Origin of the sequence: Thermus albus, assembly GCF_022760855.1 — a bacterium.
In the GTDB taxonomy this organism is placed as follows: Bacteria; Deinococcota; Deinococci; order Deinococcales; family Thermaceae; genus Thermus; species Thermus albus.
In genome coordinates this window covers 54,100-110,575 of sequence record NZ_JAKTNR010000005.1, presented here as the reverse complement: position 1 = coordinate 110,575, position 56,476 = coordinate 54,100, and the positions used below count along the sequence as shown (strand labels likewise).

The 56,476-nt window shown below is 64.5% G+C and carries 50 protein-coding genes (2 of these 50 running past the window's edge); 32 read left to right on the top strand and 18 right to left on the bottom strand.

The genetic code is table 11. The annotated features are described in order from the left end of the window. Positions 1–901 carry the 3' portion of a cyclic dehypoxanthinyl futalosine synthase gene (gene mqnC, locus L0D18_RS07150; RefSeq protein ID WP_243028192.1) on the top strand. Its footprint begins 236 nt before the window's first position, so 901 of the gene's 1,137 nt are visible here — the last part of the coding sequence; its start codon lies off the left edge, out of view; the stop codon is at positions 899–901. Here mqnC and trpA read toward each other — a convergent pair. Then, on the bottom strand, positions 898–1,677 hold the full coding sequence (trpA, locus tag L0D18_RS07145; RefSeq protein ID WP_243028191.1) for a tryptophan synthase subunit alpha: 780 nt from the start codon (positions 1,675–1,677) through the stop codon (positions 898–900). The genes mqnC and trpA overlap by 4 nt on opposite strands. Beyond that, complete coding sequence (gene trpB / locus L0D18_RS07140) at positions 1,674–2,891, bottom strand: tryptophan synthase subunit beta (protein ID WP_243028190.1); 1,218 nt, start codon at positions 2,889–2,891, stop codon at positions 1,674–1,676. Before trpB ends, trpA begins: the two co-directional genes overlap by 4 nt. A 206-nt stretch (positions 2,892–3,097) precedes the next feature. Here trpB and thyX point away from each other — a divergent pair, with 206 nt between their 5' ends. Next, entirely contained in the window at positions 3,098–3,895 is a 798-nt protein-coding gene (gene thyX, locus L0D18_RS07135; RefSeq protein ID WP_243028189.1) for an FAD-dependent thymidylate synthase, read from the top strand. Here thyX and ligA read toward each other — a convergent pair. Beyond that, positions 3,892–5,937, bottom strand: coding sequence for an NAD-dependent DNA ligase LigA (ligA, locus tag L0D18_RS07130; protein WP_243028188.1), 2,046 nt, complete (start codon positions 5,935–5,937; stop codon positions 3,892–3,894). The genes thyX and ligA overlap by 4 nt on opposite strands. A 60-nt stretch (positions 5,938–5,997) precedes the next feature. On the opposite strand from ligA, the gene L0D18_RS07125 reads away from it, so the two are divergent. Both L0D18_RS07125 and L0D18_RS07120 read left to right on the top strand, forming a co-directional pair. Further along, positions 5,998–7,122, top strand: coding sequence for a BMP family lipoprotein (locus tag L0D18_RS07125; RefSeq protein ID WP_243028187.1), 1,125 nt, complete (start codon positions 5,998–6,000; stop codon positions 7,120–7,122). A 56-nt stretch (positions 7,123–7,178) separates the two neighbouring features. Next, positions 7,179–8,687, top strand: coding sequence for an ABC transporter ATP-binding protein (locus tag L0D18_RS07120; RefSeq protein WP_243028186.1), 1,509 nt, complete (start codon positions 7,179–7,181; stop codon positions 8,685–8,687). Here the strand turns inward: L0D18_RS07120 and L0D18_RS07115 are convergent. The 5 genes from L0D18_RS07115 to L0D18_RS07095 are packed head-to-tail and all read right to left on the bottom strand — an operon-like array spanning position 8,684 to position 12,853. After that, a complete protein-coding gene (locus L0D18_RS07115; protein ID WP_243028185.1) occupies positions 8,684–9,610 on the bottom strand; it encodes a hypothetical protein in 927 nt (308 codons plus the stop codon). The two genes, L0D18_RS07120 and L0D18_RS07115, sit on opposite strands and share 4 nt — an antisense overlap. Positions 9,611–9,613: 3 nt before the next feature. Continuing rightward, the gene (locus L0D18_RS07110; protein ID WP_243028184.1) at positions 9,614–10,471 is read right to left on the bottom strand and encodes an LptA/OstA family protein; all 858 of its coding nucleotides are present in this window, start codon (positions 10,469–10,471) and stop codon (positions 9,614–9,616) included. After that, positions 10,468–11,022 carry a hypothetical protein gene (locus L0D18_RS07105; protein ID WP_243028183.1) on the bottom strand — a complete coding sequence of 185 codons (555 nt, stop codon included), beginning with the start codon at positions 11,020–11,022 and terminating at the stop codon, positions 10,468–10,470. The genes L0D18_RS07110 and L0D18_RS07105 overlap by 4 nt, the downstream gene beginning before the upstream one ends. 55 nt (positions 11,023–11,077) lie before the next feature. Further along, entirely contained in the window at positions 11,078–12,100 is a 1,023-nt protein-coding gene (locus tag L0D18_RS07100; RefSeq protein ID WP_243028182.1) for a lipid II:glycine glycyltransferase FemX, read from the bottom strand. A gap of 3 nt (positions 12,101–12,103) precedes the next feature. Further along, entirely contained in the window at positions 12,104–12,853 is a 750-nt protein-coding gene (locus L0D18_RS07095) for a response regulator (RefSeq protein WP_243028181.1), read from the bottom strand. Positions 12,854–12,906: 53 nt separating this feature from the next. Between L0D18_RS07095 and pheA the strand changes: the two genes are divergently transcribed. Continuing rightward, the gene (gene pheA, locus L0D18_RS07090; protein ID WP_243028180.1) at positions 12,907–13,728 is read left to right on the top strand and encodes a prephenate dehydratase; all 822 of its coding nucleotides are present in this window, start codon (positions 12,907–12,909) and stop codon (positions 13,726–13,728) included. On the opposite strand, the gene L0D18_RS07085 is transcribed toward pheA, so the two are convergent. Together L0D18_RS07085 and L0D18_RS07080 are read right to left on the bottom strand one after the other, a co-directional pair. Continuing rightward, complete coding sequence (locus tag L0D18_RS07085) at positions 13,725–14,357, bottom strand: CBS and ACT domain-containing protein (protein ID WP_243028179.1); 633 nt, start codon at positions 14,355–14,357, stop codon at positions 13,725–13,727. The two genes, pheA and L0D18_RS07085, sit on opposite strands and share 4 nt — an antisense overlap. Before the next feature lie 84 nt (positions 14,358–14,441). Next, positions 14,442–14,876, bottom strand: a complete 435-nt coding sequence (locus L0D18_RS07080; RefSeq protein ID WP_243028178.1) for a hypothetical protein — start codon at positions 14,874–14,876, stop codon at positions 14,442–14,444. Between the two features lie 97 nt (positions 14,877–14,973). Between L0D18_RS07080 and L0D18_RS07075 the strand changes: the two genes are divergently transcribed. The 7 genes from L0D18_RS07075 to L0D18_RS07045 all read left to right on the top strand — a co-directional run bounded on the left by L0D18_RS07075 (position 14,974) and on the right by L0D18_RS07045 (position 22,551). Next, a complete protein-coding gene (locus tag L0D18_RS07075; RefSeq protein ID WP_243028177.1) occupies positions 14,974–15,465 on the top strand; it encodes an OmpH family outer membrane protein in 492 nt (163 codons plus the stop codon). 78 nt (positions 15,466–15,543) lie between these two features. Continuing rightward, a complete protein-coding gene (locus tag L0D18_RS07070) occupies positions 15,544–18,144 on the top strand; it encodes a DNA translocase FtsK (protein ID WP_243028176.1) in 2,601 nt (866 codons plus the stop codon). Between the two features lie 22 nt (positions 18,145–18,166). Then, positions 18,167–18,568, top strand: coding sequence for an S-adenosylmethionine decarboxylase (speD, locus tag L0D18_RS07065; protein ID WP_114313752.1), 402 nt, complete (start codon positions 18,167–18,169; stop codon positions 18,566–18,568). Between the two features lie 9 nt (positions 18,569–18,577). Further along, complete coding sequence (speE, locus tag L0D18_RS07060) at positions 18,578–19,522, top strand: polyamine aminopropyltransferase (protein WP_243028175.1); 945 nt, start codon at positions 18,578–18,580, stop codon at positions 19,520–19,522. Positions 19,523–19,589: 67 nt separating this feature from the next. After that, positions 19,590–20,225 (top strand): DsbA family protein, encoded by a 636-nt coding sequence (locus L0D18_RS07055; protein ID WP_243028174.1) that lies wholly within the window; start codon positions 19,590–19,592, stop codon positions 20,223–20,225. A 69-nt stretch (positions 20,226–20,294) separates the two neighbouring features. Continuing rightward, complete coding sequence (locus L0D18_RS07050; protein WP_243028173.1) at positions 20,295–21,830, top strand: cation:proton antiporter family protein; 1,536 nt, start codon at positions 20,295–20,297, stop codon at positions 21,828–21,830. Beyond that, entirely contained in the window at positions 21,817–22,551 is a 735-nt protein-coding gene (locus L0D18_RS07045) for a YebC/PmpR family DNA-binding transcriptional regulator (protein WP_243028172.1), read from the top strand. The genes L0D18_RS07050 and L0D18_RS07045 overlap by 14 nt, the downstream gene beginning before the upstream one ends. A gap of 126 nt (positions 22,552–22,677) precedes the next feature. Here the strand turns inward: L0D18_RS07045 and secA are convergent, their stop codons facing one another. Next, positions 22,678–25,671, bottom strand: coding sequence for a preprotein translocase subunit SecA (gene secA, locus L0D18_RS07040; protein WP_243028171.1), 2,994 nt, complete (start codon positions 25,669–25,671; stop codon positions 22,678–22,680). Between the two features lie 38 nt (positions 25,672–25,709). Beyond that, a complete protein-coding gene (gene tsaD, locus L0D18_RS07035) occupies positions 25,710–26,681 on the bottom strand; it encodes a tRNA (adenosine(37)-N6)-threonylcarbamoyltransferase complex transferase subunit TsaD (protein ID WP_243028170.1) in 972 nt (323 codons plus the stop codon). Positions 26,682–26,783: 102 nt separating this feature from the next. Here tsaD and L0D18_RS07030 point away from each other — a divergent pair, with 102 nt between their 5' ends. From L0D18_RS07030 to L0D18_RS06970, 12 genes are all read left to right on the top strand, one after another. Continuing rightward, positions 26,784–28,115: a vWA domain-containing protein gene (locus tag L0D18_RS07030; protein WP_243028169.1), complete on the top strand. Its 1,332-nt coding sequence runs from the start codon at positions 26,784–26,786 to the stop codon at positions 28,113–28,115. A 7-nt stretch (positions 28,116–28,122) separates the two neighbouring features. Further along, positions 28,123–28,548, top strand: coding sequence for a DUF1999 family protein (locus tag L0D18_RS07025; protein ID WP_243028168.1), 426 nt, complete (start codon positions 28,123–28,125; stop codon positions 28,546–28,548). 4 nt (positions 28,549–28,552) lie between these two features. Further along, on the top strand, positions 28,553–28,762 hold the full coding sequence (locus tag L0D18_RS07020) for a heavy-metal-associated domain-containing protein (RefSeq protein ID WP_243028167.1): 210 nt from the start codon (positions 28,553–28,555) through the stop codon (positions 28,760–28,762). 76 nt (positions 28,763–28,838) lie between these two features. Continuing rightward, positions 28,839–29,996 (top strand): acyl-CoA dehydrogenase family protein, encoded by a 1,158-nt coding sequence (locus L0D18_RS07015; RefSeq protein ID WP_243028166.1) that lies wholly within the window; start codon positions 28,839–28,841, stop codon positions 29,994–29,996. Between the two features lie 3 nt (positions 29,997–29,999). Next, a complete protein-coding gene (gene holA, locus L0D18_RS07010) occupies positions 30,000–30,893 on the top strand; it encodes a DNA polymerase III subunit delta (protein WP_243028165.1) in 894 nt (297 codons plus the stop codon). A gap of 55 nt (positions 30,894–30,948) precedes the next feature. Next, the gene (locus L0D18_RS07005; RefSeq protein WP_243028164.1) at positions 30,949–32,343 is read left to right on the top strand and encodes a TldD/PmbA family protein; all 1,395 of its coding nucleotides are present in this window, start codon (positions 30,949–30,951) and stop codon (positions 32,341–32,343) included. Continuing rightward, entirely contained in the window at positions 32,340–33,650 is a 1,311-nt protein-coding gene (locus tag L0D18_RS07000) for a TldD/PmbA family protein (RefSeq protein ID WP_243028163.1), read from the top strand. Before L0D18_RS07005 ends, L0D18_RS07000 begins: the two co-directional genes overlap by 4 nt. 262 nt (positions 33,651–33,912) lie before the next feature. Then, positions 33,913–34,659, top strand: coding sequence for a sulfite exporter TauE/SafE family protein (locus tag L0D18_RS06990; RefSeq protein WP_243028224.1), 747 nt, complete (start codon positions 33,913–33,915; stop codon positions 34,657–34,659). A gap of 61 nt (positions 34,660–34,720) precedes the next feature. Further along, positions 34,721–35,050 carry an SPW repeat protein gene (locus tag L0D18_RS06985; RefSeq protein ID WP_243028162.1) on the top strand — a complete coding sequence of 110 codons (330 nt, stop codon included), beginning with the start codon at positions 34,721–34,723 and terminating at the stop codon, positions 35,048–35,050. A 234-nt stretch (positions 35,051–35,284) separates the two neighbouring features. Then, positions 35,285–35,830, top strand: a complete 546-nt coding sequence (gene pyrR / locus L0D18_RS06980; RefSeq protein ID WP_243028161.1) for a bifunctional pyr operon transcriptional regulator/uracil phosphoribosyltransferase PyrR — start codon at positions 35,285–35,287, stop codon at positions 35,828–35,830. Continuing rightward, entirely contained in the window at positions 35,827–36,732 is a 906-nt protein-coding gene (locus tag L0D18_RS06975) for an aspartate carbamoyltransferase catalytic subunit (RefSeq protein WP_243028160.1), read from the top strand. Before pyrR ends, L0D18_RS06975 begins: the two co-directional genes overlap by 4 nt. An 18-nt stretch (positions 36,733–36,750) precedes the next feature. Continuing rightward, entirely contained in the window at positions 36,751–38,031 is a 1,281-nt protein-coding gene (locus tag L0D18_RS06970; RefSeq protein WP_243028159.1) for a dihydroorotase, read from the top strand. 114 nt (positions 38,032–38,145) lie between these two features. Here L0D18_RS06970 and L0D18_RS06965 read toward each other — a convergent pair whose 3' ends face one another. After that, positions 38,146–39,198 carry a quinone-dependent dihydroorotate dehydrogenase gene (locus L0D18_RS06965; RefSeq protein WP_243028158.1) on the bottom strand — a complete coding sequence of 351 codons (1,053 nt, stop codon included), beginning with the start codon at positions 39,196–39,198 and terminating at the stop codon, positions 38,146–38,148. Between the two features lie 175 nt (positions 39,199–39,373). Here L0D18_RS06965 and L0D18_RS06960 point away from each other — a divergent pair, with 175 nt between their 5' ends. Both L0D18_RS06960 and lon read left to right on the top strand, forming a co-directional pair. After that, a complete protein-coding gene (locus tag L0D18_RS06960; RefSeq protein ID WP_243028157.1) occupies positions 39,374–39,751 on the top strand; it encodes a hypothetical protein in 378 nt (125 codons plus the stop codon). A 91-nt stretch (positions 39,752–39,842) separates the two neighbouring features. Continuing rightward, complete coding sequence (gene lon / locus L0D18_RS06955; protein WP_243028156.1) at positions 39,843–42,230, top strand: endopeptidase La; 2,388 nt, start codon at positions 39,843–39,845, stop codon at positions 42,228–42,230. Here the strand turns inward: lon and L0D18_RS06950 are convergent. Continuing rightward, positions 42,227–42,391 carry a hypothetical protein gene (locus L0D18_RS06950; protein WP_243028155.1) on the bottom strand — a complete coding sequence of 55 codons (165 nt, stop codon included), beginning with the start codon at positions 42,389–42,391 and terminating at the stop codon, positions 42,227–42,229. The genes lon and L0D18_RS06950 overlap by 4 nt on opposite strands. A 45-nt stretch (positions 42,392–42,436) precedes the next feature. Between L0D18_RS06950 and L0D18_RS06945 the strand changes: the two genes are divergently transcribed. Then, a complete protein-coding gene (locus L0D18_RS06945; protein WP_243028154.1) occupies positions 42,437–42,613 on the top strand; it encodes a hypothetical protein in 177 nt (58 codons plus the stop codon). A 446-nt stretch (positions 42,614–43,059) separates the two neighbouring features. Next, complete coding sequence (locus tag L0D18_RS06940) at positions 43,060–43,593, top strand: hypothetical protein (RefSeq protein WP_243028153.1); 534 nt, start codon at positions 43,060–43,062, stop codon at positions 43,591–43,593. On the opposite strand, the gene L0D18_RS06935 is transcribed toward L0D18_RS06940, so the two are convergent. The 4 genes from L0D18_RS06935 to miaB are packed head-to-tail and all read right to left on the bottom strand — an operon-like array spanning position 43,590 to position 46,777. Next, on the bottom strand, positions 43,590–44,147 hold the full coding sequence (locus tag L0D18_RS06935) for a molybdenum cofactor guanylyltransferase (protein ID WP_243028152.1): 558 nt from the start codon (positions 44,145–44,147) through the stop codon (positions 43,590–43,592). The two genes, L0D18_RS06940 and L0D18_RS06935, sit on opposite strands and share 4 nt — an antisense overlap. Positions 44,148–44,149: 2 nt before the next feature. Then, positions 44,150–45,109 (bottom strand): FAD-dependent oxidoreductase, encoded by a 960-nt coding sequence (locus tag L0D18_RS06930; RefSeq protein WP_243028151.1) that lies wholly within the window; start codon positions 45,107–45,109, stop codon positions 44,150–44,152. Then, the gene (locus L0D18_RS06925) at positions 45,110–45,445 is read right to left on the bottom strand and encodes a hypothetical protein (protein ID WP_243028150.1); all 336 of its coding nucleotides are present in this window, start codon (positions 45,443–45,445) and stop codon (positions 45,110–45,112) included. It lies immediately after the preceding gene. 9 nt (positions 45,446–45,454) lie between these two features. Next, positions 45,455–46,777 (bottom strand): tRNA (N6-isopentenyl adenosine(37)-C2)-methylthiotransferase MiaB, encoded by a 1,323-nt coding sequence (miaB, locus tag L0D18_RS06920; protein WP_243028149.1) that lies wholly within the window; start codon positions 46,775–46,777, stop codon positions 45,455–45,457. Between the two features lie 68 nt (positions 46,778–46,845). Between miaB and L0D18_RS06915 the strand changes: the two genes are divergently transcribed. The 4 genes in view from L0D18_RS06915 to L0D18_RS06900 are tightly spaced (at most 45 nt apart) and all read left to right on the top strand, a layout consistent with a single transcriptional unit that may run on beyond the window. Continuing rightward, the gene (locus tag L0D18_RS06915; RefSeq protein ID WP_243028148.1) at positions 46,846–50,259 is read left to right on the top strand and encodes a helicase-related protein; all 3,414 of its coding nucleotides are present in this window, start codon (positions 46,846–46,848) and stop codon (positions 50,257–50,259) included. Between the two features lie 27 nt (positions 50,260–50,286). After that, entirely contained in the window at positions 50,287–53,190 is a 2,904-nt protein-coding gene (locus L0D18_RS06910) for a DUF1156 domain-containing protein (RefSeq protein WP_243028147.1), read from the top strand. Positions 53,191–53,222: 32 nt separating this feature from the next. Next, positions 53,223–53,501: a type II toxin-antitoxin system HicB family antitoxin gene (locus tag L0D18_RS06905; protein ID WP_243028146.1), complete on the top strand. Its 279-nt coding sequence runs from the start codon at positions 53,223–53,225 to the stop codon at positions 53,499–53,501. 45 nt (positions 53,502–53,546) lie between these two features. Beyond that, positions 53,547–56,476, top strand: the 5' portion of a protein-coding gene (locus L0D18_RS06900) for a DUF499 domain-containing protein (RefSeq protein ID WP_243028145.1). It continues 301 nt past the right edge of the window; 2,930 of the gene's 3,231 nt are visible here — the first part of the coding sequence; the start codon lies at positions 53,547–53,549; its stop codon lies beyond the right edge, outside the window.

Genomic DNA, 56,476 nt, shown 5'->3' with positions numbered 1-56,476 from the left:
GGAGGCCTACACCCTAACGTACGAGGATATCGCCAAGAAGGTGGAGGAGCTCTACCAGGTGGGGGGAAGGCGCATCTTAATGCAAGGAGGCGTCAACCCTGACCTGCCCCTGGAATGGTACTTGGAGCTATTGCGCTACCTTAAGAGCCGCTTTCCCGACCTGCGCATAGACGCCTTTAGCCCCGAGGAGATCCTGGGCTTGGAAAGGCTCACCGGGCTTAAGGCCGAGGTCATCTTGGAAAGGCTCATGGAAGCGGGGCTGGACGGGATGCCGGGGGCGGGGGCGGAGATCCTGGTGGATGAGGTGCGGCAAAGGGCCGCCCCCGCCCGCATCAAGACCGCGGACTGGTACCGCATCGTGGATGCCGCCCAGGCCTTGGGGCTTTACACCCTGGCCAGCATGGTGATCGGCTTTGGGGAGGGGCCAAGGGAGCGCACCGCCCACCTGCTGGGCCTAAGGGCCCAGCAGGACAAGGCGCTGGAAGCGTATGGAAACGGGTTCGCTGCCTTTGCCCTTTGGACCTTGCAGGTGGAGCACACCCGGCTTAAGGGCAAGGCCCCGGGGGCCACCGCCCACGAGTACCTGAAAACCCTGGCCATCGCCCGGCTCACCCTGGACAACTTCGCCCACCTCCAAGCCTCCTGGCCCACCCTGGGGTTCAAGGTGGCCCAGGCCGCCCTTTACTACGGGGCCGACGATTTCGGCAGCACCATGCTGGAGGAAAACGTGGTCTCGGCGGCCGGGGGCCACGGGCGTACCCACGCCACGGTGCGGGAGATGGTGCGCCAGATCGTGGATGCGGGTTTCAGGCCTGCGGAGCGGGATCCCCTCTACCGCATCCTGCGCTACCCGGACCCCAAGGCCCTCCTGGAAGAGGGCCTGGAGCTCCCCTTGGCCTAAGCGGGTTCCTTTTGCAAAAGCCCTTGGCGGATCTCCTCGAGGAGAGGGGCCAGGGGCCGGCCTCCCTCGAGGGCCCGCACCAAGGCGCTTCCCACCACCACTCCATCGGCCACCGCCGCTTGGGCCGCGGTCTTTTGGCCCGAGACCCCAAAGCCCACCGCCACGGGCAAGGAGGTGTGGGCCTTAATCCGCCGCACCAGGTCCTTCACCTCTTCCGGCAGGCGTTCCCTTTCCCCGGTGACCCCGGTGACGGAAACCGCATAGATGAAACCGGTGGCATACCGCACCACGGTTTGGATCCTGCGGTCGGTGGAGGTGGGGGCTAGGAGAAACACGGTTTCCAAGCCGATCTCCTGGGCCAGGCGCACCAGGGCCGGATCCTCGTCGGGAGGAAGGTCGGGTAGGATTAGCCCCGTGGCCCCCGCCTGGCGGAAGAGGCTGAAAAAGCGCTCCGGGCCCCAAGCCAGGACCGGGTTTAGGTAGGTCATGAGGAAAAGGGGCTTGGGGGTAAGACCCCGCACCTCCCGCATCAACTCCAACACCCCTTGCACGCTCATGCCCTTCCTCAAGGCCTCCTCGCTGGCCCTTTGGATGACGGGGCCATCCCCTAAGGGGTCGGAGTAGGGCAGGCCGATCTCCAAAAGGTCCGCGTAGGGCAGAGCCTCCTCCACCGCCTGCAAAAACCCCTCGCGGCTGGGAAAGCCCGCGGTGAGGTAAGGGATGAGGGCGGCCCTTCCCTCGGCCTTGGCGCGGGCGAAGGCTTCCGCGGTGGTCATACCTCCCCCCCCAAAAGGCGCATCACCTCGGTCACGTCCTTGTCCCCCCGGCCCGAAAGGTTGATGACCACCACCTGGTCCTTGTCCATCTCCGGAACCACTTTGGCCGCGTGGGCGATGGCATGGGCGGACTCCAAGGCGGGGATGATCCCCTCCAGGCGGGCCAGGAGTTTGAAGCCCTCGAGGGCCTCCTCGTCCGTGACCCCCGCGTACTCGGCGATGCCCTGGTCCGCGTAGTAGCTGTGCTCGGGCCCCACCCCGGGGTAGTCCAGGCCCGCAGAAACCGAGTGGGCCGGGGTGATCTGGCCGTCGTGGTCGTAGAGGAGGTACATGTAGCTCCCGTGCAACACCCCCCGCTTCCCTGCCCCGATGCTGGCGGCATGCCTTCCCGTGGAAAGGCCCTCACCCGCGGCCTCCACCCCGATGAGCCGGGGCCGCTCCTTTGGCGGCAAATAGGCGAAGGGGGCGAAAAGGCCAATGGCATTGGACCCCCCACCCACCGCGGCGATGAGGGCATCGGGGTAGCGGCCGAAGAGCTCCAGGCTTTGCGCCTTTACCTCTTCCCCGATGACGCTTTGGAACTCCCGCACCATCATGGGGTAGGGGTGGGGCCCCACCACCGAGCCCAGGATGTAAAAGGTGGTGCGCACATGGGTGAGCCAGTCGCGGATGGCCTCGTTGGTGGCATCCTTAAGGGTGCGGCTTCCCGCCGCCACCGGGCGCACCTCGGCCCCCAGAAGCTTCATGCGGAACACGTTTAGGGCCTGGCGCCGCACGTCCTCCTCCCCCATGTAGACCACGCATTCCAAGCCGAAAAGGGCCGCCACCGTGGCCACGGAAACCCCGTGCTGGCCGGCCCCGGTTTCCGCTATGACCCGCTTTTTGCCCATGCGCCGGGCCAGGAGGGCCTGGCCCAGGGTGTTGTTGATCTTGTGGGCTCCGGTGTGCAGGAGGTCCTCCCGCTTCAGGTACACCTGGGCCCCGCCCCAGTGCTGGGAAAGCCTCTTGGCGTGGTAAAGGGGGGTAGGCCGACCGGCAAAGGTCCTGAGGTAGTACTCCAGCTCCGCCAGAAAAGCGGGGTCCTTCTTGGCCTCCTTGTAGGCGGCCTCCACCTCCTCGAGGGCCGGGATCAGGGTTTCGGGAACGTACCTTCCTCCATAGGGACCAAACCGTCCCCGCCCATCCGGTAAAGGAAAATCAGGCAACCTCAACATCTCCACTCCAGAAAGGGGCCACCAAGCCCCAAAAGCCCATCCATCCTACAAGCCGCTGGCCCAAGAAGCCAAGTACGGGCTTCGCCCGTGACCAAGGCCTATAGCGGCCATGCCGCCACTTGTAGGCCAAGGGGGTGCGGACCCGCATGAGCTTAGGGTAGACCCCTTTGGGCCAAAGGGCAAGGGGACGGAGTAAACTTCGGAGGATGGAGATCCCAGTTTTGGACAAGGGCTTCGTCCGCCTGGTGGAGGTGATGGGGAACGACGCCGCCATCGTCCAGGCGGCCAGGGTTTCCTACGGCCCGGGCACCAAGACGCTGCGGGAGGATGCCGCCCTCATCGACTACCTCATGCGCCACCGCCACACCAGCCCCTTTGAGATGGTGGTATTCAAGTTTCACGTTAAAGCTCCTATTTTCGTGGTACGGCAATGGTTCCGGCACCGCACCGCTAGCGTGAACGAGATCTCCGGGCGCTACTCCGTTCTGAAGGAGGAGTTTTATGAACCCGAAGCCTGGCGACACCAGGCCAGGCGGAATAAGCAGGGCTCGGAAGGGGCTTTCACCGACGAGGAAGCCTCCCGCCTTCTAAAGGGGGTGGAGAGGGAGGCCTACCAGGCCTACCAGACCCTCCTGGAAAAGGGCATCGCCCGGGAGATGGCCCGCATGGTCCTTCCCCTAAACCTCTACACCGAGTTCTACTGGAAGCAGGACCTGCACAACCTCTTCCACTTCCTGGCCCTGCGCCTAGATCCCCACGCCCAGTGGGAGATAAGGCAGTACGCCAAGGCCATCGCGGAGATCGTCAAGGCCCACGTGCCCCTGGCCTGGGGGAGTTTTGAGGAACACGTGCTAAAGGGAGCCCATCTCTCCCAGACGGAGCTTAGGGCCTTACAGGGGCTTCTTACCCCCGAGCTTTACGAGAAGGCCCTACGGGAGCTGGGGCTTTCCGGAAGTCGGGTGGAAGAGGCCTTAAGCAAGCTCTTCCCCCCGGAACCCGCCTAGGCCAAGAGGGCCTCCCGGCCTTTCCCTGTGCGCGCTTCTATGAGCCGGTAGAGTTCCTCCTCTGTAAGAATGGGCACCCCCAAGGCCCTCGCCTTTTCCAGCTTGCTCCCTGGGGCCTCCCCCACCACCAGGTAGCTGGTTTTGCGGCTCACGGAATCGGTCACCTTAGCCCCCAAGCGCCTGAGGAGGGCCTTCACCTCCTCCCGGGGGCGGGAAAGTTCCCCGGTGATGACGAAGGTGAGGCCCTTTAGGGCCTCCCCGCCCCGCTCCTTGGCCTCCATCTCCACCCCGGCCTCCTTCAGGCGCCTCACCAGGTCCCGGAAGGCGGGGTCCTGCAGGGTTTCGTAAATGCCCCGGGCGGTGAGCTCCCCCACCTCCTCCACCTGGAGGAGTTCCTCCGGTGTGGCCTCGAGGAGCCGGTCCATGGTGCCAAAGCGGGCCGCCAGGTTGCGGGCCAACACCTCCCCCACCCCCGGCAGGCCCAAGGCGTAGAGGAGGCGCTCCAGACCCCGGCCCTTGCTCTCCTCTATCTGGCGGAGGAGGTTTTGTGCGCTCTTCTTCCCCATGCGTTCCAGGCCCACCAGGTCCTCCTCCCTAAGCCGGTACAGATCAGCCACATCCTTGACCAATCCCGTTTCCAGAAGCTTCTCAATGAGCTTTTCCCCCAGCCCCCCGATGTCCATGGCCTTGCGGGAGGCGTAGTGGCGGATGGCCTCAAACCGCTTGGCTGGGCACAAGGGGTTGGGGCAGCGGTGGACTTTGCCCTCCTTGACCAAGCGGTGACCGCACTCGGGGCAGGTCTCCGGCCATTGGATAGGCCTCTCCTTGCCGGTTCTACGCTCCTTGAGGACCCTTAGCACCTCGGGGATAACCCCCCCGGCCTTGTGCACCAAAACCCAGTCCCCGATGCGCACGTCCAGCTCCTCCAGGTAGCTTTCGTTGTGCAGGGTGACCCGGCTCACCTCGCTGCCCTCAATGAACACGGGCCTCAGGATGCCCACCGGGGTCACCCGGCCCGTGCGCCCCACCTGGAAGACCACCTCCAAAAGCTCCGTCTCCTTCTCCTCCGCGGGGAACTTGTAGGCGATGGCGAACCGCGGGGCCCGGGCGGTGTAGCCCAGCTCTCGCCAAAGGGAAAGCTCATCCAGTTTCACCACCACCCCATCCGCCTCAAAGGATAAGCTCCGCCGCTCCCTCAACCAGGCCTGGTAAACCCTCTCCACCCCCTCTACACCTTGGACCCGGGTGAAGCCGTGCTCCACGGGGAAGCCCTTCTCCTTTAGCCAATGGAGAAGCTCAAACTGGGTTTTGCTCCCGCTTTCCTCCAGGCCAAGCCCTAGGGCGTAGAAGGTGGCCCTAAGGCCCCTCTTGGCGGTGATCCGGGGATCCTTCTGCCTAAGGGAGCCGGCGGCGGCATTCCGGGGGTTTTTGAAAATCCTTTCCCCCTTCTCCTCCAGCTCCTCGTTGAGGCGCAGGAAGGCCTCTATGGGCAGGTAGACCTCCCCCCGGACCTCGAGGCGCTCCGGCACCCCCTGAAGCCTCCGGGGGATGGTGGGGATGGTGAGGAGGTTCTGGGTCACCTCCTCCCCCGTTTCCCCATCCCCCCGGGTGGCCCCCCAGACCAAAACCCCCTCCTCGTAGTAGAGGTTTACGGATAGCCCGTCCACCTTGTGCTCCACCGTGTAGACGAAAGGCCCCTTCCTTCCTAAGGCCCGCTCCACCCGCTCCTCAAAGGCCCGGACCTCCTCCAGGGAGAAGGCGTTATCCAAGGAGTACATGCGGCTTGGGTGGCGGATGGGGCGGAAGGTGGCCTCCAGATAACCTAACGGCTGACCAAAGGGTTTCGCCCCCACCTGCTCCGTGGGGGAGTCGGGGCTTTTGAGCTCAGGAAAGCGCTCCTCCAGCTCCTTCAGCTCCCTAAGAAGCCGGTCGTACTCGGCATCGGAGATCTCGGGGGAGTCCAGGACGTAGTAGCGGTAGTTGTGGTAGCGGATCAGGTCCCGTAGCTCGTTCACGCGCCTGCGGGCTTCCTCCAGGGTCATGCCTTGAGTTTACCCAACCCGGTATAATGCCCTACGGCGAAACGCCATAGGAGGTGGCAGATGAAACGTATCGTAACCCTTTTGGCAGTATTGGCCCTGGGCCTGAGCCTAGCCCAAGTCCGCGTGGGCATCGCCTTTGACGCTGGGGGTAAGTTTGACCGCTCCTTCAACCAGTCCGCCTGGGAAGGGGCGCAGAAGGCAGCCAAGGATTTTGGGGTCAAGCTCTTTGACTTTGAGCCCGCCGACCCCTCCCAGGTGGGCCAGGGCATCCGCACCTTCGCCGAGGAGGGCTTTGACCTGGTGATCGGGGTGGGCTTCGCCAACGAGCCGGCCATCACCGCCACCGCCAAGGAGTTCCCCAAGGTGAACTTCGCGGTGATTGACGCCGTCCCCGGCGAGGGCAAACTGGCCAACGCCCTGGGCTTGGTCTTCCGGGAGCACGAGGGAAGCTTCCTGGTGGGCTACATCGCCGGTAAGATGACCCGCACCGGGGTGGTGGGCTTCATCGGCGGCATGGACATCCCCCTCATCCACAAGTTTGAGGCGGGCTTCCGGGCCGGGGCCGAGTACGCCTTCAAGGAGGACAAGATCCAGGGCAAGGTCCTGGTGGGCTATGTGGGCAACACCCCCGCCGCCTGGAACGACCCCGCCAAGGCCAAGGAGATCGCCGCCAGCCAGGTGCGCCAGGGGGCGGACATCATCTACGCCGCTGCGGGCGGTTCGGGCCTGGGCCTCATCGACTACGTGAAACAGGCCAAGTGCCTCAAGGAGGGCGGGGCCATCCGCTTTGTGCGCAAGGCCGACCCCTACGCCAAGGTGCCCAAGTACGCCGATTACACCAAGACCTGTGGCACCGACGGCACCAAGGCCACGCCTCTCTTCTTCATCGGGGTGGACGCCAACCAGAACTACCTGGGGGACACCGACAATAACCCCAGCACCCTGAACCACGGCCTCACCTCCATGCTGAAGCGGGTGGACGTGGCCACCTACGAGGTCATCAAGAGCGTGGTGCAGAAGGCCTTTAAGGGCGGGGTGCGGGAGTTCGGCCTGGCCAACAACGGGGTAGGCTATGCCCTGGACGAGTACAACAAGGCCCTGATCCCGGCCGCCGTGGTCAGCAAGCTGGAGGTCTTGAAGCAGCAGATCATCAAGGGCCAGCTTAAGGTGCCCGAAAAACGCTAGGAAGGCGGGCTCAGCAAAAGGCCGGGAGGTTCCCGGCCTTTTTGTATACTCCGGGCGTGAAGGTCGGCGGAACCACCTCAAAGGCCCTGGTCCTAAAGGACATCACCAAGCGCTTCCCCCTGGTCCTGGCCAACGATCGCATCAGCCTGGACCTGAACTGGGGCGAGGTCCTGGCCCTGGTGGGGGAAAACGGGGCGGGTAAATCCACCCTGATGAAGATCGTCTACGGCCTTCAGCCCCCGGACAAAGGGGAGATGTGGGTGGATGGCCAGCCCTACCGGCCCAAAAGCCCCCTGGACGCCATCGCCCACGGGATCGGTATGGTGCACCAGCACTTCATGCTGGTGGAACCCTTTACCGTGCTGGAAAACCTGGTGTTGGGCCTCGAGCCGGGAGGCCCCCTCTACCTCAACCTAGAGGAGGCTCGGAAGCGGGCCACCGCCCTCATGGCGGAACTGGGCTTCCAGGTGCCCCTGGACGAGCGCATTGAGAACCTTCCCGTGGGCCTGCAGCAACGGGTGGAGATCCTCAAGGCCCTTTACCGCCAGGCCAAGATCCTCATCCTGGACGAGCCCACCGCCGTCCTGACCCCCCAGGAGGCCGAGGAGCTTTTCCGCTTCCTGAGGGCCTACGTGGCCAAGGGGAACGCCGTTATCTTCATCAGCCACAAGCTGAAGGAGGTGCTTGCCGTGTCCGACCGGGTCACAGTGATCCGGGATGGAAAGGTGGTGGGCACCGTGGATACGCCCAAGACCTCCTTGGAGGAACTGGCCCGGATGATGGTGGGCCGGGAAGTGGTCTTGAGGGTGGAAAAGGGCCCCGCCAAGCCTGGGGAAGTGGTGCTGGAGGTGGAAGGCCTCGAGGCGCCCCCAAGGCTAAGGGGGGTAAGCTTCTCCGTGCGGGCTGGGGAGATCGTGGGCATCGCCGGGGTGGAGGGCAATGGCCAGACGGAGCTGGTGGAGGCCCTGGCGGGCCTGCGCAAGTACCGGGGCACGGTGCGCTACCTGGGCCACCCCCTTCCCCACCAGGCCCTACGGGTGCGGGAAGCGGGGGTGAGCCATATCCCGGAGGACCGGCTTGCCCGGGGCTTGGTCCTGGACTTTTCCGTCCGGGAAAACGCCATCCTGGGAGACCAGCGCCGTCCCCCCTTCCGGGGCTTCCTAGGCTTCCTGGACGGGAAGGCCATGGAACACCATGCCAGGGCCCTGGTGGAAACCTTTGATGTCCGCCCTCGCTCCACGGAACTGTCCGCCCGGCGCTTCTCCGGGGGAAACCAGCAAAAGATCGTGGTGGGTAGGGAGCTTTTGCGGGGGCCCCGCCTCCTCATCGCCGCCCAGCCCACCCGGGGCGTGGACGTGGGGGCCATAGAGTTCATCCACCAGCGCCTGGTAGAGGCCCGCGACCAGGGCCTGGCGGTGCTTTTGGTTTCCGCGGATCTTTCCGAGGTGATCAGCCTGTCGGACCGCATCCTGGTCATGTACGAAGGCCGCATCGTGGGGGAACTCACCCCGGAAGAAGCCAAGGAGGAGCGCCTGGGCCTTTTGATGGCGGGCGTGCCCGTCTAGTCCCCGCGGAACTCCCCCTTGACCCGCCCCAGGACCACCACCTCCCCGGTCCTCAGAGCGTAGCGCACCCGGTCCCCGCGCACCAGGCCCTTTTCGTCTTGGCTTTCCACGTTTCCATAGAGGTAGGCATACCCCTCCTTTTCCCGCAAGAGGGCCTGCCCAGCCCGGGTAGTCCTTCCCCCCTGGGTAAACTCCACCCCCCCCAGGAGCCAGAGCCGGTCCTCATCCAAGAGGTAACGGAGGGAGCCCGCCTTGCCCACAAGGGGCTTTTCCCCTTCTCGGCGTACCTCCAGGGGTCCTTCCAAAAGGGCCTCTCCGGTATCGTTTTGGTAGCGAAGTCTTTGCCCTGTTACCCGCACCTGCCCTTGGGCCACCTCCACCTTCCCCGGGGCCGGTTTTACCTCCAGCCGGCCCCCCTCCTCTAGATAGCGGGCCTCCCCTCCAGAGAGGAAAAGCTCCTCCACCCCACCCCGCTCCACCACCGCCAGGGGCCCCCTAGCCTCCATCTCCTCCCCCAGGCGCACCTCCACATCCTTTGGGTCAAAGAGGACCAGGCGCAGGTAGCGCGCCGCCTTCTCCCCACCGGCCTTTCGTAAACGCATGAGGTAGGGTAGGCCATCCTGTTCCCAGTCAGGGTTAAAGGCCACCTCCACCTTCTGCCCCACCTCGAGGCCTTCCTCCACGGAGCTACCCGCATCCAGAAAAAAGGCCCGCCCCCCCACGTGCGCCCTCTCCCGGGAAAGGGCCTCGAGGTCCCCCACCCAGATATCCCCGTAATCGGCATAGAAAAGGCTTCCTTCCTCCCCGCTGACCCAGGCCACCACCCTCTTATCCTTGCGGACCAGTTCCACCTCCGGGCGGTAGACTTCCTGGGCCAGCGTACAAAGGGCGAGCCCCAGAAAGAGGAAAGAAGCCCACCTCACCGCCTATTTCTCCGAAAGCTTACGAAACTCCTCCACCGGCAGTCGGAAGGCCTTGCCGTACACCCGCACCTGGTGGCGGTTGACATTGTGCTGCAGGGTGCTCCCCGAAAGCTTGAAGCCCTCCTTCTTGTTCTCGCTCACCGCTGGCCTCCCTAAGACGATGGCTTCTCCTGTATTGTCGTCATAGTAGAGGCTATCCCCCGTGGTGACCAGATCCCCATCCTGAAGCCGCACTCCCCCGGTGGCGATAAGCCGCTTGGGGCCGGTGAGGCTTCGCACCTCCTTGGCCCGGATCACCAGGTCCCCATCCTTGCGCTTACGGGTGAGGACCACCTCCTTGGGATCGGTGAACACCGCCAGGCCCTTTTCCTCCTCGTAATAGACGAAACCCGCCCGGCCCTCCTGGTTGCCGCTTCGGAGGAGGGCATTTTCGCTGGTGGAGGTGTCCGTATCCACCTGGAAGGTCATGCGGCTGGCCTCCACCTCCACTGGGTCCTCCCCCGGTTTGGGCTCTTGGCGCATGCGGGCCGGGCCCAGAAGCTCCCCTTCCCCCGTCTTTTCCCGGTAGACCAGTAGGGGCCCCCTGGCCTCCACCCGGCCCCGGCGCACCACCACCCCGCCCTCAAAGCGGGCCTCCCGCTCCCCTTCCGCCTCCTGCATGGTCTTGCCCTTAGGAGCGGTAAGGGTGGCCTTGGGGGCCCGGATCTCCAGGTCCTTCACCCGGCCCCGCACCTCTCCTTCAAAGGTCCAGGGCCCGTAGCGCAGATCCCCGGAAAGCCTCCCCCCCTCCACCTGGATGACCCTAACCCCAGAAGCCGCCAAAGCCAAACCAAAAAGGAAGAACCAAACCCATCGTCTCATGAGCTACCTCCCTCCACTGTGCAGGGGCCAAAGCTTCCCCCAGCGGGAAAATCAAACCGGGGGTTATCCGCCTCTATGTGCTCCAGAGCGAAATCCGCACGAAAGGCTTCCGCTTCCCCCCGGAGATTGGGGGCCTCAATCCTTACCCAAGGAGCGAAAAAACCCTCTTTTTGACGAATGAGCACCTCCCCCTTTCCCGGAGCAGAGAGGTCCAAGCGGTAGCATCCCCTTAAAATCTCTGCCCGCGCATACGGAGCCCGCAGGTTGTCCCCCGGTTCCACGGCCACCTCGGGGGCAAAGAGGCGGAGGTCCAACCGCTCCCCCACATGCCTTTCCCCTCTAAGACCCCCCCGGATGCGGAAAACCCCCCCTTCCTCCACCATTTCCTCCGCGGCAAACCGCCAGATCACGTCCTTTTCCTCAGGGAAAAGGAGGAACTCCACCCCTTCTAGACGCACGCCCCCCTGCGCCACCTGGGGCTTGGGGAAAGGCCGAAGAAGCCAGAGGAGTAGACCCAAGGCGATGGCCAGAACCACCCAGAACCGAACCACCCTACCACCATACCCAAGGCCCCTTGAGAAAGATGACAAGGGCCCAAGAAGCGGTTTACCCCAAGACGTCCCGGGGGTTACCCCGCACCCGCAGGTTCACCCAGGTCTTGCGCAGGCGCAAAAGCGCCTTCAGGGGACGGTAAAGGGGGGAAAGGGGCAAGGTGTAGGCGGGAAACTGAACCCGCCTACCCCCAAACCCCTCCTTGAAGCGCCATATCCCCTCCGCATGGCTCCCTTCTGGGGTTCTGGGCACCCCCCAAAGGTCATAGATGCGGTAGCCACGGCCAATGGCGTGGCGGATGGCCGCCAGGTGCATGCCCATGGGAGCCTTGGCCTCGGGGTGGGCGCGGCTACTCCCCCCATAGAGGTAATCCACCTTGCCCGCGAAAGCCACAAAAAGCCCCGCTGCCAAAGCCTCCCCATCCTTGCGGGCTAGGGCCAAGAAGGCCTCCCCATGGGGCTGGTTCATCTCCTTGAGCACCGCCCGGTAATAGCCTTCCGCGTGCTGCAACAGCCTAGCCCGGCGGTTGGTTTCCTTAAAAAGGCGGAAAAACTCTAAAAAAGCCTCCTCCCCCTCTATGGAAATCTCCGTGCGCTTAAGGGCCAGGCGGGCGTTGCGGCGGTGCATCTCCTTCATGCCCTTAAGAAGGGCCTCCTCCCCCTGGCTGAGGTCCAACCACAGGGAGTAGGCGGGCTGGATGGGCTCTTCCGGTAGCAGGCCGGGAAAACCAGGGGCTGGCCCCTCCGCAGGAAGCCCGGCTTCGGGCTCGAGGACCAGGTGCGTCCCCCGCACCCCATGGGCCAGGGCCTGGGCCACCCGGGGCAGATCCGAAAGGCGAAGGAGGGCTGGACCCCTGGGGGTGTAGGCCAGGCGCAGCCCGCCCGGAAGGGGCCTTAAGAGGACCTGAGCCCCCCCCACAAGCCCTTCCTCTCCGTATACCGCCAGGCGCTTAGGCACCCAGCCGGAAAGCCGCTTCACCTCGCCCCAGCCCCAGGACTGCAAGGCGCTGGTAATAGGAAAGCCGGAAACCAGCCGGTTCCAGGCCTCGGGATCGGTGATCTCTACCACGTCCCACACCCCTTAAGCGTACAGGGCCTGGGCCAGTTCTTCCAAAAGACCGTTGCCCTCCAGGGGAAGCCGCTTCTCCTTCAGGTAGGCCTCCAGGTGGGAAGCCAGGCGGGGATCCTGCACCCGGGCCGCCCGCTCCTTTAGGGGCAGCAAAGGCCAGCCATAGGCCAGATGCCCTAGAAGGTCGTAGAGGTCATACTCCCCGGGAAGGATGCGCCTCACAAGGGCCTCCGTCCAACCCTTCGCCAGGAGGTTTTGCAGGAGGGCCCGGCGGCCCGAGTTCTTGAGCCACAAGGCCTTGAAACGCGTTTCCTCAGGCAACGCCTGGCGCAAACGCGCCCCCACCTCCTCGAGGGTCCCCACCCGCTCTCCTCCAGGCAGCACATACCCCTCCCGGCTCAAAAGCCCCTCCACCGCCTCCTTAAGGCGACGGCCCGAGACCGGCTTTTCCAGGAAGAGGTCCGCCCCCAATGCCCGGCTTGGGCCTTCCAGCTCCTTGCCACCCCCGGTGAACATGATGACGGGTACCTTGGCCAAGCGCCGCACCGCCCGGATACGCCCAAGAAGGGTAAGGCCATCCATATCCGGCATCATGATGTCCAAAAGGATCAGGTCCGGGGTTTCCTTGCGGAGGTATTCCAAAGCGGCCTTGGCGGAATCCGCCAGCGCCACCTGGTGGCCTGCCCCGGAAAGCAGAAGTTCCAAAAGGTGCCGGATGCGGGGGTCATCGTCCACCACAAGGAGCCGCGCCACAAGGGCCATGCTAGGGGAAACGGCCTTTCCCTGTCTACTAGGGAAGGAGTACCATGGGGGGCATGAGGATCGCCTTCCAGGGCACGGAGGGGGCCTATAGCGAGGAAGCCTTGCTGAGGAACTTCCCTGGGTCCACTCCCATGGGCTTTCCCACCTTTCACCAGGTCTTTGAAGCGGTGGAGGCCGGGGAGGCGGACTACGGGGTGGTGCCGGTGGAAAACACCACCGCAGGCAGCATCAACCAGACCTACGACCTCCTTTTGGAAAGCGACCTCCACGTGGTGGGGGAGATCATCCACCGGGTGGAGCACTGCCTCCTTGCCCCCAAGGAGACGGAGCTAAAAGACCTCAAGGCGGTGAAAAGCCACCCCCAGGCCCTGGCCCAATGCGACGGCTTCCTGGCCCGCATGCGCCTGACCCCCATCCCGGTCTATGACACCGCAGGGGCGGCCAGGGCCTTAGCGGAGAACCCGGAACCCGGGGTGGGCGCCATCGCCAGTAGGAGGGCGGCGGAGCTTTATGGCCTACAGGTGCTGGCGGAGAACATCGAGGACTATCCCCACAACTACACCCGGTTCTTCGTCATCGGGCGGGAGGAGGCAAAAAGGGGAGAAGGCCCCCACAAGACCAGCATCGTCTTCGCCGTGCGCCACAGGCCTGGAGGGCTTTTGGAAGCCCTTACCGTCTTCGCCGAGGCTGGGGTGAACCTCACCAAGCTGGAATCCCGGCCTAGGCGGGATAAGCCCTTCAGCTACCTCTTCTACCTGGACCTCGAGGGCCACTTGGAGGACCCAGGCCCCGCCCAAGCCCTCCTAGGCCTCCTCCGCCGGGCGGCTTTCCTCAAGGTGCTGGGCTCCTACCCCGCCTACCGCAACGGCATCTAACCGGGGCGTACGTCCACCACCCGCTCCCCAGCGGCCTTTAGCCGGTCGGGAACCCCCTCCACATCCTCCCCCACCACCCGGAGGACCAGGCGCTGGTACCCGTTCAGGTGGGCTGCGGTGGCAATGGAAACGATGTTGGCCGGGGGAACCGCCCGGGCCATCTGGGCCAGGGCCCCGGGCACGTCGGGGATATCCACGGTGATGCGCAAGCCCCCCATCTTAAGCCCCAACACCTCAATGAAGGCCCTGAGGACATCGGTCACGGTGATGATGCCCACCAACCTCTCCCCTTCCATCACCGGCAGGCCGCCGATCTTCTTCTCCTCCATCAGGAGGGCCGCCTTCTCCAAAGGCGCATCGGCCTCCACGGTGATGACGGGTTTGGCCATCACCTCCTGCACGGTGAGCTTGGAAAGGAGGTAGTTCATCTCCCAGACCGAGAGGGTGGTGGCCTTGGAGGGCATGGCGTCTTTTAAATCCTTATCGGTGACGAGGCCGATCAGCTTCCCCTCCTTCACCACCGGCAAGCGCCGGAAGCCCTTGTTCTTCAAAAGGTTGATGGCCTCCAGCACCGGGGTATCCGGGGCTACGGTGAGGGGGTCCTTGGTCATCCAGTCCCTGACCAGCATGGCTTCACCTCCGGCTTTCAGTCTACCCCGGGCCCAAAAGAAAGATGTCCCCGCCCAAGGCTGGGCGGGGACAGGGAGGTCCCTCTAGCGCAGATTGGCCCCTATGACCGTACGGGCAAGCCGGCCCCCGCCAAAGGCGTAAAAGTACTCTCCATCCAGGAAGATCCCCGTGCGGGCATCCAGGAGGAACTCCACCCCCAGGGAAAGGTGTAACCCCACCTCCCCGGGGCCGGCAAAGTGGCCGGCAAGCCCACCGCCAAAGTAAGGGCGTATGCCCCTAAGGTCCCGGTCCAGCTGGCCCAAATCCGGCTTGAAGAGAACCTCCCCCGCCACCAGGAAGCTGGGCCCACCGGGAAAGAGATCCGCGAAGCCCCGGAAGGCTAGGTTGCGCTCCAAGGGCGCCTCGAGGCCCAGCCCCAGCCCCGCAGGGGGCAAGGAAAGGCGGAAGGAAACCGCCCGCTGGGCGAAAGCCCCGGTGCCTAAGGCCAGCAACGCCAAAACCAAGACGATCTTGCGCATAACCCACCTCCTTCCGGCATGCTACCCTTCCTTGCGGCCAAGGGGAAGAGAGGCTTCTCTCACGCACCCTTCACCCTGAAGCTTTAGGCTTTTGGCTATGAAGCGCTTTCCCCTGGTCGCCCTCTTGGTGGCTCTCGGCGCCCTCCTTACCCCCATGCTGGCCCAAAATAGAACCGTGGCCAGCCGGGTGGGCTTTGTGGACGCCGATGCCCTGGTGCAGGCCCACCCCGATTACAAAAAGGTCCAAGACCTCCAGGCCCAAGCCCGAAAGGACCTTAACCCCCTAGAGGAGAAGATCAAGCCCTTGGAAGCCAAGATCCGCTCCGGACAGGCCACGGCCAAGGAGCGCCAGGACTACGAGGCCCTGGTCAAAACCTACCAAGACACGGTGAAAAAGTGGCAGGAGCGGCAGAACCCCGTGCTTAAACCCATCCTGGAAGATGTGGATAAGGCCATCGCCAAGGTGGCCAAGGCCCAGGGCTTCTCCGTGGTCATGAGCCGCCAGGTGGCGGCCCAGTCGGGCCTGGTGGTGTATGCCGACGACGACACCGACCTAACCGAAGCGGTAAAGAAGGAGCTGAAGCGCTAGCCCAAACCCCTCCCCCGGGGAAAGGTTTCCCCGGGGTTTTTCTTTTAGCTGGTCCATCTGGAGGTTATAATCCTTCCGATGGCGAAGCGGAAGCCGGCCAAGCCCAGCCGTAACCGCGACCTCGAGGCCCTTTCCACCGTGGCCTTAGGCGCAGGCCTCTTCCTGCTCTCTCCCCTCTTGCCGGTTCCTAGCGGAGCCTTGGGCGTCTTTCTTCGGGAGTCCCTCTACAGCAACCTGGGCCTCCCCGCCTATCTCCTTCCCCCAACCCTCTTTCTGCTGGCAGGGGTTCTATACCGAGGCAAACCCCTAAAACCCCTCCTGCGCCACCTGCTCCTCCTCTACCTCTTGGCCTTCGCCCTTCTTCCCCTCCTTGGGCCCCTTTCGGGGCACCTGGGGAATACCTGGCGGTCTTTTCTCGAGGCCAAGGCAGGGGCTTTGGGCCTTGCCCTACCCCTCCTCCTTGCCTCCTTGGTCCTGGACCTCTGGCGGCGGAAACCTCCCCTTCACCTTCTCCTCACCGGCCTGCACCTGGGGGTGGAGGCGGTGCGACAGGTCCGGTACCGGGTGAAGGCCCTTCTCCTTAAGCAAAGGATCGGCCTCCTCGCCCGCCTTTACCCAGAGCACACCGCCCTAAAGGCCCTGGCGCAAAACCTTTCCCCCGCCGAGCTACCCGGGGTGGAGAAGGCCTTAAGGGCCTTCTTGGAGGAACGGGCCACCGAACTTAAGCGGCAAATGGAGGAGGATCAAAGGCCTTTAGAACCCCGGCTTCAAGCCCTCCTGCAGGCCTTGAGAAACCCCCTGCCTGGGGAAGGCCCCCTGCGGGATGCCCTGGAGGAGCGGCGGGCCGCCCTCCACCTCGAGGCCCAGGCCCTCCTCGCCCGCCTGAAGGCCCTCCACCCTATCCCCACCCCCGGGGCCACCGTGGGGGGACTGGTGCGGGGGCTAAGGCTTAGGGAAGAGCGCAAGGCCCGGTGGGAGGAGCTTGCTGGCCTGGTCCAGGACCTGGAGGCCCGCTTTGAGGAGCTTGCCTCCTGGCTATCCTTCCTCTCCCGCCATCCCGAGGCCCAGGCCGAGGGGCTAAGGGCCTTGCTCACGGGCAACCCCCCGCCTGTCCCCTCCTCCCCACCCCCTGCCCCCGAACCGGAACCCTTTGACCTGGACCTGGTCTTTCCCGAGCCCTCCCCGCCCCAAACTTTACCGGACCCGCCTTCCCCGCCCCGTCCCCTTCCCCAAAGCACCGCCTTGGCCCTTCCCACCCCGGACCTCCTGGACCCCCCGGAGCCCAAGGGAACCACCCGGGGTTTGGAAGAGGAGGTGGAAAGGCTCAAACGCACCATCGCCGACACCCTCAAGCACTTTGGGGTCCAGGCGGAGGTGGTGGGCCACGCCCGCGGGCCCTCGGTGATCCGCTACGAGCTTCTGCCTGCCCCCGGGGAGAAAATAAGCCGCATCCAGAGCCTACAAAACGACCTGGCCCGGGCCCTGGCCGTGGGTGCGGTGCGGATAGAGGCCCCCATCCCCGGCAAGAACACCGTGGGCTTGGAGGTGCCCAACCCCAAAAGGGAACTGGTGCGCTTTTCCGAGGCTGTCCTTTCCCCCAGTTTTCAAAACGCCAAGGCCCTTTTGCCCTTGGTGCTGGGCAAGAGCATTGAGGGGGAAATCTGGGTGCGGGACCTAGCCAAGATGCCCCACCTTCTCATCGCCGGCTCCACCGGCAGTGGCAAAAGCGTGGCCATCAACGTCCTCATCGCCAGCCTCCTCTTTAAGCATCTCCCCACCACCTTGCGCTTTCTCCTCATAGACCCCAAGATGGTGGAGCTCACCCCCTACGAGGGCATCCCCCACCTGGTGCGCCCCGTGGTCACCAGCCCCGAGGAGGCCGCCAGCGTGTTGCAGGGAGCGGTGGCCCACATGGAAAGGCGCTACCGGCTCATGAGCGGGGTGGGGGCCCGGAACCTGGAGCAGTACAACGCCAAGATGGAGAGGGAAGGCGGGGAGGCCCTTCCCTACCTGGTCATCGTGGTGGACGAGCTGGCCGACCTGATGATGACCGCTCCCAAGGAGGTGGAGGCGGCCATCCTGCGCCTGGCCCAGATGGCCCGGGCCACGGGAATGCACCTCATCCTGGCCACCCAGCGCCCCAGCGTGGACATCCTCACCTCCCTCATCAAGGTGAACATCCCCGCCCGCTTGGCCTTTGCGGTGTCCAGCGGTTTTGACTCCCGCACCATCCTGGACACCCAGGGGGCCGAGAAGCTGATCGGCCAGGGGGACGCCCTCTTCCACCAGCCCGGGCTTCCCAAGCCCGTGCGCCTGCAAGTGCCCTACCTTTCCGAGGAGGAAGTAGGGCGCCTGGCGGGTTTCTTAAGGGGACAAAGCTTTGAGGACCGGTTTGCCGAAGCCTACGGCCAGGACTTTGAACCCCCAAAGGTGCCGGAAGGGACAGGGGTGGGGGAGGTGGACTTCTCCGATCCCCTCCTTAAGAAGGCGGCGGAGATCGTGGTGGAGGAGGGCTATGGCTCCGTAAGCCGCCTGCAGCGCCGCCTTTCCATCGGCCACGCCCGGGCCGGAAAGCTCATGGATGCCCTCGAGGCCATGGGCATCGTGGGACCGCCCAAGGGCTCCAAGCCCCGGGAGGTCCTTGTCAGCAAAGAACAGCTTAAGGACTTCTTCGGCTAGAGGTGTGCTATCATGGCCCCTTGTGGAAGCGGTGCCGGGCGGGCGCTGGGTGGCGGAAATCTACGGCTGTGACCTGGATGTCTTGGAAAACCCCAAGATGGTGGAGGCGGCCCTCTTGGATGCGGTGATGCGCTTGGGGGCGCCCAGGGATGCGGCCCAGTCGGTGGTGTACAAGTTTCATCCCCAGGGTCTTTCCGCCGCCGTGGTCAGCCCGGTGGCGGCGGTGATGATCCACACCTGGCCCGAGGACAACGCCTCCGCCACCTTGGACCTCTACTTCTACCGGGATGGGGTGAACCCGGAGGAGGTCCTGAAGGGGCTTTCCCGGGCCTTCGGGGCCAAGGAGGAATCGGCCTTCCGGTACTGGCGGGGAACGGAGCACGCCATCAAGCGGCGGGCCTTTGGCGGCCAACAAGGAGGATAGCTAATAGCTATGGACTACGGCATGTACTTCTTTGAGCACATCACCCCTTTTGAGACCATGGTGCGGCGCATGGAGCGGGTGATCGCCTCCGGCCGAACCAAGTACCAGGACTACTTTCTTTTTGAAACTCAGGGTTTTGGCAAGGTGCTGGTCCTGGACAAGGACGTCCAGAGCACCGAAAGGGATGAGTACGTCTACCACGAAACCCTGGTCCACCCGGCCATGCTCTCCCACCCCGAGCCCAAAGCCGTTTTGATCGTGGGAGGCGGGGAAGGGGCCACCTTGCGGGAGGTGCTCAAGCACCCCACCGTGGAACGGGCGGTGATGGTGGATATAGACGGGGAGCTGGTGGAGGTGGCCAAGCAGCACATGCCCGAGTGGCACCAGGGGGCCTTCGAGGACCCCCGGGCGGTCCTGATCATTGACGACGCCCGGGCTTACCTGGAGCAGACCCAGGACACGTACGATGTGGTCGTCATCGACCTCACCGATCCCGTGGGGGAGGACAACCCCGCCCGGCTCCTCTATACGGTGGAGTTCTACCGGCTGGTCAAGGCCCACCTGAACCCCGGCGGGATCATGGGCATGCAGGCGGGCATGATCATGCTCACCCACCACCGGATCCACCCGGTGATCCACCGCACGGTGCGGGAGGCCTTCCGCTACGTGCGCAGCTACAAGAACCACATCCCCGGCTTCTTCCTGAACTTCGGCTTCCTCCTGGCCTCGGACGCCTTCGATCCCGCCGCCTTCTCCGAGGGGGTCATAGAGGCTCGCATCCGGGAACGGAACCTAGCCCTCCGCCACCTTTCCGCCCCCTACCTCGAGGCCATGTTCGTCCTGCCCAAGGACATCCAGGAGGCCATAGACCGGGAAACCCTGGTATCCACGGACCAAAATCCCTTCTACGTGACCCCCGAGGGAGAGGCCCGGCAAGCCCCCTACGGGGGCTAAAGGCCTTTTTCTAGCCCAACTGGGCCCGGCTTGAGGCTTCTCATCCGGGGCGTGGTAGAGTAAGCCCATGCAGCGCGCCATAGTTCTCGTGGTGGTGGCCCTAGCCCTTTTGGGCCTTGGCTGGATCCTTTTCGGACCCAAGGGCAAGGCGGGGCTAGACCCTGCCCAGGGGGCCCGCTTCACCCTGGGACGCGAGGATGCCCCCGTAACCGTGGTGGACTTTTCCAACTACCTCTGCCCCCATTGCCAGAACCACGCCCTGAACGTCCTTCCCCGGCTTAAGGCTGAGTACATAGACACCGGCAAGGTGCGCTACCTCTTCCGTGACTTCCCCTTCCCGGGCCAAGCCAATGTGATCCGAGCGGGGGAGGCCGCCGCCTGCGCCGCCGACCAAGGGCGTTACTACGAGTACCACGAGGTCCTCTTCCGGGCCGCCTCCAGTTGGGGCGAACTGCAAGGAAGCGTGCTGGACCGCTACCTGGTGGACCTGGCGGGGCAGATGGGTCTAGACGAAGATGCCTTCGCCCAGTGCCTGGCCTCCGGAAGGCACCGGGAGGGGGTCCTGGCCGACCAAAAGCTGGCCACGGACCTGGGGCTCACCGGCACCCCCACCTTTTTCATCGCCGGGGAGAAGCGCACCGGCTTCCTGAGCTACGAGGAATGGAAGAACCTCCTGGACAAAGCCCTGGCCGAGAAGAAATGAGGGGACGGGTGTAGAAACACGGAAGGGTAAAGCCTACCGTGTTTTGATTTCTTTGCTACCCTGGAACCCATGGAGGCCCTTTGGGTGGCCGCGGCCTTCGCCCTGGGCTTACTGACGAGCCGCCTGGGGCTTCCCCCCTTGGTGGGGTATTTGGCGGCCGGTTTTGCCCTTCACGGGCTGGGCCTGAGGGAGACGGAGTTTTTACACCATGCGGCCGAAATCGGGGTCCTCCTTTTGCTTTTCACCGTGGGATTAAAGCTCCGCTTCCAGGACCTGTTGGAGCCTCGCGTCCTGGTGGCCGGGGGACTCCACCTCTTGCTCTTTTCCCTCCTGACCCTTCTCTTCTTGGGAAACCTTCCCCTGGCCATAGCCCTGGCCTTTTCCAGCACCGTGCTGGTGGTGAAGGTCCTGGAGGACAAAAAGGAGCTCACCACCTACCACGGCCGCCTCAGCGTAGGCATCCTGGTCCTTCAGGACCTGGTGGCCGTGGGCCTCATCACCCTCTATGGCGAAAACCGGATCAGCCCCTGGGCCGGCCTGATCCTCCTCCTGCCCCTAGGGCGGTTTGCCATGGCCTGGCTCTTGGAGAAAAGCGGCCACGACGAGCTCTTGGTGCTCTTCGGTCTGGGCCTGGCCCTCCTTGGGGGGGAGGGCTTCCGCCAGGTGGGCCTATCCCCGGAGCTGGGGGCCCTCCTGATGGGGGTCCTCCTCGCCGGCCATGAAAAGGGGGGGGAGATGGCCAAGGCCCTTTGGAGCCTGAAGGAGGCCTTCCTGGTGGCCTTCTTCCTGGACATAGGGCTAAGGGAGGGGCTACGGGGCGTGGAGGTGGGGCTGGTCCTGACCCTCCTCCTCCTCACCCTGGTCAAATCCCCTCTTTTTTTCGGCCTTTTTCTCCTCCTGGGGCTTCGGGCCCGCACCGCCTTCGTCAGCGGGATGTACCTGGGCAACTATTCCGAGTTCGCCCTAATCGTGGGCGTGGTCTTGGAACGAGCGGGTCTTCTTCCCCTTAGCCTTTCCACCCTTGCCCTGGTGGTGGCCCTCTCCATGGCGCTGTCGGCCCCCTTGGCCCGGTACAGCCATAGCCTCTACAAGCGCTTGGAATCCCGCCTCCTCCCCCTGGAGCGGAAAGTAGCCCACCCCGACCAGGAACCCGAGCGCCTGGAAGGGACCACGGTGCTCATCGTGGGCATGGGCCGTACCGGGGGGGCCGTCTACCGCATCCTGGAAGCCAAGGGGGAGCGCCCCGTGGGCCTGGACGCCGATCCCGAGAAGGTGGCCCGCCACCAAGCCAAGGGGCGGAAGGTCTTCTACGGGGACGCGGAGGACCCCGAGCTTTGGGAACGCCTGGACCTTAGGAACCTCAAGGCCATAGTCCTGGCCCTACCGGACCTCGAGGCCAAACTCCTGGCGGCCCGCTGGCTGAAGGAGCGGGGCTTCAGGGGCATTCTGGCCGCCACCAGCTTCCACCTGGAGGAAGACCCGGCCCTGGAGGCCGCCGGCGTCACCCTCCTCTTCCATCCCTTCCGCGAGGCCGGGGAGCGCCTGGCGGAGAAAGTGCTGGAAAAGCTGGCTATAATGGGTGAGGTGAGCCATGGCCGGTCATAGCAAGTGGGCACAGATCAAGCGCAAAAAGGCCGCCAACGACCTCAAGCGCGGCAAGATCATCTCCAAGCACCTAAGGGCCATCCAGGCGGCCGCCCGAGCCGGGGGAAGCCCCTACCCCGAGGCCAACGTCCAGCTGCGCAACGCCATAGAGGCGGCCCGGGCCGACGATGTCCCCATGGAAAACATTGAGCGCCTCCTCCAGAAGCTTCAAGGCGGGGGGGACGGTGCCGAGCAGTACGAGGAGATCGTCTATGAAGGCTACGCCCCTGGCGGCGTGGCTCTCCTGGTTTACGCCTTAACTGAGAATCGCAACCGTACCGCCGGAGAAGTGCGCCATGTATTCAGCAAATATGGGGGCTCCCTGGGCACCTCGGGCAGCGTGGCCTGGCAGTTTGAGCGCAGAGGGGTGATCGTCTGCCAAAACTCCGAGGCGGCTCAGGAGGCGGCCATTGAGCTTGGGGCCTTGGACCTCGAGGAGGAAGGGGCAAGCCTTACCCTCTACACCGACCCCGCCGAGACCTACCGCATAGCCGAGGAGCTTAAGAAGCGGGGCATCCCCGTGGAGGCGGTGGAGGTGGTACAGCACCCCCAGAACACGGTAGCCCTGCCCCCAGAAGAGGCGGCCAAGGTGATGCGCCTGGTGGAGGCTCTAGAGGACCTGGACGACGTCCAACACGTCTATACTAACCTGGACCCCGCTAGCCTCCAGGTGGAGGCCTGATACCACCTCACCCTGGCCCAAGCAAGGGTGGGGGCCCTGGGAAGGACCTTGGGTAGACGCCATCTCGGTGGGGCTTGGAGTAGGAAACTGGAGAAAAGAGCCTGGGGCCACCCCAGGCCATTCTCCTTACTTTTTACGCTTCTTCTCCTCCCGCATCATCCGCCGGCGCTCGGCCCGGGAAAGACCCGGCTGGGGAGGCGGGGTAAGGGGGCGCTTCTTCTCCACGCCAAAGGGCCGGGCCTCCTCCTTAGGGGAGGGAACGGGCACGTACGGGGCTTCCCGCACCGGGCGCACGGGCTCCGCCTCCACCTTGAGCCGGAAGAGGAACTTGGCCACCTCCCCCTTGATGAAGCCCACCATGTCGTTGAAAAGCCGGGTGGCCTCAATCTTGTACTCCTGGAAGGGGTCTTTTTGCCCATAACCCCGGAGGAAGATGCCCTGGCGAAGCACGTCCAGGTTGTGAAGGTGCTCCTTCCAGGCGGAGTCCACCACGTTGAGGATCACGAAGCGCTCCACGGCCCGCATGAGGAGTGGGGTCAGTTCGGCTTCCCGGGCCTCGTAGGCCTTCAGGGCCGCCTCCACCAGGCGCTCTGTACCCTCTTCGGGTTTTAGAGCCCTAAGCTCCTCAAAGGGAAAGTCTGCAAGCTGGGGTACGGTGTCCAAAAGGGTGGCCTTCAAGGCCTCGAGGTCCCAGTCCTCAGGATGCACCTGTGGGTTTAGGACGTTTTCCGCGATCCCGGCCACCGTCTCCTCCACCATGCCCAGGGCCGCCTCCTTCACCTCCTCGTCCTTACCCAAGAGGATCAGGCGGCGCTGGGCGTAGATGACCTCCCTCTGCCGGGCCATCACGTCGTCAAACTGCAAAAGCTGCTTGCGAATGGCGAAATTCCGGTCCTCCACCCGCTTTTGCGCCCGCTCGATGGAGCGGGTCACCATGGGGTGCTCTATGGGCTCGGAGTCGTCAAAGCCCATGCGGTCCAGCATGGCGATGACCCGGTCCGAGGCGAAAAGGCGCATGAGGTCGTCGTCAAAGCTCACATAAAAGCGGCTACCCCCCGGGTCCCCCTGGCGCCCGGCGCGGCCCCGGAGCTGGTTGTCAATGCGGCGGGACTCGTGCCGCTCGGTGCCCAGGATGAAAAGCCCGCCCAGCCCTCGCACCCTTTCCTCGTCGGCTTTGCACTCCTCCCGGATCTGGCGGATCCTTTCCTGAAGCTCGGGCTTGATCCCCAGCTCCTGGGCCAGGGCCTGGGCCTCCTCCTCCTGGCCCGCCACCATCTTCTTGATGAAGAGCTCCACCCTCCACTCGTACCGGTCAAAGCCCTCCTTCTCCAGAAGGGCCGCCGCCATGTACTCGGGGTTTCCGCCCAGCTTGATGTCCGTACCCCGGCCCGCCATGTTGGTGGCGATGGTGACCGTCTTGCTCCGGCCCGCCTGGGCCACGATCTCCGCCTCCTTGGCGTGGTGCTTGGCGTTGAGCACCTGATGGGGAATACCTTGGCGCAGGATACCCAGGGTGTGCACCGCCCGCTTTAGACCCTCCCAAGCCGCGCGCAGGTTGCCCTTGGGGGGGATGAGCTCCTCAAAGGGGGCCAGGTCCTCGTCCTTAAACTGGGTGGGCTTTTCCAAGAGCTTCCTCAGGCGCTCCCACGCCTCCCCCTGCTGCTTCTGGCTGGCCTTCTTGAATAGCTCCAGGCGCATCTCCAGCCGGGGCAGGTAGAGGCGGGGCTCTTTAAGCATCTGGGATAACCTTTCCGACTTCTCAATGCTGATGGTGCCCACCAAGACGGGCTGGCCCCTCTCGTACTTCTCGGCGATCTCCTCCACCACCGCATAGAACTTGCCCTTTTCCGTGCGGTAGACCACGTCGGGATAGTCCTTGCGGATCATGGGGCGGTTGGTGGGCACCACCACCACGTCCATGCCGTAGATCTCCTGGAACTCCTTCTCCTCGGTCTTGGCGGTGCCGGTCATGCCGGCCCGCTTCTCGTAGAGGCGGAAGAAGTTCTGGTAGGTGATGGTGGCCAGGGTCTGGTTCTCCCTTTCAATCCGCACCCCCTCCTTGGCCTCGATGGCCTGGTGGAGGCCTTCCCCATAGCGCCGCCCCGGCATGAGCCGGCCCGTGAACTCGTCCACAATGATGACCTGGCCATCCTGGACGATGTAGTCCCGGTCCCGGTGGTAGAGCTCCTTGGCCCGGATGGCCTGGATGAGCATGTGGGCCAGCTCCATGTTCTCGGGGCTGAAAAGCCCTTCCACCCCCAAGAGCTTTTCCGCCTTGGCGATCCCCTGAAGGGTGAGGTGCACAGCGCGGTTCTTCTCCTCAATGGTGTAGTCCCCCGTGGGCTCCTTGCGCACCCCGGGCTCGGCGGGCAGGCCCTTTTCCAGCTTCTTGGCGATCTCCGCCATCTTGTAGTAGAGGTCGGTGGCCTTTTCCGCGGGGCCCGAGATGATGAGGGGGGTGCGGGCCTCGTCGATGAGGATGGAGTCCACCTCGTCAATGATGGCGTAGTGCAAGGGGGTGTCGTGGCGGAGGACCAGCTGGTCCGGGGCTATCGCCATGTTGTCCCGCAGGTAGTCAAAGCCCAGCTCGGAGTTGGTCACGTAGGTGACGTCCGCGAGGTACGCCCTGCGGCGCTCCTCGGGGGTGGAGCCGTGCTGGATCACCCCCACGCTGAGGCCCAGGCCCCGGTACACGGGCCCCATCCACTCGGCATCCCGCCGGGCCAGGTAGTCGTTCACCGTGACCACGTGCACACCCCTGCCCCTCAGGGCGTTCAAGGCCACGGCCAGGGTGGCCACCAAGGTCTTCCCCTCCCCGGTCTTCATCTCGGCGATCTTGCCCTCGTGGAGGACCGCCCCGCCGATGAGCTGCACGTCAAAGTGGCGCATGCCCAAAAAGCGCTTGGCGGACTCCCGGGTTAGGGCGAAGGCCATGGGAAGAAGCTCCTCGAGGCTTGCCCCCCTTTCGTGCTTCTCCTTAAGTTCCCCGTAGGCCGAGGCCAGATCGGGAATCCCCTCCACCTCCGGCTCCAGCCGGTTGGTGGGCTCCACCACTTGCTTGTAGTAGCGGGCGATCTCCCGCTCGTTGTTGTCAAAAAGCTTCCGTATGAGGCCCAGCATCCTAAGGCCGATTGTACCCCTATTGGATGAGAAAGCCTTCAGGCTTCCTCCAAGGGCCAGTAGGCGGCGGCCCCCAGGGATAAGGGGCTAGGGGAAAAACCCGCTTGGTGGCGCCGCCAGGCGGCCAAGGCCACCATGGCCCCGTTATCCTGGGAAAGCCCTTTAGGAGGGAAGTAGACGGTGAGCCCCGCCTCCTGGAAGCGGGCCTGAAGGGCGCGGTTGGCCGCCACCCCCCCCGCCACCAGGAGCACCCGGTGGCCGGTGTCCTTGGCGGCCCGGAGGACCACCTGGGCCAAATGTTCCACCGCCGCCTCCTGGAAGCCCTTGGCCAAGGCCGGGGCCTCATGCCCTGCCTCCAGAAGCTGCACCGCCTTGGTCTTAAGGCCGGAGAAGCTGAAGTCATACCCCTTCTGGTCCTTGAGGGGAACGGGAAAGGGCACTCCTTCCCTAGCCTCCTGGGCCAAACGTTCGATCTCCGGCCCCCCGGGGAACCCCAGGCCCAGAAGCCTGGCCACCTTATCAAAGGCCTCCCCGGCGGCATCGTCCCGGGTGGCCCCCAGGAGGCGGTAGCGGCCCAAGGCCTCCACCAGGAAGAGGTGGGTGTGCCCCCCGGAGGCCACCAGGGCCAGGAAAGGGGGGTTTAAGCCCTCGGGCCAAGCGGCGACAATATGGGCCTCGAGGTGATGGATGGCGTAAAAGGGCCTATCCAGGGCCCAAGCAAGCCCCTTGGCGAAGGTGTACCCCACCAAAAGGGCCCCGATGAGCCCCGGACCCCGGGTAGCCGCCACCAGGGAGAGGTCCTTGGGCCCGATCCCCGCCTGGGCCAAGGCCTCCTTCACCAGGAGGGGAAGGGCCTTGAGGTGCTCGCGGCTCGCCAGCTCGGGCACCACCCCACCAAAGGCCTGGTGCAGGGCCACTTGGCTGGCCACCAGGTTGGCCACCACTTCCCCATCCCGTACCAAGCCCACCCCAGTGTCGTCGCAAGAGGTGTCTATGCCCAAAGTCCACATGGCCTTTCCTCCAAACCCCCGCCCCGGGAATCCGGACCTGCCCAAGCCCTTGGGCCCTTCCTACCCTAGCAGACGCCGAGGGGTCCGGCTAGGCTAAGGGGGATGCTCTGGCTCCTCCTCCCGGTCCTCCTCCTGGTCTACCTCCTCTACCGGGCAAGGAGGCCCAGGGTGCGCCCTTGGGCGGGCGTTTGGCTCTGGCAAAAGGGCAGGAGGAGGCGCTTCCGGCCCCGGCTGGACCTGAGGCTCCTTCTCCTCCTCTTGGCGGCAGCCCTCATGGTCTTGGCCCTCGAGGACCCCCCCTTGGGGCCTTCCCCTATGGTCTATGTGGTGGACGCCTCCGCCAGCATGGCCGCCCGGGAAGGGGCCAAAACCCGGCTGGACCTGGCCAAGGAAAGGCTCCTTCCCCTTCTGGAAAGGACCCCCGAGGCGGTGCTGGTACGGGCCGGGGAAAGGCCCGAGGCCTATGGCCCCGCCCCCGGCATCGCCCTGAGGAGGAGGCTTTTGGAGATGGAGGCCAAGGACCGGGAAGCCCGGCTGGAGGAGGCCATCGCCTTAGGCAGAAGGCTCCTAAAGGCCCCCGTGGTGGTGGCCAGCGACGCCCCCCCGCCCCCCGGGGTGGAGGGGTATATCGGCGTGGGGACTCCCCAGGAGAACCTGGGGATGGTGGCCGTGGCCCCGGGGTTTTTGGCCCTGGGGAACAGCGCCGGCCGTACCCTCACCGCCCGGGTGGAGGTGGGGGGCAAGGTGGAGGAGGTACCGGTCCCCCCCCGGGGCTTTGCCCGGCTGGAGAGGCTTCCCCCCACCTTCACCGCCCGCCTCCTAAACGGGGACGCCCTAGACCTGGATGACGGGGCCAGCTTCGGCCTTAGGCGGCTTGGGGTGGACTACCCCAAGGCTCCCGCCCTGGAGAGGCTTTTCCTGCTCCTGGGAACGGCCCCGGGGGACGAGGTAAGGGTGCGCATCGGGGTACCGGAGGGCCCCCCCGATAGGCCCACCCTCTACCTGGCCCCCAAGGGGGAGAGGCCCCTGCAGATCCTAGCCACCACCCCCCACCCCCTTCTGGAGGGGGTGGCCCTCCTGGGGGAGAGGCTACCCTCGCCCCCACCCCCGGAAGGGCCCTGGCAGCCCCTGGCCGAGGGGGAGGAGGGGGTAGGGCTTATCTTTTTCCATGAAAGGGGGCTATACCTACCACCTTTGGAGGCCATCCAGGACCGTCCCTTTTTCCCCATCTTGGTCTACAACTTCCTCAGGCCTTACCGGGAGGTGCGAAGCGGGCTTCTTTCCCCCGGGGAAACCCTCCTCCCCACGCCCGGGCCCAGTTTCCTGCCCAAGGAGGAAGGGGGGGCAGGCCGCTATTTGGCCCTCCTGGCCGCCATGGTGCTCCTCCTCGAGGCCTTCCTCTTCCGCCAAAGGCCCCAGGCCCAAGAAGCATAATGGACCCATGCGCTTCCGTCCCTTTAGCGAGCTGGATCTGGATCTCCTGAACCGGGTGGCGGGAAACCGGCCCCTAAGCCGGGGAGCGGTGCGCTTTTTCGCCCGCACCGGGCACTCCTTCCTGGCGGAGGAAGGGGAGGAGCCCAAGGGCTTCGCCCTGGCGCAAGCGGTTTGGCAGGGGGAGGCCACCACGGTCCTGGTAAACCGGGTGGAGGGCCAGGACCAGGCCACCCTGGAAGGCCTCCTGGCGGCAGTGGTGAAAAGCGCCTACGACGCCGGGGTCTACGAGGTGGCCCTGCACCTGGACCCAAGCCGGGAAGCCCTCAAGAGGGCTCTAGAGGCCCAAGGCTTCCACATAGGCCCTTTAGTGTTGGCGGTGCGCATCCTGGGAAGCCGGGGGGCAAGGGGGGAGGCCCGGGGCGTCCTAGAATAGGGGCATGAACCGCGTCCTTATCGGCATCCGGGGGGAGCCTACCCCAGAGGGGATGGAGCGGATCCTTGCGGCCTTGCGGAACCTGGAGGGAACCTCCGAGGTCCAGGCCACCGGCCCCGCCCAGGTCCTGGTGGAGTACGACCCCCAGGTCCTCACGGTGATGGACCTGTTGCGCACCATCCGGGAGGAGGGCTTCCTGGCGGGAATGCTCTAGTGCCACCCCACCTCGAGGCAAACTGAGGTAGGGTGGCGCACGCCCCTTTCCGGTAGACTGGCCCTCGAGGTGCCCCATGCTGGACTTCTACGCCCTAGAAGACCTCCTTACCCCGGAGGAGAAGGAGATCCAAAAGGCCGCCCGTCGTTTCCTGGAAAAGGAGGCCCTGCCCTATATCCGCGGCTGGTGGGAGGAAGGGGTCTTCCCCACCCACCTCATACCCCGGTTCGCGGAGCTGGGCTTCCTAGGCCCCACCCTGCCCCCGGAGTACGGGGGGGCAGGGGTTTCCAGCGCCGCCTATGGCCTCATCGCCTACGAGCTGGAGCGGGTGGACTCAGGGCTTAGGAGCTTTGTCAGCGTGCAGAGTTCCTTGGTCATGTACCCCATCTACGCCTTCGGCAGCGAGGAGCAGAAGCGGGAGTTCCTGCCCAAGCTGGCCCGGGGGGAGATGGTGGGGGCTTTCGGCCTCACGGAACCCGATGGCGGCTCCGATCCCTACGGCAACATGCGCACCACGGCCCGCCGAGAGGGGGACACCTGGGTCCTAAACGGCAGCAAGATGTGGATCACCAACGGCAACCTGGCCCACATCGCCCTCATATGGGCCAAGGACGAAGAGGGGAAGGTTCTTGGCTTCATCGTCCCCACGGATACCCCTGGCTTCCAGGCCCGGGAGGTGAAGCACAAGATGAGCCTAAGGGCCTCGGTGACCAGCGAGCTGGTCCTGGAGGACGTCCGGGTGCCCGAGGCCTTGCGCCTACCCAAGGCGGAGGGGCTCAAAGCCCCCCTCTCCTGCCTCACCCAGGCCCGCTTCGGCATCGCCTGGGGCGTCTTGGGTGCGTTGGAAGCGGTATATACCGAGGCCCTGGAGTTCGCCAAAAGCCGCAGCACCTTCGGCGAGCCCATCGCCAAGAAGCAGCTGGTCCAGGCCAAGCTGGCGGAGATGCTCTCCGACCACACGGAGGGCCTCCTCCTGGCCTGGCGCCTGGCCCGGCTTAAGGACGAGGGAAAGCTAACGCCGGCCCAGGTTTCCCTGGCCAAGCGGCAAAACGTGATGAAGGCCCTGAAGGCCGCCCGCCTGGCCCGGGACATCCTGGGGGGAAGCGGCATCACCTTGGAATACCACGCCATCCGCCACATGCTCAACCTGGAAACCGTCTACACTTATGAGGGCACCCACGACATCCACACCCTGGTCCTAGGCCGGGAGGCCACGGGGCTTAGTGCCTTTTAGGCCATGGTCATCGCCTTCACCGGGGACCCCTTTTTGGCTAGGGAAGAGCTCCTTAGAGAAGCCCAACTGAGGGGGCTAACCCGCTTCACCGAACCCACCCCCGAGGCCTTAGCCGAGGCCTTAAGCCCAGGGCTTTTTGGGGAAGCTGGGGCCATGATGGACCTGAGGGAGGTGGGCGAAGGGGAGTGGAAGGCCATAAAACCCTTATTGGAACAGGTAGCCGAGGGGGTGACGGTACTCCTTCTGGACCCCAAGCCCACTTCCTCCCGGGCCGCCTTCTACCGCACCCGGGAAAGGCGGGACTTCCCCACCCCTAAGGGCAAGGACCTGGTGCGCCACCTGGAAAACCGGGCCAAGCGCTTAGGGTTAAGGCTGCCTGCGGGCATAGTCCAGTACCTGGCCTCCCTGGAGGGGGACCTCGAGGCCCTGGAAAGGGAGCTGGAGAAGCTGGCCCTCCTTACGCCTCCCCTGACCTTGGAAAAGGTGGAAAGGGTGGTGGCCCTAAGGCCTCCGGTCACGGGGTTTGATCTGGTGCGGGCCGTGCTGGAAGGGGATGCTCAAAAAGTCTTCCGCCACCTAAAGCGGCTAAAGGAAGAGGGCGAGGAGCCCTTAAGGCTCCTTGGGGCCTTCGCCTGGCAGTTTGCCCTTCTGGCCCGGGCCTGGATGCTCCTGAAGGAAAACCCTAGGCCCACGGAAGGGGATTTGGCCCGCCTCGAGGCCCACCCCTACGCGGCCAAGCGGGCAATGGAGCTGGCCCGAAGCCTCTCAGGAAACGCCCTCAAGGCCAGCCTGGAAGCCCTCATAGCAGGGGAACGCCGGGCCAAGGAGGGCAAAGACCCTTGGCTGGCCCTGGAGAGGGCGGTCCATACCCTTCTGAACACCCTTCCCCGGGGCTAGGCACCCGTGCCCCCAGCGGTTGACTCGCGGGTCAGTTCCGGGATAGGCTTAGCCCATGCTGCATCCGGACGTGGTGGCAGGCCTTCTCAAAAAGGCCCTCAAGGGCGGGGCCGACTTTGGGGAAGTCTACGTGGAGCGCTCCAAAAGAAGGCGCATGACCGTGCGCTATGGCAGGCTGGAGGAGGCCATCTCGGGGCTGGACTACGGGGCGGGTTTAAGGCTTTTCTTCGGCACCGAGGTGGTCTACGCCTACACCAACCAGCTCACCCAAGAAGGGCTTCAAGAAGCCCTGGAGACCCTGCTTCGGGCCAAAGGGACCCTGGGGAAGGTGGACGAACGGGGGGCTGGGGGCCTGGACTTCCGCAAGGCCTTCCCCCAAGGCCTCCACACCCCCAAGGTGCCCTATGGGGAAAGGGACAAGCGCTTCCGCTTGGAAAGGCTATTGGAGGCCGAGGCCGGGGCCCGGATCGCCCCCGAGATCCAGCAGGTGGAGGCCAGCCTCCAGGAATGGGAACAGGAGGTCTTGATCGCCAACACCGAGGGCACCTGGGCTGAGGAGAAAAGGGTCCGCACAAGGCTTTACGTGCTGGCGGTGGCCCAGGAGGGCACGGAGGTCCAGACCGGTTACGCCGCCCCCGGCAAAAGCGTGGGGCTGGAACTCTTTGACCTCTATCCGCCCCAGGAGGTGGGGGCCAAGGCCGCCCGCCAGGCCCTCACCAACCTAAGGGCCAGGCCCGCCCCCGCGGGGACCATGCCCGTGGTGGTGGGGAACGCCTTCGGCGGGGTCATCTTCCACGAGGCCTTAGGCCACCTCCTGGAGACCACCAGCGTGGCCAAAAAGGCCAGCGTCCTGGCGGACAAGCTGGGGGAGATGGTGGCAAGCCCCGTGGTCACCTATGTGGACGATGGCACCCTGCCCCACGCCTGGGGCTCCACGGAGGTGGACGACGAGGGACACCCCACAAAGCGGACGGTGCTGATAGAGAAGGGCATCTTGAGAAGCTACATGGTGGACCGCCTGGGCCACCTCCTCACCGGTTATCCCATGACCGGCTCGGGCCGCAGGCAGGACTACACCCTGGCCCCCACCTCGAGGATGCGCAACACCTTCATCGCCCCGGGCGACAAGGAGGTGGAGGAGCTCATCGCCAGCGTGGAGTTTGGCCTTTACGCCAAGGATCTGGGGGGCGGGCAGGTGAAGCCGGGCTCGGGGGAGTACAACTTCGCCGTGCAGGAGGGGTACATCATCCGCCACGGCCGCTTGGAGGAGCCCGTCCGCGGGGCCATGCTGGTGGGCAAGGGGCCCGAGACCATCAGGAAGGTGGTGGCCGTAGCCAAGGACTGGGAAAACGCCCCCGGCATGTGCGGAAGCCTATCGGGGATGGTGCCGGTGGAGGTGGGCCAGCCCCATGTGCTGGTCTCGGAGATGGTGGTGGGAGGTAGGGCATGACCCTGGAGGAAGCCAAACGGTACCTGTTAAGGCGGGCCAAGGAGCTGGGCCTCGAGGCGGAGGTCCTTTTCCAGGAGGAACGGGAGCTTTCCCTAAGGGCCCGGCAGGGCACCCTAGAGGAGATCAAGGAGGCCCGGCAGGGGGGTATTGGCCTAAGGGTCCTGGTGCAGGGTCGGCTGGGCTACGCCTATACGGAAGAGCTCTCCCCCGAAGCCTTGGACTGGGCCCTCTCGGAAGCCCGGGATAACGCCCTGCTTTCCGGCAAGGAGGGCACCCTCCCTCTGGGGCAGGCCCTGGGAAGCCATGACCTCTTGGGAGAGGGGCTTTCTGCTCCCCTCGAGGCCAAGAAGCAAGGTGCCCTGGAGCTGGAAAGGACTCTGAGGGAAGACCCCAGGACCCAAAGCGTCCTCATGGGGGGTTATATGGAAAAGGAGGTCCGGGTGGCCCTGGCCAGCACCCTGGGTACCGAGGGAGCCTTCCGCACCGGGCTTGCCGGGATGGGGGGAAGCCTGGTGATGGCGGAGGGCAATAGCCTCAAGCAAGGCTGGGACTTTCGGCTGGCCAAGGAGTTCCACGCCCTAGACCCTGGCCGCACCGCCTTGGAGATCCGGGAGAAGACCGCAAGGCTCCTAAACGCCAAACCCCTCCCCACGGGCCGCTACCGGGCCTACCTGGAGCCCAAGGCCGTGGCGGGGCTTCTCTACGTGCTCTCCCGGTCCCTTTCCGGCAAAAGCGCCCTGGAGGGCAAAAGCCGCTTTCTAAATCGCCTTGGGGAAAGGATCGCCTCGGAGTGGGTCACCTTGGTGGACGACCCCACCCTGGAAAAGGGCTTGGTCTCCCGGCCCTTTGACGCCGAAGGCACCCCGGCCCGGCGCACGGTGGTGGTGGAAAAGGGCGTCTTCAAGACCTTTCTTCACAACACGGAAACCGCAAAGGCTTTGGGACAGGAGAACACCGGCCACGCCTTCCGCACCTACCGCGGGGTTTTGGACGTGGCCCCCACCAACCTGTATCTGGAACCCGTGGGCAACCTGCACCTGGAAAAGGGGGTCCTGATAACCGAGTTCATGGGCCTCCACGCCGGGGCCAACCCCGTGAGCCTGGACTTTTCCCTCCAGGCCCTGGGGCTATGGGTGGAGGAGGGGGAGGTGCGGTACGCGGTGGAAAACTTCGCCGTGGCCGGGAACCTCCTGGAACTTCTCCAGGCCATAGAGGCCGTAGGGGAAGAGGTGGAGTGGGAGGTGATGGGGGCAGCCTTCGGAAGCCCTTTGGTGGCGGTGGCCGAGCTTTCCTTTGCCGGGGCTTAGAGGCCACCCAAGGCCTTCGGCCGGTGGAGGGTCTACACCAGCCACACCCCCAAATCCCTTCCCTCCCTCCATTTTGCCCGGGAGAAGCTCCTGGCCACGCCCGGGATCGTGAGCCCCTCTATACCTTGCCCAAGGTGGGGGTGACGCCCCATATCGGCCAGGCGGGAAGAAGGACCCGGGAGCGCAGGGCCGGGATGGCGGTGGGAAACCTGCTCGCGGCTTTGGAGGGAAAAGAGCCCCCAAACCCGGTAGTATGAGCCCCATGGGCTTCGTCATCGGCCTTCTCGGTGGGGGGTTTGGGGGACTTGTGGGGCTTGGGGGGGGCACGGTGATGATTCCCCTCATGGTGGGGCTTTTGCGGCTAACCCAGCACAAAGCCCACGGCACCAGCCTGGTGGCGGTTTTCTTCACCGGGCTCGTGGGAGCTTTCACCTATGGGCTACAAGGTTCCTTGAGCTTGAAGGCGGCCTTGTTTCTGGCTGCCACGGCCATCCTCACCGCCCGCTTTGGGGCCCGCTATGCCCACAGCCTGGCGGAGAAGGATCTTAAGCGGGCCTTTGGCTGGTTCCTCCTTGGGGTCTCCTTTTTGCTGCTCCTGAAACCCTACCTGGCCCCCTTGGGCCTGGTGCGGGGTGAAATCTGGGAAGACCTAACCCTTCTCCTGGCAGGAGGCTTCACCGGTTTCCTCTCCGGGATGATGGGGGTGGGAGGAGGGACCATCATGGTACCGGCCATGGTGCTCCTCCTGGGCATGGACCAGCACACCGCTCAGGGCACGAGCCTTCTGGCCATGGTCCCCGCCAGCCTGGTGGGGGCCTACGCCCATTACCGTCTGGGCAACGTGGATGCCCTTCTTGCCCCCGGGTTGGTTCCCGGGGTGCTTCTGGGAACCTTTCTTGGGGGTGAGGTGGCCCATTTCCTGCCCGAGGCCACCTTACGCCTGGTCTTCGCCGCTGTCCTCCTCTGGACCGCGTGGCGGTACCTCCGTCCCTTGGGCAAAAAAGGGTGACCTTTTGCACTATTCCCCGGGGGGAAGGTGGTCTATCGTAAAGGGGAAAGGAGGTGGGCAAATGCAGCGCTGGCAGGATTGGGCCAACCTGGTCCTTGGCGTCTGGCTCATCCTTTCCCCGTGGCTTTTGGGCTTTAGCGGCACCCCGGCCGCCATGTGGAACACGGTCATCATCGGGGTGGTGGTGGGGCTTATGGCCCTTTTGCACCTCCGGGGTGGCCCCATGTGGGAGGAATGGGTGAACGTGGTCTTGGGCGTCTGGCTCATCCTCTCCCCTTGGATCCTGGGCTTCAGCGGCATGGGGAACGCCATGTGGAACGCTATCATCGTGGGCGTCCTGGTGGGGATTCTGGCCCTAAGCATCGCCCGGGAGAAACCCCGGGCAGCCTAGTACCACCCACTTTGCCTAAGCGGCAGAGTGGGAGACCCGGCGTACCACCCGCCTTTGGCCAAGGCCTTAGGCGGGTTGGCCTCTTGCACCCTCCCAAGAAGAGGAGGTAAGGTAAGGGCGGCCTTTAAACCGGTCCCGCGAGGCCGGAAAGGAGAGGAAGAATGCGATTTCGTGAAGATAAAGAGCAGAAGCCGAGCGGAGGCTTTGGCCTCCGCTTCTTTTTGGAGGTGAACCGTGCGCTTTAAGGCCGAGCTTTTAAACGCCGAGGAGATGCGCCGAGCCCTCTACCGCATCGCCCACGAGATTGTGGAAGCCAATAAGGGTGTGGAAGGGCTGGCCCTCATCGGCATCCACACCCGGGGCATCCCCTTGGCGGAGCGCATCGCCCGCTACATCCGGGAGTTTGAGGGGAAGGAGGTGCCGGTAGGGATTTTGGACATCACCCTATACCGGGATGACCTTTCGGAAATCGGGGTCAGGCCCCAGGTGCGGGAAACCCGGATCCCCTTTGACATCACGGGGAAGGCCTTGGTCCTGGTGGACGACGTGCTCTACACCGGCCGCACCGCCCGGGCTGCCCTGGATGCCCTCATGGACCTGGGCCGCCCTAGGCGCATCTACCTGGCGGTCCTGGTGGACCGGGGGCATAGGGAGCTCCCCATCCGGGCCGATTTCGTGGGCAAGAACGTGCCCACCGCCAGAAACGAGGTGGTGAAGGTGAAACTCTCGGAAGTGGACGGCGAGGATCGGGTGGAGCTTTGGGAAAGGGAGGAGGCATGAGGCACCTCTTGGACTTCCAGGGCTGGACCCGGCCCGAGGTGGAAAACCTCCTGGACACCGCCCGGGTCATGTCTGAGGTGCTGGAAAGGCCAGTGAAGAAGGTGCCCGCTCTCCAAGGCTTCACCGTGGCCACCGTCTTCTTTGAACCCTCCACCCGCACCCGCATCTCCTTTGAGCTGGCCGCCAGGCGCATGTCCGCGGATGTGGTCTCCTTTGCCGCTCAGGCGAGCAGCCTGCAGAAGGGGGAAAGCTACAAGGATACCCTCCTCACCCTCGAGGCCATGGGCATAGACGCCTACGTCATCCGGGCCGATAGCGCCGGGGTTCCCCACCAGGCCACCCGCTGGGTGAAGGGCGTGGTCATCAACGGCGGGGACGGGCGCCGGGCCCACCCCACCCAGGCCCTCTTGGACGCCTACACCCTCCTGGAGGCCCTGGGCACCCTGGAGGGCAAAAAGATCGCCATCGTGGGGGATATCCTCCACTCCCGGGTGGCCCGCTCCAACGTGGAGCTCCTGCCCCTCCTCGGGGCCGAGGTCTGGGTGGCGGGCCCCCCCACCCTTCTCCCCCAAACCCTTCCCGGGGCTAGGCTCACCCCCCATCTGGAGGAGGCCCTAGCGGAGGCGGATGCGGTCATGGTCCTAAGGCTCCAGAAGGAGCGCATGGAGGCAGGTCTTATCCACCTCCAGGACTACATCGCCCACTACCAGGTGACGGAAGAACGCCTAAGAAAGACGAAACCCAGCGCCCCCCTTCTTCATCCTGGCCCCATGAACCGGGACATAGAGCTGGAGGGCACGCTGGCGGACTCGGAAAGAAGCCTGGTGAACCGCCAGGTGCGAAATGGCCAAGCGGTACGCATGGCGGTCCTCTACCACCTTCTCGTGGGGAAAGAGCGGTAGGGCCAGAGGAGGCACGGAATGTTGCTCATCAAAAACGTCAAGCTGGTGGACGCCCTTGGGGAAAGGGGTCCTGTGGACGTACTCATCGGGGAAGGCCGGATCCTGAGCCTTAATGGCGGGAAGGCGGAAACGGTCATGGATGGCAGGGGCCTTTACCTTGCCCCTGGCTTTGTGGACCTCCACGCCCACCTTAGGGAACCGGGCCAGGAGGTGAAGGAGGAGCTTTCCACGGGGCTTCTTGCCGCCGTGCGGGGCGGGTATACGGATATCGTCTCCATGCCCAACACCTCCCCGCCCGTGGACACCCCCGAGGCGGTACGGGCCCTTCAGAAGAAGGCCCAGGCCCTGGGGCTGGCCCGGCTCCACCCGGCCGCGGCCCTAACCCAAGCCCAAGAGGGAAAGGCCCTCACGGAGGCCGGCCTCCTAAAGGAGGCTGGGGCCTCCCTCCTCACCGACGACGGCCACACCAATGAGGACGCCGGGGTTCTGGCGGCAGGGCTCTTGCAGGCCTCCCCCTTTGGCCTGCCCGTGGCGGTGCATGCAGAGGATGCCTCCTTGCGCCGGGGCGGGGTAATGAACGACGGTCCTCTGGCCGACCTCCTGGGCCTTCCCGGAAACCCGCCCGAGGCCGAGGCTGCCCGCATTGCCCGGGACCTCGAGGTCCTCCGCTACGCGGTGCGCCGGGGAAAGAAGAGACCCCACCTCCACATCCAGCACCTCTCCACCAAGCGGGGGCTAGAGCTCCTTCGGGAGGCCAAAAGGGCCGGGCTTCCCGTGACTGCCGAGGCCACGCCCCACCACCTAACCCTCACCGAGGAAGCTTTAAAATCCTTTGATCCCCTCTTTAAGGTAGCCCCACCCCTCCGCACCCAAGAGGACCGGGAAGCCCTTATGGAGGGGCTTCTGGACGGCACACTGGACGCCATCGCCACCGACCACGCCCCCCACACCCAGGCGGAAAAGGAAAGGGACCTCCTCAGGGCCCCCTTCGGCATCCCTAGCCTCGAGGTGGCCTTCCCCCTCCTTTACACCGAGCTTCACCTGAAGCGGGGCTTCCCCCTAAGCCGCCTAGTGGAGCTTTTCACCGATGGCCCAAGGAAGGTCCTCGGCCTCAAGCCCCTGCACCTGGAGGAGGGCGCCGAAGCCAGCCTGGTCCTTCTGGACCCCAAGGAGCGCCCCGTGGACCCTAAGGCCTTCGCCTCCAAAGCCCGCTATTCCCCGTGGGCAGGCTGGATCTTGGGAGGGTGGCCGGTCCTGACCCTGGTGGAGGGGCGGGCGGTGCACCAGGCGCTAGAGTAGGGGCTAGGGCTGGAATGGGTGGGAGGCCCCGCCCATCTACCGCCGCCAAAAGGCGGTGGACCGCATCCGCCCCAAGGAAGGGTCTTCCTGCCCCTGCATCCATGCGGCCGATGTCTACGAGCGCCCTTCCCGCTTAGGGAATATATCCGTTAGGCTCCTCACCCCCTCCGCCTCCATGATCCTCAAAAGGCCCTTCAGCACCCGGCGGGGGAAAAGGGGGCCCCCATAGACAAACCCCGTATAGACCTGCACCAGCCTGGCCCCCAGCTTAAGCCGCTCCCACACATCCTCCGGGCCTTCCACACCGCCCACGCTGACCAGGGTCAGGTCCCTTGCTGAAGCCAGGTGGCGCAACACCTCCAGGGCCTTTCCCTTTAGAGGCCTTCCCGAAAGCCCCCCGGCCTCGCGGGCCCAGGGGCTTTTTAGGCCCGGGCGCTCCAAGGTGGTGTTCACCGCCACCAGGCCCTCTAGCCCGTGCTTTCGGCAAAGCTCCACCACCTGATCCAAGGCCTCCCAGGTGAGATCGGGAGCCACCTTGAGGAGGAGGGGCTTAGGGGTGGCCGGGCGGAGCCGGGAGAGGAGCTCGTCCAAAAAAGGGCCTTCCTGAAGGGCCCTAAGCCCCGGAGTGTTAGGGGAACTCACATTGATGACAAAGTAGTCCCCGTGGGGCTCGAGGACCCTTAGGGCCTCGAGGTAGTCTTCCGCCGCCCTTTCCAAGGGGGTATCCCGGTTCTTCCCCAGGTTTACCCCTATAGGGAGCGCAAGGCCCCTTTCCCGGAAGCCCCTTAGCCTTCTTGCCGCCGCCTCCGCCCCCCGGTTGTTGAAGCCCATGCGGTTGATGAGGGCCCGGTCCTCCACCAGCCGGAAAAGCCTGGGCCTGGGGTTTCCCTCCTGGGGCCTTGGGGTGAGGGTGCCCACCTCGGCAAAGCCGAAGCCCAAGGCCCACCAGGCCCCCAGGGCCCGGGCGTCCTTGTCCATGCCCGCCGCAAGGCCCAAGGGGTTGGGAAAACTGAGCCCAAAGGCCTCCACCCGGAGCCTTGGCTCCTCCACCCGGAGGAACCTGGCGGGGAGCTCCAAAAGGGGTCCCCTTTCCGACCACAGGGAAAGGAACCTCAGGGTGAGCTCATGGGCTTCCTCCGGGTCCAGGGCAAAAAGCAGGCGGTGCATACGAGCCCATGCTACCTTGACTCCTCTCCCAGGTGAGGTTAAAGATGGCCTTATGAGAAGCCTCCTAACCCTTTCCCTGATAGGCCTCTTGCTCCTAGCAGCTTGCTCCTACACCATCACTGTGGACTTGCCTTCGCAAACTTTCCAAGTACCGCCCCTGCCAAACACCCAAGGGATGATCCTTTATAAAAAGGACCCCCTAAGCTTTTCTCCTCCCCCCGTGGCCCCGAAGAGCGTCGTAATCCTGGGCACCCTCGAGGCAAACCAACCCCTCAGCACCACTCTGGGTTTTTACGTGCGCCTAAAAGATCCCAGTGCCTGCCAGGACCTAGGCCAAGCCTACCTCTGTCCCATCGGAGCCGACGACGAAAGGGCAGGGGAAGCCCGGTTTGAGGAGAGCGCCAGCGCCCCCCTTACCCTTGGGGGCAGAAACCTCACCCAGGGGGTGGCCCAAGGCCGGTTCTGGTTGGGCCTCGAGGTCCAAGGCCTGCCGAGCCAAGGCGGGGTGTTCACCCTAAAGGATCCCAAGGCCATGCTGACCGTAGGTTTCTAAAGGGCCCTTGGAAGCCAGCCCCCGGGACAATTGGGGGGATCGTGGTTTCAGGGTTTTATCTTTCATCCCCCATGGCTATGATAGGTCTTAGATGAAGGACGCCTTCCGCCTGGAACTTCCCGTACTTCCCCTTAGGAACACCGTGATCCTCCCCCACACCACCACCGCGGTGGATGTGGGTCGCCCCAAGAGCAAAAGGGCGGTGGAGGAAGCCTTAAACGCCGACCGCTACCTCTTTCTGGTCACCCAGAAGGACCCTGAGGTGGACGACCCCACCCCTGAGGACCTCTATGAGGTAGGCACCCTAGCGGTGGTGAAGCAGGCCATGCGCCTGCCGGACGGCACCCTGCAGGTGATGGTGGAGGCCAGGAACCGGGCAAAGCTTCTCTCCTACGTGGCCGCCCCCTACCTCAGGGCCATTGGGGAGGTGCTTTCCGAGCCCCCCCTCCAGGACCCAGGCCTGGCCCGGGTCCTGGTGAACGAGGTGCAGGAGGCCTTTGAACGCTACCTGCAAAACCACAAGACCCTGCGCCTGGACCGCTACCAGCAGGAGGCCATCAAAAGCACCCTGGACCCCGCCATCCTGGCGGATCTGGTAGCCCACCACGCCACCTGGGAACTTCCGGACAAACAGGCTATCCTGGAAACCCCGGAGGTGGAGGAGCGGTTGAAAAAGGTGTTGGCCCTCCTCCTTAGGGACCTGGAGCGCTTTGAGCTGGACAAGAAGATCGCCGCCCGGGTCAAGGAGCAGATGGACCAAAACCAAAGGGAGTACTACCTCCGGGAGCAGATGAAGGCCATCCAAAGGGAGCTTGGGGGCGGGGAGGACTTCCTAAGCGAAATGGAGGAGCTCCGGGAGCGCATAGAGAAGAAGGGCATGCCGGAGGCCGTAAAGGAAAAGGCCCTCAAGGAGCTAAAACGCCTGGAGCGCATGCAGCCCGGCTCCCCCGAGGCCACGGTGAGCCGCACCTACCTGGACTGGCTCCTGGAGGTACCCTGGACCGAGGCCGACCCCGAGGTTTTGGACATCGCCGTCACCAAGCGGGTCCTGGACGAGGACCACTACGGCCTGAGAGACGTTAAGGAGCGGATCCTGGAGTACCTGGCGGTGCGCCAGCTCACGCAAGGGAAAGAGGTGAAGGGCCATGCCCCCATCCTCTGTTTCGTGGGACCCCCGGGGGTGGGCAAGACCTCCTTGGGCAAGAGCATCGCCCGCAGCATGAACCGCAGGTTCCACCGTATCTCCCTGGGGGGCGTGCGGGACGAAGCGGAGATAAGGGGCCACCGGCGCACCTATATTGGGGCGCTTCCCGGGAAGATCATCCAGGGCATGAAGCAGGTGGGCGTGGTCAACCCTGTCTTCCTCCTGGACGAGATAGACAAGCTTTCCTCCGACTGGCGGGGGGACCCGGCCTCGGCCCTTCTGGAGGTTTTAGACCCCGAGCAAAACCACACCTTCACCGACCACTACCTGGATGTCCCCTACGACCTTTCCAAGGTCTTTTTCATCACCACCGCCAACACCCTTTCCACCATTCCCAAGCCCCTTCTGGACCGGATGGAGGTCATTGAGATCCCCGGCTATACCCTGCCGGAGAAGCGGGCCATCGCCCGCCACTTCCGCTGGCCCTTCCAGGTGAAGGAGGCGGGCCTCGAGGGCAAGCTGGAGATCACCGACCGGGCCCTGGACCGCATCGTCCAGGAGTACACCCGGGAGGCCGGGGTCAGGAACCTGGACCGGGAGCTTTCCAAGGTGGCCCGCAAGGCGGCCAAGGACTACCTGGAAAGCCCCTGGGAAGGGGTGCGGGTGGTGGATGCCCAGGATCTGGAGGCCTACCTGGGCGTGCCCCGCTACCGCCCAGACCGGGCGGAGAAGGCGCCCCAGGTGGGGGTGGCCCAGGGCCTGGCCTGGACGCCCTATGGCGGGGCTTTGCTCACCATTGAGGCCATGGCCGTGCCCGGGACCGGCAAGGTGAACCTCACCGGCAACCTGGGGGAGGTGATGAAGGAATCGGCCCACGCCGCCCTCACCTACCTCCGGGCCCACCGGGAGGAGTGGGGCCTACCCGAGGGGTTCCATAAGGAATACGACCTCCATATCCACGTCCCCGAGGGCGCCACCCCCAAAGATGGTCCCTCCGCGGGCATCACCATGGCCACCGCCTTGGCCAGTGCCCTCACGGGGCGGCCCGTGCGCATGGATGTGGCCATGACCGGGGAGATCACCCTAAGGGGTAAGGTGTTGGCCATCGGCGGGGTTAAGGAGAAACTCCTCGCCGCTCACCAGGCGGGCATCTTCCGGGTCATCCTGCCCAAGGAGAACCAGCCCGAGCTGAAGGAGGTGCCCGAGGAGATCCTAAAAGACCTGGAGATCACCTTCGTGGAAGAGGTGGGAGAGGTGTTGCGCCTCCTCCTCCTGCCCCCTTCCCCACCCCCAACCGCCCCCGCCGAGAGGCCCCAGCCGGGAGCGGGAGCTTAGACCTCCACCACCTGGCCCAAAGGGGTCAAGACCTGGGCCGAGCCAGGGGTGGGATGGTGAGCCCTAAGCCGAAGTTCGGCCAGGCCCCGGGTCCCAAGGCCCAAGCGGTAGACCCCCGGGGGCAGGAGGAAGGCGTAGTCCAAAGGGTCTTCTGGAAGCACGGTCCCCCAAAAGTGGCCCGCCTTTATTGGGGTGGGTTGGGCACCTTGGAGTTTAAAGGCGGGTTTGACACCCCCGAGGAGGTGGTCCAGGCCTTCGGGGGCCGGGCCACGGGGTATGTGGAAGGCCTGGTTTTCCACGACCAAAACCGGGACGGGGTGCGGAACCCTGACGAGCCCCCCCTCCCTGGGGCCAAGGTGCGGGTAGGGGCCTGGAAACGGTAGCGGACGAGAAGGGCCGCTACCGCCTGGAGCTTTACCCCGGAAGCTACCGCCTGGAGGTGGGGGCCTCGAGGCCACCCTGGCCCTACGGCGCCGGGTAGAGGCCAAGGTGGAGCGCGGCCTCACCTTGCCCCTAGACCTCCCCGTGGAAACGGTTGTGGGCCTCATGGGCCAGGTCTTTTTGGATGCCAACCGCAACGGCATCAAGGACGAGGGGGAACCCCCCCTTCCCTACGCCCGGGTACGGGTACAAGGGCCGGAAACCCGAACCACCCTGGCCGACGGACGAGGGGTTTTTGTCGTGGGCGGGCTTCTCCCGGGGAACTACACCCTGAGCCTAGACCCGGCCAGCCTGGACAAGCTTCAGGAACCAGGGGAGCCGGTATCCCTAAGCCTCTCGCCTGGACCCCTACCCCAGGTCTTGCTCCCGGCCCGTGGTGCGGGAGGTGGTGCGCACCCTTACCGAGGAGACCCTGGCGGTGGTCCTAAAACCCTTGCCCCCGGCCCTCCCTCCTGGAGCGGAAGTGGCCCTGGAAGCCACCGTGCAAGGGAAGCCAGAAAGGGTCTGGGCCGAGGTGGCCGGCCGTATCCTGGCCTTAACCCCTGTAGGAGAAGGGGTCTACAGGACCTTGGCTGTGGTGGAGGGCCAAGGCACTTTGGAGATCAAGGTGGTGGCCGAAGGCCAAGGGGAACGGAGCGAAACCACGGCCCTCCTCACCCTCCGCCCGGGACCCCTGGCCACCCTGCAGGCCAGCCCCGCCCTCCTTGACCCCGGGGAGGAGGTGCGCCTCGAGGCCCGCCTCCTACGCCGGGCCAACCGGGTGGAGGTTCGCCTAGGCCCCATGGTCCTTCCCTTGGAAAGGGTGGACGACTTCACCTACCGGGGCACCTTCCTGGCTCCCAAGACGCCAGGGGCCTACGAGCTGGAGCTGTATCTGGACGGGGTGCGAACCCATAGCGCCCGCATCCGGGTGCGGGACTAGGGAAGCTCCTCCTTGCGGTTGGCGTTGAGGAATACCTGGGCCCCGAAGCGGGCCACCACCTCCTCGGCCGGGATATAGGTGGCCCCCAAAGCCTCCATGACCCGCCTTAAGAGGAAATCCCCCTCCCGTATCTGCCGCTCCACCTGGGGCAGGCAGTCCTTGTGGTAAAAGGCCATGAGGGGCTCCAGGTGGCCTTCCGGGTTATGGACCACCACCACCGGGTACGCCGAGGCCAGGGCCTTCTCAAAGAGGAAATCCCAGTAGCTGGGCGTAAGGAAAGGCAGGTCCGTGGCCGCCACCGCCACCCAAGGGTAGCGGGCATGAAAGAGGGCGGAGTGCAGACCGGAAAGGCTGTCGGCGCCCGGGAGAAGGTCGGGGTAGACCGGCACCCCCAACCCCTCGTAGGGCCGGTTGGCCACAATAAAGCGTTCCCCCGCCCTCTGAAGGCTATCCAGGACCCATTGGAGGAGGGTTTTTCCCCGGTAAGGGTAAAGGGCCTTGTCCTCCCCAAACCGTCGGGAAAGCCCCCCAGCGATCACCGCCCCCGAGTACATGCCTACCATGCTAAGGCCGCAAGCAACCTCTCCCCAAGCCACGGGGCATAGAGGAACCCGGTGGAGCCGAGCCCCGTGAGGGCAAAACCCCCCTCCACCGGAAAGAGGTAAGGAAGCCCTACCTCGCCGCCAGGCAGACTGGGGCCCTCTTCCGGGGCCCCCACCCTGCCGCTAGGCGGGGTGGGGCGATCAAGCCGGAAGCGCACCCCCCGCCAGGCCGAGGCCACCTTTGGCCGGTAGCCCAAAAGGGCCTCCGCCCCCCTGAGGAGCCACTCCGCCTCCCCTTCCGTGGGGGGTGGGGCCTCCGGGGTTTTCTGGTGGGGCAGGTAGCTTCCCCCAAGGACGCTTCCCGCCAAATAGACCCGGTAGCTGAGGGCCCGAGGAAAGTAGTCCAAGAGAAGCAACACCAGTCCCGGGATATGCCGCCCCTCGAGGCCCAAAAGGTGCGCCCCCTGCCCCCCACCGGCATAGACCAGCACCTCCCCGTGGACCCTTTCCCCGCCCTCCAAAAGCAGGTACGGGGGCTCCCAGGCCAAAACCCGGGCCTTAAGAAGCGAAAGCCCTTCCGCAAGCCTCTCCAGAAGGGGCCTGGGCTCCAGCCAGAAGGCCTCTTCCAACAGGACTCCTCCCTCCTCCCAGGTGTGCCTAAGCCCCCCAAGCCGCAAGGCCACCCTCTCCCTCTCCCCTTCCGGCACCGGGCGGTAAACGCCAAGGTGCAAGGGCACGAAGCGACCATAGAAGCGGAGGGCCGCCTCGAGGGCCTCCTCACCCCGCTTTGCCAGGGTGAAGCGCCTTCCCCTTAAAGGGTTCACCAGGGCCACGGGCACCCGGCTGGCCTCCCCCAGGCCCTGGGCCACCACCAAGACCCGGTGGCCTTTTTCCTGCAAAAGCCGGGCGGCGGTGAGCCCCACCACCCCCGCCCCTAGGACCACCACCTCGGCTTTCGCCCGCCCACCCGCCATCTAAAACCGGTACCCTTCCCCCTCCTTCCGGCAAAGCCCCCGGCCCACGAGCCCCTCTAAAAGGCGCTCCGCCTCGGAGGGGGAGAGGAAGGCTTTAAGGTCCTCCGGGCGCAGGAAGCCGCCCTTCCGCCAAGCCTCCTTCATGGCCAAGCGCTCCAAAGCCGCCTGGGAAGGCCCCCTTTGCAAAAGCCTCCCTTGCCAGCGGAATAGACCCAGATACAGGGGAAAGGAAAACCCTAGGGCCAGAAGAAAGCCCCCCGGGCTGAAGCGGAAACTGGCCCAAAGGAGGAGAAACAGGGCCAAGGCCCCGCTCACAGGCAAAAGGTGCCGTCCCATAGTGCTTCCTCAGGCCACGGGCAAGGGAATGGGGGCCGGTTCCCTAGCCCCCACCACCTCCCCGAAAAGCAGGTGGGGGGTGGCCTGTTTGATCTCCACCTGGTAAAGCCCAGGGGTGGGAGCCTGGTGGGCAGGAACCAGCACCGGGTGGTTTCCCCGGTCGTGCCCCTGCACATATCCTTCCTCCTTAGCCTCCCCCCGCACCAGCACCTCCACGGTCCTCCCCACCCACTCCAGGTTCCGGCGGTAGCTCCACTCCTTCTGCTTCTCAATGAGGCGCATGAGCCTCTCCACCTTCACCTCCCGGGGCAGGTCCTGGAAGTGCTTGTAGGCAGGGGTGCCGGGCCTTGGGGAGTAGATGAACATGTAAGCCTGGTCGTACCCCACCTCGTCGTACAGGGAAAGGGTTTCCTGGAAGTCCTCCTCCGTCTCCCCGGGAAATCCCACGATGATATCGGTGGAAAGCACCACATCCGGCAAGGCTTCGCGGATCTTGCGGATGCGCTCCAGGTAATGCGCCCGGCGGTACTCCCGGGCCATGCGCCTCAGCACCCGGTCAGAACCCGACTGCACCGGCAGGTGGATGTAGCGGGTAATGGCCGGGGTTTCGGCAATGGCCTCAATGATGTCGTCGGTGAAGTTCACCGGGTGGCTGGTGAGGAAGCGCACCCGGGGGATGCCCATCCGGCCCACCATGCGGAGGAGCTGGGCAAAGGAGGGAAAGCCCGGCTGGTCCTTGCCGTAGGAGTTCACGTTCTGCCCCAAAAGGGTGACCTCCACCACCCCGGCTTCCCTCAGGGCCTCTATCTCCCTCAGGATCAGGTCGGGATGGCGGGAAACCTCAGGACCCCGGGTGGTGGGCACGATGCAGTAGGTGCAGTGGTGGTTGCATCCCCGGATGATGGTCACGTGGGCGGAAAGGGCGCCTTTAGGGGGTGGAGGAATGTAGTCCAGAAGGTCCTCCTTGAAGGTGAGGTCAAAGAAGCGCCCGTTTTGCTTCAAGGCCTCCGCCAAGGAGGTAAGGGCCCCGGGGCCCAGGAGGATATCCACCCCGAACTTCCGGGCCATCTGCTGGCCCTCGTCCAGCTGGGCCAAGCAGCCCATGAGCCCGATGAGAAGGCCTCTCCTCTCCTTTTCCTTACGGAGCTGGCCCAGGAGGGAGCGCACCTTCTCCACAGGCTTGCCACGGACGGCGCAGGTGTTCACCAAGACAAAGTCCGCCTCCTCCACGCTGTCCACCAGCTCCCACCCCAGGCTCACCAGCTCGCTGGCCACCAGGTGGGAGTCGTACTCGTTCATCTGGCATCCAAAGGTAATGATGTGGGCACGCATAGGCCTCCCAGGGGCTACCGGGGGGATCCCGGACCCGTTTCCTCAGTGTAGCACCTTAAACTAGAACCATGACGGGAGGTTCGTCCACGGACCTGACCCTCGAGGCCCTCCGCCCCGGCCTAAGGCTCAAGGGCCTCCTTCCCCAAGGAAGCGTGCGTCTAGAAAGCGTCCGCCTCCTGGATGGGGTAGCCCAGATCACCTATCGGGAACCTTCGGGCACCCTGCGCGAGGTCCTCCTTTACCCCGAGGACCTGGCCCAGCTGCGGGTGGAGGAGGCGGCCCGCTTCCCCCTAGATGCGCCCGGGGACCGCTTCCGTCTGGCCGCTGAGGCCAAGCGCATCCGCTTGGCCTACCTCTTTGACCCCATGATGGCGGTACATGCTTCCTTGGTGGAACCCCTTCCCCACCAGATTGAGGCCGTCTATGGCCACATGTTGCGCAAAAACCCCTTGCGTTTCCTCCTGGCCGATGACCCGGGTGCGGGCAAGACCATCATGGCTGGACTCCTCATCCGGGAGCTTTCCCTCAGGGGAGCCTTGGAAAGGGTCTTGGTGGTGGCTCCCGGAGCCCTTGTCTTGCAATGGCAGGAGGAACTTTGGGAAAAGTTCCGCTTGGACTTCAGAATCTTTTCCCGCTTCGCCCTAGAAACTTCCCCGAGGAACCCCTTCCGAGAACACCCCCTCTGGATCGCCCGTATGGATGGGCTTGCCCGCTTTACAGAGGTTTCGGACAAGGCCCTCGAGGTGGACTGGGACCTGGTGGTGGTGGACGAGGCCCACAAGATGGCCGCCACCTATGACGGCCAAGACATCAAGGCCACCCGCCGATACCGCCTGGGACAACGCCTCTCGGAAAAGGCCAAGCACTTCCTCCTCCTCACCGCTACCCCCCACCGGGGTAAGGAGGAGGACTTCCGTCTCTTTCTCGCCCTTTTAGACCCAGACCGCTTTGCCGGCAAACCCCGGCCAGGGGGCCCCAGCTTGAACGCCGAAGGGGTCTGGCTCCGAAGGCAAAAGGAGGATCTGGTGCGCTTTGACGGCACCCCCCTCTTTCCCGAGCGGTGGGCCTACACCGTGGCCTATGCCCTCTCCCGCGAGGAGATGCACCTCTATCAGGCCGTCACGGCCTATGTGCGTGAGGAGATGAACCGGGCCGAGGCCTTGAAAGAAAGCCAACAGCGCACCGTTGGCTTTGCCTTATCCCTTCTGCAAAGGCGGCTGGCCAGCAGCCCCCTGGCCATCTACCGCTCTTTGGAAAGGCGCCGGAAACGCCTCGAAGCCCGCCTCCAAGAGCTAAGGGGAAAAGGGGTCCTGGCCTTCCCCGTCCTGGAAGAAGAGGACATAGAGGAAAAAGAGGAGTTCCCCGATGAGGAATGGGAAGGGGCTCCTGAGATCCTGGACCAGGCCACGGCCGCCCGCACCCGGGCTGAGCTGGAGCGGGAAATCCACACCCTAGAACGCCTGGAAAAGGAGGCGTTGGCTCTTTATCAACGCCAGGAAGACCGCAAATGGCTGGAGCTGCGCTCCCTCTTGCAGAAAAACCCCATAAAGGGGCGCAAGCTGATCGTCTTCACCGAGCACAAGGATACCCTGGACTACCTAGAGGCCAGGCTCACCACCTTCCTGGGACAACCCGAGGCCGTGGTTACCATCCACGGAGGGCTTTCCCGGGAGGAGCGCCGCCGCCGCCAAGCCCGCTTCACCCAAGACCAGAACGTCCTCATCCTGGTGGCCACGGATGCCGCCGGGGAGGGGGTTAACCTGCAACAAGCCCATCTTCTCATCAACTACGACCTGCCCTGGAACCCCGCCAGGTTGGAACAACGCTTTGGCCGCATCCACCGCATCGGCCAGACCGAGGTTTGTCACATGTGGAGCCTGGTGGCGGAAAACACCCGTGAGGGGGAGGTTTACCTCCGCCTTTTGCGGAAGCTGGAGGAGGCTAGCCAGGCCTTGGGCGGAAAGGTCTTTGACGTTTTGGGAAGGCTTTTCGCGGAAAAACCTCTTAAGGAACTGCTCCTCGAGGCCATCCGCTATGGCGAAGACCCCGAGGTTCGGGCCCGTCTCTTCCGCCAGGTGGAAGGAGCCGTAGACCCAAAACGCTTGGAGGCCCTCCTGCAAAACGCTCTGGCTACGGAGGTTCTGGACCCCAAACGCCTTTCTGAACTGCGTCAGGAAATGGAGAGGGCAGAAGCGAGGAGGCTCCAGCCCCACTACCTGGCCAGCTTCTTCCGGGAAGCCCTCACCCAGCTAGGGGGCACGGTGCACCCCCGGGAAGAGGGGCGGATGGAGGTAAGCTTCGTTCCTCCCCAGATCCGGCAGGCGCGGCCTGGGGTCCTGAGGGGCTACACCCGCGTCACCTTCCACAAGGACAAGGTGGCCCTGCCGGGCAAACCCGTGGCCGATTTCCTGGTCCCCGGCCATCCTCTTCTGGAAGGGGTGTTGGATGCCGTCCTTGAGGCGTGGGGGGAGGTTCTGGAACGGGGCACGGTCCTAGTGGACGAAAACGCCGCCAGCCCCCGCCTAATCCTGGCCCTCGAGCACGAGGTGCAAGACGCCAAAGGCCCCGTGTCCCGTCGCTTCCTCTACCTGGGGATGGACCTGGCAGAGGGGAATCCTAAGCGCATCTGGGAGGAAGGGCCGGCCCCCTACCTAGACTTACGCCCTGCCACCGAGGAGGAAAGGGACTTCGGCCTCGGGCTTTTACAGGGCGTAGACCTCGAGGCCCTCCTGGCCCAGGCGGAGGCCTTGGCCACGGGCAAGCTGGCGCGGGAACACTTTGAGGAGGTGCGCCGCTACCGGCAGCTGGAAGTGGACCGCACCCTTAAGGCTGTAAAGGACCGGCTTCTTTCCGAGATTTACTACTGGGACCACCAAGCCGCCAAAGAGGAGGAACGCCTAAAGGCAGGAAAACAGGGAGCCGCAGGCCGGCTACAAAAGGCCAGGCACCGGGCCGATGAGCTAAGGGAACGCCTTAGGCGCCGGGAGCAGGAGCTGGAAGAGGCCCGATACCTTCGCTCCCTGCCCCCGAAGCTCTCCCAAGCCATCCTGGTGGTGCCCCCCTTGCCCCACCCCCGACCGGAGGAACCCCACCTCGAGGTCCGGGAACGCTTGGAACGCCTGGCGGTGGAAGCCGTGCTCCAACTGGAGAGGCAGATGGGCTACACGCCCAAGGAGATGCCCCCTGGCTTTCCCGGTTACGACATTGAGTCCCTTACCCCCGAGGGCACCTTACGCCTCTTGGAGGTCAAGGGCAAGGGACCGGGGGCCGAGGTGGTCACGCTCTCCCGCACCCAAATCCTCACTGCCCTCAACAAACCCGACACCTGGTTCCTAGTGGTGGTGGAAACCGACGGCCAAAGGGCTCTAAGGGCCCATTACATCCCCACGCCCTTCGTCCGGGAACCGGACTTTGGCGCCACCAGCGTGAACTACAGCCTAAGGGAACTCCTAGGCAAGGCCGTACGGGTAGTAGCCTTGTAAAAGCTCCAAGACCTGGAGGACATAGCCATGGCCAAGAAACTCATAGAAGTCGCCCTACCCCTCAAGGAAATCAACCGGGAGGCCAGCCGGGAGAAGTCCATCCGCCACGGCCATCCTTCCACCCTGCACCTCTGGTGGGCCAGGCGCCCCCTGGCCACGGCCCGGGCGGTGCTCTTTGCCACCCTGGTGGACGACCCAGGGACCCACCTGCCGGAAGCCGAAGCCCACCGGGAAAGGGAGCGGCTTTTTAAGCTCATAGGACAGCTGGTAAACTGGGATAACGTCAAGGACCCGGAAAGGGCCCAGGTGGTGGCCGAAGCCCAGTACGAGATAGCCAAGAGCCTGGCCCACGCCCTGGGAGAGGCGCCCCCCAGCTCCTCTGGGGACAAGGAGCGCATTCAAGCCATACTGGAAAAGGCCCCTCCCGTGCTTGACCCCTTTGCCGGAGGGGGCACCATCCCCCTGGAAGCCCAGCGCCTAGGGCTTAGGGCCTACGCATCGGACCTGAACCCGGTGGCGGTCCTCATCAACAAGGCCCTAATAGAGATTCCCCCTCGCTTTGCCGGAAGGCCACCCGTGAACCCCGAGTACCAGGCCAAGGCCCAGGCCACCGACCGCTTCCCTGGGGCCAAGGGCCTGGCTCAGGACGTGCGCTATTACGGCAGACGCCTTCTGGAAAAGGCCCGGGAACGGATCGGCCACCTCTACCCCACCCTGGATGGCAAAACCGTTATCGCTTGGCTTTGGGCCCGCACGGTCCCTTGCCCCAACCCCGCCTGCCCCGCTTCCCGGCATGGGGAGCACCCGGGCGCTCCCCTTCTGGCCTCCCTATGGCTTGCCCAAAGGAAGGGCAAGGGCCTTTACCTAAAGCCCGAAAGGGACCCTAGCGGTCGCCTGCGTTTCCTGGTGGAAACGAAAGGAGAACCCCCCGTAGAGCGCACCATTGGCCGCAAAGGGGGCCAGTGTCTGCTCTGCGGGAGCCCCATAACCCTGGACCACGTGCGCAAGGAGGGGAAGGCGGGAAGGATGGGGGCCATGCTGGTGGCGGTGGTGGTGGAGGGGTCAGAAGGAAGAGAATACCTACCAGCCTGCCCGGAACAAGAGTCTCTTGCTTTAGGCGTGCAGCCAGATTTCGTTCCTGGGGTTGACCTACCCCGCAAGGCGTTAGGCTTCCGGGTCCAAGAGTACGGTATGACCAAATGGCACCACCTTTTCACCCCCCGCCAACTCCTGGCCTTGGGCACCTTCTTCGAGCTGGTGGCCGAGGTGGTGGAGGAATGCCGCCAGGATGCCCTCAGGGCCGGCCTCCCCCACCACGACACCCCCCTGGCCCAAGGGGGCCAGGGCGCCCTGGCCTACGCCCAGGCGGTGGGGGTCTACTTGGGGCTAGCGGTCAGCCGTTTGGCAGATCGTCAATCCTCGCTTTGTTTGTGGGACAAAGCCTACGAAAAAGTATCTCACGTTTTTAACCGCCAAGCCCTTCCCATGGTCTGGGATTTTGCCGAGGCTAACCCCTTCAGCAACTCCACCGGTAGCTTTGGCAACATGCTGGAATGGGTGGCCCGGGCCCTGGAAGCCTTGCCCGCCAAGCCCCCGGGCCACGCCCGCCAGGCTAACGCCGTGGAGTCGGTGAACGGGCTGGATCAACTGCCCATTATCGTCACCGACCCCCCCTACTACGACAACGTCCCTTACGCCGACCTCTCTGACTTCTTCTACATCTGGCTCCGCAAGACCCTGCAAGACACCTACCCCGACCTCTTCCGCACCCTCCTCACTCCCAAGGCCGAGGAACTGGTGGCCGACCCCTACCGGCACGGGGATAAGGAAAGGGCCAAGCGCCACTTTGAGGAGGGCATGCGCCAGGTTTTCCATAACCTAAGGGCCAAGGCCCATCCCGACTACCCCCTCACCCTCTATTACGCCTTCAAGCAACAGGAGGATGTGGGCCCCGAAGAGGCTGGGGTGGAAGCGGACTCCGACCCTTTGCTCCCGGTATCGGAGGGCGCCACCGGGCAAAGCCCTGGCCCGGGGCTAGGGCGCACCTCCACCGGTTGGGAAACCTTCCTCCAAGCCCTGGTGGACGCCGGCTTCCAGATCACCGCCACCTGGCCCATGCGCACGGAGCTCAGCAACCGCCCCCGGGGCCAAGGCGCCAACGCCTTGTCCTCTTCCATCATCTTGGTCTGCCGCCCCCGGGCCTCCACCGCCCCCACAGCCACCCGGGAGGCCTTCCTAAGGGCTCTGCGCCAAGAGCTAAAGGAGGCCCTAGCTAACCTCACCCAAGAGGGCATCCCTCCCGTGGACCTGGCCCAAAGCGCCATTGGCCCAGGGATGGCGGTATTTAGCCGTTACGGAGCCGTGCGGGAGCCCACGGGACGGGCCCTTTCCGTGCGGGAGGCCTTGGTCCTCATCAATCAAGTCCTGGACGAGTTCCTAGCCCAAGACGAAACCGAGCTGGACAATCCCACCCGCTTCGCCCTCGCCTGGTACCAGCAGCATGGCTACGAGGAGGGGCTTTACGGGGATGCGGAAACCCTGGCCAAGGCCAAAAACGTGCCGGTGGCTTCCCTGGAGGAGGCCGAAATCCTCCGGGCCAAAGGAGGCAAGGTACGCCTCCTCCGCCCGGAGGAGTACCGCAAGGATTGGGATCCCGCAAAAGACCCCCATAGGAATGTTTGGAAGGTGGCCCACCAGCTGATTCGGGCCCTAAAGGAAGAGGGCGAGGAAGCCGCTACCCGCATCGTGGCTGCCCTACCCTCCCACCTGGCCGAGGCCAGCCGGTCCCTGGCCTACCGCCTCTACCAGATCGCGGAGAAAAAGGGTTACGGGCAAGACGCCCAAGACTTTAACCTCCTGGCCGATAGCTACACCCACGTGGCCGAGGAGGCGGCAAAAAGACGCCCAGCCACCCAGCCGGAGCTACTCTAGTGCTTAACCGTGGAAGAACTCTAGGAGGAAGCATGAAGCGGAAGCAACAACGCAAGACCGGGGCCGGTAGGCAAAGACCCAGCCTTGAGTACTACTTGAACCTTAAGTACCCCGTGCTCTTGGTGCCTGAACCTGAAGGCGGGTTTACCGCCCTTATCCCCGACTTACCGGGCTGCGTTTCCGTGGGAGAAAGCCCAGAGGAAGCCTTCAAAAACGTGGAGGAAGCCCGCCAGCTCTGGCTGGAAACCGCCTACGAATACGGGGACGAGATTCCTCTGCCCTCAAGTTGGAGGCCCCACCGTGGGTTATAGATGAGCCCACCTCTAGAAAAAAGCTACCTGCTATCTTTAGGCTATATGGCGCTCAGCAATCGGGAAATGGTGGGCCGGGGTCTGGACCTTTTAAAAAAGGGCCTCCGGCCCTTCGTGGAAAGGGAGTACCGCAGGGTTTACGGGGAAGACTGGCTACAGGAGGCCAGCGAGGTCCTCAAGGGGGACAAAATGGCCCTTCAGGACCCCGATTCCCAGGCCCTCCTCAAGCTCATGGATTACCGATGGCACGAGGTTTTTGACGAAAAGCTAGGTCGTTTTGGTCGCACCCTGGTCAAGGAGCTTTTGGAGTTTAGAAACCGCTTTGCCCACCAAAACGCCTTTACCTTGGAGGACGCCCACCGGGCCCTGGACAGCATGTCCCGCCTTTTGGAAATGGTGGCGGCGGAAGAAGCCCAAGAAACAAACCGGCTGGCGCGGGAGCTCCTCCGCCGCCGCTACGAGGAGGAGGCCAAGAGGGAGGGGGAAAGGGCCGCCAAAGCCCCTCAAGGGCCCACTCCCGCGGGGTTAAAACCCTGGCGGGAGGTGGTAACCCCCCACCATGACGTAATCTCCGGCCGTTTCACCGAAGCCGAGTTCGCCGCTGACTTGGCGCAGGTGCTACGGAAAGAAGCAGGCCCCGAGTACGGGCATCCCCTGGAGTTCTACCGGCGGACCTACCTCACGGGCGGCCTCCAGCGTCTTCTGGTGAACGCCCTTAAACGCCTTGCTGGCCAGGGGGGCGACCCCGTAGTGGAGCTTCAGACTCCCTTCGGCGGAGGTAAGACGCACTCCATGCTAGCCCTCTACCACCTGTTTAGCGGGGAGGTGGATCCCCTCGAGGTGCCGGGCCTGGACAGCGTGCTAAAGGAAGCCGGCCTCTCCCAGGTACCCAAGGCCCACCGGGCTGTTCTGGTGGGAACCGCCCTAGACCCTGCCAAGGGCCGCCCCAAACCCGAGGGCATCGTGGTGCACACCCTCTGGGGGGAGATGGCCTACCAACTTGGGGGCGTGGAGGGCTACCGATTGGTGGAGGAAGGGGACCAAAGGGGCGTGGCCCCGGGCTCCGACACCCTTAAGGAACTCTTTGACCGCTTCAGCCCGGCCCTGATCCTGATTGACGAATGGGTGGCCTTCCTCAGGAACCTCTACGGCGAGACCGACCTGCCCGCCGGGACCTTTGACCAGAACCTCACCTTCGCCCAGGCCCTCACGGAGGCCGCCAAGCGGAGCAAGGCCACCCTCTTGGTGGCAGCGCTTCCCGCTTCCGACGCCGAGGTCGGGGGAAGCGGGGGACATGCGGCCCGGATCCGGTTGGAAAACATCTTTGGCCGCCTCGAGACCGTGTGGCAGCCCGCCACCCAGGACGAATCCTACGAGATCGTACGCCTCCGGCTGTTCCAGACCCTTTCCGAGGAAGGCTACCGTGCCCGTGACGCGGTCGTGGAGGCTTTCATGCGCTATTACCAAGAGCACCGGGGCGATTTCCCTCGGGAAACCCTAGACCCCCACTACCGGGAGCGCATGAAGCGGGCTTACCCCATCCACCCCGAGCTCTTTGACCGCCTTTATGAGGATTGGTCCACCTTAGAAGGGTTCCAGCGCACCCGGGGAGTGCTCCGCTTCATGGCGGCCGTGGTCCACACCCTATGGAACAGCCAGGACATCTCCCCCATGATTCTACCGGGAGGTCTACCCCTAGGCCCGGGAGCCCCCCGCTACGAACTCACCCGCCATCTTTCGCGCTTCCAGGAGGGCTTTGACCAGGTGCTGGATACGGACGTGGAGGGCCCCAACGCTAAGGCCGTCCTCCTAGACCGCAACCGCCCCAGCCTAGGCCGGCACCACGCGGCTAAGCGGGTAGCCCGTGCCGTCTTCCTGGCTACGGCTCCAGCCGCTGCCCCTCTTGGGCGCCCCAAAGGGGTGGAAGGTATCCGGATCAAACTGGGGGTAGCCCAGCCTGGGGACACCCCCTCCCATTTCGCCGATGCCCTTAGGGCCCTGGCGGAACACCTCACCTACTTTCACGCTGAAGGGGACCGTTACTGGTTTGAAACCCGGCCCAGCTTGAACCGGCTGGTGCAAGACCGCGCCGCCCAAGTCAGCAGGGAAAAAGTGAGGGAGGAGCTGGAAAAGCTTCTGAGGGAATGGGCACGAGTCCGGTCTAGCCTCTTCTCCCGCGTACACGTGGCCCCTAAGGACCCCAAGGATATCCCCGACGAGGCCTCGCTGCGCCTGGTGGTTCTGCCCCCCAGCATCCCCTTCACCAAGGAAAACTCCCCAGCGGAAAAGACGGCCCGGGAGATGGTAACCCAAAGGCGTTACCGCAACACCCTGCTCTTTCTGGCCGCTGACGCTGCCCAGGTGACCGATCTGGAGGAGGCCGCCCGCCTCTACTTGGCCTGGCAGTCGGTGAAGGAGAATGGTGGCGATCTGAACCTGGGGCAGGCCGATTTAAGACAGGTGGAAAAGCGCCTCCAAGATGCGGAAAGCACCTTGAAAGCCCGGCTGGAGGAAGCCTACCGGTATCTCCTTAGGGTCCGCCAGCCCAACCCGCAGGAGCCAGACCTCGAGGTCCAAAGCCTCCGGCTCCCCGCAGGCAACAAGCCCTGGGAGCGGCTCGAGGCTAAGGTAAAAAGCGAAGGCTGGGTTTACACCGAGTGGCACCCCGATTTCTTACGGGAAACCCTTGAGGAGTACCACTTCTTCCAAAACCGGCCTAACGGGATTATTCCCCTAGATTGGCTCTGGCAGGAGGCATTTAGCACCTTCCTCTACCTTCCTCTGTTAAAGGATGAGCTCGTCTTGCTAAACAGTGTGCGCAAAGGAGTAGAAGCAGGCTTGTTTGGCTACACTGAAGAAGTCCTCGCCGATGCACCAAAACACGTCTTCTTTAGGGAAGGGGGTTTCAGCCCTAGCCTAAGGGGCTACTTGGTGGCTAAAGAAGTAGCGGAAAACTTTAAGCCCCAAGTGGATGA

Bases quoted from the DNA above. Each gene is read 5' to 3' on its own strand.
- trpA (WP_243028191.1), bottom strand. From the start codon at position 1,677: ATGACCACCGCGGAAGCCTTCGCCCGCGCCAAGGCCGAGGGAAGGGCC.
- trpB (WP_243028190.1), bottom strand. From the start codon at position 2,891: ATGTTGAGGTTGCCTGATTTTCCTTTACCGGATGGGCGGGGACGGTTT.
- thyX (WP_243028189.1), top strand. From the start codon at position 3,098: ATGGAGATCCCAGTTTTGGACAAGGGCTTCGTCCGCCTGGTGGAGGTG.
- ligA (WP_243028188.1), bottom strand. From the start codon at position 5,937: ATGACCCTGGAGGAAGCCCGCAGGCGCGTGAACGAGCTACGGGACCTG.
- L0D18_RS07125 (WP_243028187.1), top strand. From the start codon at position 5,998: ATGAAACGTATCGTAACCCTTTTGGCAGTATTGGCCCTGGGCCTGAGC.
- L0D18_RS07110 (WP_243028184.1), bottom strand. From the start codon at position 10,471: ATGAGACGATGGGTTTGGTTCTTCCTTTTTGGTTTGGCTTTGGCGGCT.
- L0D18_RS07095 (WP_243028181.1), bottom strand. From the start codon at position 12,853: ATGGCCCTTGTGGCGCGGCTCCTTGTGGTGGACGATGACCCCCGCATC.
- pheA (WP_243028180.1), top strand. From the start codon at position 12,907: ATGAGGATCGCCTTCCAGGGCACGGAGGGGGCCTATAGCGAGGAAGCC.
- L0D18_RS07085 (WP_243028179.1), bottom strand. From the start codon at position 14,357: ATGCTGGTCAGGGACTGGATGACCAAGGACCCCCTCACCGTAGCCCCG.
- L0D18_RS07080 (WP_243028178.1), bottom strand. From the start codon at position 14,876: ATGCGCAAGATCGTCTTGGTTTTGGCGTTGCTGGCCTTAGGCACCGGG.
- L0D18_RS07075 (WP_243028177.1), top strand. From the start codon at position 14,974: ATGAAGCGCTTTCCCCTGGTCGCCCTCTTGGTGGCTCTCGGCGCCCTC.
- L0D18_RS07070 (WP_243028176.1), top strand. From the start codon at position 15,544: ATGGCGAAGCGGAAGCCGGCCAAGCCCAGCCGTAACCGCGACCTCGAG.
- speE (WP_243028175.1), top strand. From the start codon at position 18,578: ATGGACTACGGCATGTACTTCTTTGAGCACATCACCCCTTTTGAGACC.
- L0D18_RS07055 (WP_243028174.1), top strand. From the start codon at position 19,590: ATGCAGCGCGCCATAGTTCTCGTGGTGGTGGCCCTAGCCCTTTTGGGC.
- L0D18_RS07050 (WP_243028173.1), top strand. From the start codon at position 20,295: ATGGAGGCCCTTTGGGTGGCCGCGGCCTTCGCCCTGGGCTTACTGACG.
- L0D18_RS07045 (WP_243028172.1), top strand. From the start codon at position 21,817: ATGGCCGGTCATAGCAAGTGGGCACAGATCAAGCGCAAAAAGGCCGCC.
- secA (WP_243028171.1), bottom strand. From the start codon at position 25,671: ATGCTGGGCCTCATACGGAAGCTTTTTGACAACAACGAGCGGGAGATC.
- tsaD (WP_243028170.1), bottom strand. From the start codon at position 26,681: ATGTGGACTTTGGGCATAGACACCTCTTGCGACGACACTGGGGTGGGC.
- L0D18_RS07030 (WP_243028169.1), top strand. From the start codon at position 26,784: ATGCTCTGGCTCCTCCTCCCGGTCCTCCTCCTGGTCTACCTCCTCTAC.
- L0D18_RS07025 (WP_243028168.1), top strand. From the start codon at position 28,123: ATGCGCTTCCGTCCCTTTAGCGAGCTGGATCTGGATCTCCTGAACCGG.
- L0D18_RS07020 (WP_243028167.1), top strand. From the start codon at position 28,553: ATGAACCGCGTCCTTATCGGCATCCGGGGGGAGCCTACCCCAGAGGGG.
- L0D18_RS07015 (WP_243028166.1), top strand. From the start codon at position 28,839: ATGCTGGACTTCTACGCCCTAGAAGACCTCCTTACCCCGGAGGAGAAG.
- holA (WP_243028165.1), top strand. From the start codon at position 30,000: ATGGTCATCGCCTTCACCGGGGACCCCTTTTTGGCTAGGGAAGAGCTC.
- L0D18_RS07005 (WP_243028164.1), top strand. From the start codon at position 30,949: ATGCTGCATCCGGACGTGGTGGCAGGCCTTCTCAAAAAGGCCCTCAAG.
- L0D18_RS07000 (WP_243028163.1), top strand. From the start codon at position 32,340: ATGACCCTGGAGGAAGCCAAACGGTACCTGTTAAGGCGGGCCAAGGAG.
- L0D18_RS06990 (WP_243028224.1), top strand. From the start codon at position 33,913: ATGGGCTTCGTCATCGGCCTTCTCGGTGGGGGGTTTGGGGGACTTGTG.
- L0D18_RS06985 (WP_243028162.1), top strand. From the start codon at position 34,721: ATGCAGCGCTGGCAGGATTGGGCCAACCTGGTCCTTGGCGTCTGGCTC.
- L0D18_RS06975 (WP_243028160.1), top strand. From the start codon at position 35,827: ATGAGGCACCTCTTGGACTTCCAGGGCTGGACCCGGCCCGAGGTGGAA.
- L0D18_RS06970 (WP_243028159.1), top strand. From the start codon at position 36,751: ATGTTGCTCATCAAAAACGTCAAGCTGGTGGACGCCCTTGGGGAAAGG.
- L0D18_RS06965 (WP_243028158.1), bottom strand. From the start codon at position 39,198: ATGCACCGCCTGCTTTTTGCCCTGGACCCGGAGGAAGCCCATGAGCTC.
- L0D18_RS06960 (WP_243028157.1), top strand. From the start codon at position 39,374: ATGATCCTTTATAAAAAGGACCCCCTAAGCTTTTCTCCTCCCCCCGTG.
- lon (WP_243028156.1), top strand. From the start codon at position 39,843: ATGAAGGACGCCTTCCGCCTGGAACTTCCCGTACTTCCCCTTAGGAAC.
- L0D18_RS06935 (WP_243028152.1), bottom strand. From the start codon at position 44,147: ATGTACTCGGGGGCGGTGATCGCTGGGGGGCTTTCCCGACGGTTTGGG.
- L0D18_RS06930 (WP_243028151.1), bottom strand. From the start codon at position 45,109: ATGGCGGGTGGGCGGGCGAAAGCCGAGGTGGTGGTCCTAGGGGCGGGG.
- L0D18_RS06925 (WP_243028150.1), bottom strand. From the start codon at position 45,445: ATGGGACGGCACCTTTTGCCTGTGAGCGGGGCCTTGGCCCTGTTTCTC.
- miaB (WP_243028149.1), bottom strand. From the start codon at position 46,777: ATGCGTGCCCACATCATTACCTTTGGATGCCAGATGAACGAGTACGAC.
- L0D18_RS06915 (WP_243028148.1), top strand. From the start codon at position 46,846: ATGACGGGAGGTTCGTCCACGGACCTGACCCTCGAGGCCCTCCGCCCC.
- L0D18_RS06910 (WP_243028147.1), top strand. From the start codon at position 50,287: ATGGCCAAGAAACTCATAGAAGTCGCCCTACCCCTCAAGGAAATCAAC.
- L0D18_RS06905 (WP_243028146.1), top strand. From the start codon at position 53,223: ATGAAGCGGAAGCAACAACGCAAGACCGGGGCCGGTAGGCAAAGACCC.